Origin of the sequence: Nonomuraea sp. NPDC049400, from assembly GCF_044466425.1 — a bacterium.
Taxonomy (GTDB): Bacteria; Actinomycetota; Actinomycetes; order Streptosporangiales; family Streptosporangiaceae; genus Nonomuraea.
Genome location: NZ_JBITMP010000016.1, coordinates 172,798 through 227,252 on the forward strand (window position 1 = coordinate 172,798; position 54,455 = coordinate 227,252).

A 54,455-nucleotide genomic window follows, 5' to 3' on the forward strand; every position below is an offset into this window, starting at 1 on the left:
GTCACCGCGTAGCCGAGCTCCTCGAACAGGTCGCGCACCAGCGGCAGCGAGATGCCGAGCACGTTGCCGTGGTCGCCTTCGATGCCCTCGACGAACCACCCGCCGCGCCCGTCGATGCTGAACGCCCCCGCCAAGCCGAGCGGCTCGCCCGTGGCGACGTACGCGGCGATCTCCTCGTCGGACGGCCGGCCGAAACGCACCACGGTGGTGGCCACCTCGGCCGCCTGCTTGCCCGCGGCGACGTCGATCACGCAGTGGCCCGTCACCAGGCGGCCCGTGCGCCCGCGCATGAGCCGCCACCGCTCGGCGGCCTCCTCCTTCGTGGCGGGCTTGCCGTACGGGCGGCCGTCGAGCTCCAGGATCGAGTCGCAGCCGATGACCAGGCCCTCGTCCAGCCCGCTCGCGACCGCCTCCGCCTTCGCCTTGGCCAGCACCAGGCTGAGGGCCGCCGGGCTGTGGGCGGAGAACGACTCCTCGTCGACGCCGCTGACGATCACCTTGGGGTCGAGGCCGGCGCTGCGGAGGAGGGTCAGGCGTGCGGGGGAGGCTGAGGCCAGAACGATCACCCGACCAGCCTACCGGTGACCAGCCATGTCACCAATCCGGGTTGGAGGTCCCCGGCGCCAGCTCGTGTCCGTCCGGGGCCCCGTGCCCGCCCGCGCGCAGACCGGACTCGTACGGCCCGCCCTGCGGCGGCACGGCGCCGCCGAAGATCGCGCCGAGCAGCCCGTCGAGCAGGTCCTCCAGATCGCCGGGCATGGCCGCCTGCTCCCTGTTCAGGTCGTCGGCCAGGGCGCCCGCGTCCATGTCGCGGCTCGTGGCCCGGTCGGCGAGCAGGGACATGATCATGGGGGCGATCAGGGGCAGCAGCTTCATGATGCTCTCGAAGTCGATCCCGGCGAACTGCGACACCCCGGCTGCCGCCTGCTCCGTCCCCTGGCCGCCCAGCACGTGGCCGAGGATGCTGTGCCCGTCGCGGATCAGCGAGGCCACGTCGCCGCTGAACGGGTCGGTGTCGACGTGGTCGTCGAGCGCCCCGCGCAGGGCCTCGGCCCCGTCCGGGTAGTGGGCGTTGCGGGCCATGCCCCCGATGATGGTGCCCGACACGGCCTGGACCACGTCTCGGGCCGTGGCCGTGTCCGTGCCGAGCATCCCGGCGATCTGCTCCAGGCCTGAGTCTCCGAGCTCGGCGAGGAGCTCGTCATTCAGCGTCACGGCACTCCCCCGATCATCTGGCCCCCCGATCATGCGGCCCTCGATCGTCAGGCTCCTCGATCGCCAGGCCCTCGATCGTCAGATGCCTGGATCGATGGACCCTTCGATCGTTGTTCCGGGAGGCTTCCCCGATCAGAATCGAGCCAACGCCCGATTTGCGCTAATTCTCGGAAAAGCCCGCAGGCTGGACCTCCGGCGCGGCCGCGGAGCTGATCAGTCCCGCCGCCGCGTACGCGCTGGCCTCGTCGAGCGTCTCGTGTTCGAGCAGGGCCGCCACGATGGCGTCGAGCTTGTCGCGGTTGTCGCTGAGGATCTGGATCGCGCGCTCGTAGCACTCGTCCACGATCCGCCGCGCCTCCTCGTCCACGGTGGCGAGCGTCGCGGGCGAGGCCTGCGGCTGATGGCCGTCGTTGGGCAGGATGGTCAGCGGGCCGACCTTCTCCGACATGCCCCAGCGCCCGACCATGCCCCGGGCGATCATGGTCACCTGCTCCAGGTCGTTCTCGGCGCCCGTGGTGATGACGCCGTACACGACCTGCTCGGCCGCCATGCCGCCGAGCGCGCCGGTGATGCGCCCGCGCAGGTACTGCTCGTCGTACGCGTACCGGTCGGTGTCGGGGGTGGACAGCGTGACGCCGAGGGCCCGGCCGCGCGGAATGATCGAGATCTTCCTGACCGGGTCGGCGCCCGGCTGGAGCATGCCGAGCAGCGCGTGACCGGCCTCGTGGAAGGCGGTCCTGGTGCGCTCCTCCTCCGGCATCACGATGCTGCGGGCCGCGCCGAGCTGCAGCTTCTCCAAAGCGTCGGCGAAGTCGGACGTCGCGACCTTCTCCCTGCCGCGCTTGGCGGCGAGCAGGGCGGCCTCGTTCACGAGGTTCGCGAGGTCGGCGCCGGTCATGCCCGGGGTGGTCTTGGCGAGCTGGTCGAGGCTGACCTCGCCGTCCAGCGGCACGCTCCGCGAGTGCACCGCCAGGATCGCGGTACGGCCGGCGGCGTCCGGCAGTCCCACCTGGACCGTGCGGTCGAAGCGCCCGGGACGCAGCAGCGCCGGGTCGAGGACCTCGGGACGGTTCGTGGCCCCGATGACGATCACGCCCTCGGCGCCCGAGAAGCCGTCCATCTCGGTGAGGATCTGGTTGAGCGTCTGCTCGCGCTCGTCGTGGCCGCCGATGCCGCCGGCCCCGCCACGGGCGCGGCCGATGGCGTCGATCTCGTCGATGAACACGATCGACGGCGCGACCTTCCGCGCCTCCTCGAAGAGGTCGCGCACCCGCGAGGCGCCCACGCCGACGATCATCTCGATGAACTCGGAGGCGCTGGCCGAGAAGAACGGCACCTTGGCCTCGCCCGCGACCGCCCTGGCCAGCAGCGTCTTGCCGGTGCCCGGAGGGCCCGCGAGCAGCACGCCCTTGGGCAGCTTCGCGCCGAGCCTGCGGTATTTCCCGGGGTCCTTGAGGTAGTCGACGATCTCGACGAGCTCGTTCTCCACCTCGTCGATGCCCGCGACGTCGTCGAACGTGACCCGCACCTGTCCGGCTTCGACCGGCTTGGCCGCCTTGGACTTGCCGAGCCCGCCGATCCCGCCGCCCATCAGGCTGGCGCCGCGGCGCATGACCCAGATCCACAGCGCGGCCAGCAGCAGCACGGGCAGCAGCGACAGCAGCAGGTTGGAGAAGAAGCCGCGCGTGATCGGCTTGGAGGTGATCTCGACCTGGCCGCTGTTGAGCTGCTGGTCGAGCTGGTCGGTGTTGGCGAACGCCGGGATCTCGGTCGCGAACTTGGTGTAGGTGGAGCTGCTCTCGGGGTTCTTCGCCGCCGACCTCAGGTCACCTTCGACCGAAAGACCCTGGGCGTAGATGTCCTTGACGTTCTTGGCGTTCACCTGCTTGGTGAACTCGGTGTACGAGATCGTCTCGACGGATCCGCTGTCGACGAACGAGGACACCACGAAAAAGCCCGCGTACACCACGAGCAAGGTGACGACGAATCGCCACCAGTTGATCTTGGGCCGGCCTCCGGGCGTGCCGGGCAGGCCCTCCGAACGCCAGGGCGGTTTACCCTTGCCGTTCTTCGGGGCCTGCGGCGTTCCAGAGCGTTCCACGGCGTCACTCCCCACATCGCCGCATACATGATCTTTCTAGCCTAGAACACGCACCCCTGATACCACGCGGCCGATATCGCGCCACTGTTTGCGCTGCGAGTCAGGCACTGTGACGAACGCCAGGCCCGGCTTACTCATTCCCCCGTCCATCACGACGACGGCCGCCCGCGACTGGTGTTTTCCGTATTTGACCCGATAAATCAGCATCCAGCCGTGTTTGACCGGTTGTGAGGCGAGCCAGGTGATCTTGGAGTTCTGGGGGTGGTGATTGAGCGTCCAGCGGGCGGCCAGCAGTGCCGTGTTGCGCGGGGACTTCTGCCGCATGGTCGGGAGCGGGCAGGTGACGAGCATCCCGCGCAGGCTCGTGCCGCGCTGCCTGGGCAGCACCTGCTTGGTGGTGAACGGCGCCGCGCCGAACGTCTTCCACGGCTTGGCCAGGTTCGGCACGGCCAGCCCGGTACGCACGTCCTTGACGACCCGGCGAGGGGGCTTGGGCAGGGTCATCCGCTTGACCTTGCGGGTCAGCCTGGGCACGCGCCGGTCGGCGTACAGGGCCTCCATGGCCGTGTAACCCGGCGCGAGCGACGCATCGGGGGAAGGTGCCGGCGTCTGTGTGGCGGCGGGGGAGGGTGCGGGGCCGGACGAGGACGGTGCGGCCGGCGGCGCGGTTACCGGCCCCGCCGCCACCTCGTCCGGCCCTGACGGGAGCACCACGACCAGCGCCGCGGCCACGGCCACGACTGCGCCGACCACGGCGAGCCCCCGGTACACCGCCCGCATCCGGATATCTCCGATGCGGGAGCGTTTGGGCGGAGAAGCAGGGATTCCAGGTCTCACGGTGGTTCTCACTCCGGAACCCTTGATCTCTTCTTCCCCATCGAGCACGAGCGGAGCGTACGACATATCCCGCCATCGCGTCCTAGAAGCAACCGAAGTGCAATCATGGCTTCGTGCAACAGGTTGAGCTGCGATTCGACCACGCCTCGCGAGCGTCCCAGACCCACACGAACCTCTCGGCGATCCGGCAGAGCTCAACCGGCCTCTGGGTGGCCGGCGACGAGACCGCCACCTTCGAGCATCTGACGTGGACGGGCGACCACTACGGCGCCCAGCGCACGTTCCGCCTGGCCGACTACGTCAGCCTTCCCGCGGGCCCCGAGGAGGAGGCCGACATCGAGGGCCTGGCCAGGGCGGACGGCCACCTCTGGCTGGTCGGCTCGCACAGCCTCAAGCGCAAGAAGGTCAAGTCGAAGGATCCGGACAAGGCCGCCGAGCGGCTGGCCACGGTGGTCAGGGAGGAGAACCGGTTCATCCTGGTCCGCCTGCCGCTCCACGGGGACACGCCGGGACCTGGAACGGTCCTGTCGGGCAAGGACGGCCTGACCACGCACCTGCGCGACGACCGGCATCTGGCGCCGTTCCTGGAGCTGCCAGGCAAGGACAACGGGTTCGACGTCGAGGGCATCGCCGTCGTGTCCGAGCAGGTCTACATCGGGCTGCGCGGCCCCGTGCTGCGGGGCTGGGCGGTGGTGCTGGAGCTGCGGCTCGACGACGCGGGCAAGGAACGGCTGCGGCTGCGGGAGCCGTACCGCAAGCACTTCCTGGACCTCGGCGGGCTGGGCGTGCGGGACCTGTGCCCGGACGGCGACTCGTTGCTGGTGCTCGCCGGGCCGACCATGGACCTCGACGGTCCCGTACGTGTCGTGCGCTGGCGACCCGGCCCCAAGCGCCAGGAAGTCGTCCCCGAGGACGAGTTGGAGACGGTGATCGAGCTGCCCTACGGCGTGGGGTGCGACCATCCCGAAGGGCTGGTACGGCTGGACGACGGCAGGCTCATGGTCGTGTACGACAGCCCGTCGCCCGCACGGATCACCCCGGCGGGCGGCGTGCTGGCGGACGTCTTCACGATCTAGCCACGCGCCCCTTGAGCCAGGGGGCCTCCGCCACGAACGTGCACGAGCCCGGCTCGATCTCCGTGAACCCGGCGTCACGCACCACGGGCAGCCCCGCGGCGACCATGGCGTCGAAGTCGTCCTGGGAGGCCGCCGTGCGCGCGCAGACCGCGAGGCCGCGAGCGCGCCAGGTGTCCCGCTCGGCCGCGTCGCTGGCCCACCAGGCGAGCTGGGCGGCGTGCCCGGCCTGCGCCATGGCCTTGCCCGCGGACATGGCCAGTTTGGGGTTGGCCCACAGGATCGGCGGCTCGGCGGGCGGCGGGCCGGCGGTGTCGTTCAGCTCGGTGCCGCCCACCTGGAGCCGCGCGAGATCCCGCGGCCAGCCGTCGAGCGGCACGGGCGGGTGCACGCGCACCTCGGCCGTGCGGTGCTCGATGGTGCGCCCGGGCAGCGCGAGCGCCCTGCGCCACTCGGCGCCCCTGGCCCGGCGCACCACCTTGCGGATCTTGCCGGTCGACTGCCAGGAGTGCAGCTCGGCGGCCCACTCCCCCGGGTCGTCCAGCAGGCTCAGCACGGCCATGGCGGCCGCCTCCAGGGCATCGGTGCGCTCGGGGGGTGCGGCCCTCTCGATCCTGATGACCAGCGGCAGGACATAAAGCTCAGAGTTCTCGGAGTTCATCGCGTTCTAGCATGCCCGATGGCCACCGACATGCCGGCGGCCAGGAGGCACAGAGCGCCGGCTCCGTACCAGGCGAGGTCGTAGGCGCCCAGGTGGTCGCGGGTGAGCCCGGCGCCCACGGCGGCGAACGCGGCGCCGACCTGGTGCGAGCCGAACACCCACCCGAACACCACGGCCCCGTCGGCCCCGTAGATCCGCCGGCACAGCGCCACCGTTGGCGGCACGGTTGCCACCCAGTCCAGACCGTAGAACACGATGAAGATCAGCATGCTGGGCTCGGTCGTGGCGGCGAACAGGCTCGGCAGCACCATCAGGGAGAGCCCGCGCAGCGCGTAGTAGACGCCGAGCAGCACCTTGGGGTCGATCCTGTCGCTGAGCCAGCCGGACGCGATGGTGCCCGCGATGTCGAAGATCCCGATGATCGCCAGCAGGCCGGCCGCGACGGGCTCGGCCATGCCGTGGTCGTGCGCGGCCGGGATGAAGTGGGTGCCGACCAGGCCGTTCGTGCTGGCCCCGCAGATCGCGAAGCCGCCCGCGAGCAGCCAGAACGGCCGTGTCCTGGCCGCCGAGGCGAGCACGGTGACCGCTCTGACGGCCGCGTTGACCTTGCTCGGCTGGGTGCGGACGGCGTCAGGCTCCGCGCCCAGTGCCGTCGTGCCCATGTCCTCGGGACGGTCGCGCAGCAGCCACCACACGAACGGCACCACCGCCAGCGCCGCCCCGGCCACGGTCAGCGAGGCGAAGCGCCACCCCGGCCCATGGGCGAGCTGGGCGAGGACCGGCAGGAAGATCAGCTGACCGGTGGCGCCGGCCGCGGTGAGCACGCCGGTGACCAGCCCGCGGTGCCGCACGAACCAGCGGTCCACCACGGTCGCGGCGAACACCAGCGCCATCGAGCCCGTCCCGAGCCCGACCAGCACGCCCCAGAACAGCAGGAGCTGCCAGCTCGCGGTCATCAGGACGGTGAGGCCGCTGCCCGTGGCGATCAGCAGCAGCGCGACGGCGACCACCCGGCGCATGCCGAACCGGTCCATCAGGGCGGCGGCGAAGGGGGCGGTCAGACCGTAGAGCACCAGGTTGATCGAGACGGCCAGCGAGATGGTGCCGGCCGACCAGCCGAACTCCTCCTGCAGGGGCGTGATCAGCACGCCGGGGGTGGCGCGGAACCCGGCCGCGCCCAGGATCGCCACGAAGGCGACGGCCGCGACGAACCAGGCCCGGTGCACGCGGCGGCGCGTGGGGGTGGTGGTGCTCAACGTCATGCGCCAATCCTTCTTTATCCCCTTACATGGTCACGAGTGGCCGAATAGCCAATATGTGAAAGAATCGGGCCATGACCCATCGGATCGTGGTCGTCGCGCTCAACCACTTCGCCCCGATCGACCTCGGTGTGCCCGGGCAGGTGTTCGGGGTGGCCGAGACGGCGGACGGCGAGAAGTTGTACGAGGTGGTGACCTGTTCGGAGGGACGCATGCCGGTCCGCTGTTCGGCGGGCTTCAGCGTGCTGCCCGACCACGACCTCGACGTGCTCGACACCGCCGACACGGTCGTGGTGCCCGGCATCCACGCGGGCCGCTCGATGCGGTACGGCACGATCTCCCCCGCGCTGGGCCAGGCGCTGCAAGGGCGGCCTCGTACGATGTCGATCTGCACGGGGGCGTTCGTGCTGGCGGCGGCGGGGCTGCTCGACGGCCGTCCGGCCACCACGCACTGGCGCAACGCGGAGCTCTTCGCCCGGTTGTTCCCGCAGGTGAAACTGGATCCCGATGTGCTGTTCGTGGACGACGGCGACGTGCTGACCTCGGCCGGCGTGGCGGCCGGGATGGACCTGTGCCTGCACGTGATCAGGCGCGACCACGGCAGCGAGGTGGCCAACCGCGCGGCCCGCCGCTGCGTCATGCCGCCGTGGCGGGAGGGCGGCCAGGCCCAGTACATCGACCGGCACCTGCCGTACGCGGGCGGCGGCACGGCGGCCACGCGCGACTGGATGCTGGCCCACCTGGACCGCCCGCTGGACCTGACCGCGCTGGCCGAGCACGCGCGGATGAGCGTGCGCACGTTCACCAGGCGCTTCCGCGAGGAGACCGGCATGAGCCCGGCCAGGTGGCTGAACGGCCAGCGCGTCCAGCACGCCAGACACCTGCTGGAGACGACGGACCTGGGCGTGGAGAACGTGGCCAGGAAGGCGGGGTTCGGGACGGCGGTCTCGCTCCGCCAGCACCTGCATGCCGCCGTCGGGGTTTCGCCGCTGGCGTACAGACATACGTTCCGCCGGACCTGAGGTTTCTGGCGGCAAAAGCCACATTTCCCCCTACAATCGCCGCAAGAAGATCGACAAGGAGGGGGTCGTCACATGGCCGACGCGGACCACTTACCCGCCGGCATCAACCCGGACGTGCCCAGCGTCGCCCGCATGTACGACTACTACCTCGGCGGCCGGGACAACTTCGCCGCCGACCGCGAGGCGGCCGAGAAGATGATCGAGATCGGCCGGCGGATGGGCAACGACGCCCGCGAGATCGCCCTGGCCAACCGCGGCTTCATCGGCCGCGCCGTACGCACGCTCGCCGAGGCCGGGGTGCGCCAGTTCATCGACATCGGCGCGGGCCTGCCCACCCAGGACAACGTGCACCAGGTGGCCCAGCGGCACGCCCCCGGCTCCCGCGTCGTCTACGTGGACAACGACCCCATCGTGCTGATCCACGCCCGCGCGCTGCTGGCCAGGGACCCGGACGTGCTGGCGATGGAGGGCGACCTCAAGGACCCCGACGCCATCCTGGACGACCCGCGCGTGGCGGAGCACCTCGACCTCACCCAGCCGTACGCCGTCCTGCTGGTCGCGGTGCTGCACTTCATCCCCGACAACGCCGAGGCCGCCTGGATCGCCGCGCGCATCCGCGAGCGCCTGAGGCCCGGAGGCCATCTGGTGCTGTCGCACCTCCTGTACGCGGGCAACGACATGGAGGAGGTCGCCACGGCCGGCCAGCAGGTCTACTCCGGCACGACCTCGGGCGGCCTGGCGCGGCGCGGCCACGCCGAGATCGCCTCCTTCTTCGACGGCCTGGACCTGCTCGGCCCGGGCGTCGTGCCGGTGGCCGACTGGACGCCCGACGCCTCCCCCGGCGGCTCGTACGACCTCACCAAGGGCGGCATCCTGGCCGGAGTGGGCCGCCGCCCGGACTAGGCCGCCACCTCTCCAGCACGCGTTCGAGGGCGGCCGTCGCCTGGCTACATTGAGAGCGTGTCCCTGACCCTCGAATTCGTCAGCACGATCAGGGCCGAGCGCTCTGGACTGATCGACAAGCTGTCCGACGTGGACGGCATGACGGCCTGGGCGCGCACACACGCGGCCGACCTGGGCGACTTCACCGTCACGGAGGCGCTGCGGCAGGAGACGGTGCGCCTGCGCCAGTCCGTACGCGCGCTGTTCGCCAGAGCCGTGGCGCCGGACCCGCCCAGCCGGGCCGACGCGTCGAGACTGCCCGGATTCGAGGAGTCGCTGGCCCTGGTCAACGCCACCGCCCTGGCCGCGCCCACGGCGCCCCAGCTGCGTTGGGAGGGCGAGCCCGCTCTCGTCACCGTGCCCGCCATGGAGACCGACCCCGGCGTGAGGCTGCTCGGCCGGCTCGCCACAGGGGCCGTCGAGTTCCTCGCGGGGCCGGAGCGCGCCCTGCTCCGCACCTGCCCGGCGCCGCGCTGCGTGCTCTATTTCATCAAGGAGCACCCTCGCCAGGAGTGGTGCTCTACGGCCTGCGGCAACCGCGCCCGAGCGGCCAGGCACTACAAGGAGCACCGAAAAATCTAACGTTTGCAAGACGCTCTTCCCGTTATATGCTCCTCTTCTAACGGGAAGACAGTCATGCATGCGTTAGAGGAGAGCGGGATGTCCTTTCAGACCGGTCACGTCGGGCTCAACGTCACGGATCTCGACAAGTCCAAGGAGTTCTACACGCGGATCTTCGGCTTCACGGTGGCGGGCGAGTCGCATGAGGACGGCCGCCGGTACGCGTTCCTGACGCAGGACGGGACGCTGGTGCTGACGCTCTGGCAGCAGAGCGAGGGCCGCTTCGCCACCGCGCTGCCGGGGCTGCACCACCTGTCGTTCCAGGTGGCGGACCTCGACGCGGTACGGCGCGCGGAGGCCGTGATCAGGGAGATCGGCGCCACCCTGCACCACGACGGCGTCGTGCCGCACCGCGAGGGCGCCTCGTCGGGCGGCGTGTTCTTCGAGGACCCCGACGGCATCCGGCTGGAGATCTTCTCCCAGGACGGCGCCGGCGACCGGCCCGCGCCCACCTCTGACGCTCCGACCTGCGGGTTCTTCTAATGAGGCATCCGGGAGAGGTCGCCGTGCAGCGGCGGGCGGGGGTGCGGGCGGCCGATCACGGGAGCTCGCGGACGCGTCCGGAGATCCCCGAGGTGGCTGCCGAGTTCCTGCGGAACCAGCACATGATCGTCGTGGGCGCGGCCGACGACGGCGGCCGTGTCTGGGCCGGCGTGCTGACGGGGTCCGCGGGTTTCGCGTCACCGTTCGACGACCGGACGATCGTGCTGCACGCCGTGCCGGGCGCCGACGATCCCCTGCACGGGCTGTTCGCGCGGGAGCGGGACATCGGCCTGCTGGCCATCGAGCCGCACACGCGGCGCAGGATGCGCGTGAACGGCACCGCCGTACAGGCCGGCGAGGCTCTGGTGGTGTGGACGGAACAGGTCTACTCGAACTGCCCCAAGTACCTCCAGACCCGCTCCCCCACCTCCGCTCCGGGCACCCCCGTGGGGCTGGGACGCGGGACCTCGCTGCCGGACCGGCACCAGAGGTGGATCGCGGAGGCGGACACGTTCTTCATCGCCACGCGAGCCGACGGCCTCGGGGCGGACGCGTCACACCGAGGCGGCAACCCCGGGTTCGTGCAGGTCACGGGGCCGCGCTCGCTGGCCTTCCCCGACTACCAGGGCAACTCCATGTACATGACGCTCGGGAACCTGGAGCTGGACCCGGCGGCCGGGCTGCTGTTCGTGGACTGGGAGCGCGGGCAGACGCTGCAGCTCACGGGCCGGGCCTGGGTGGAGTGGGGAGAGCAGCGGATGGTGCGCTTCGAGCTGGACGAGTATGTGCACGTGGCCAACACGGTGTCGGCCGGCTGGACCGCTCCCGGATACCACCGCTTCAACCCACCGATCTAGGAGCCGACGGGGAGGCGCTTCTCGAACCAGTGATGCGCGTAGGGCTCGTCGCTGAACGCCGCCACCTCCTGGTATCCGCTCGCGCGGTAGAGAGCGACGGCTTCCGTGAGTGCCTGGTTGGTCTCCAGCCGCACTGTGCGGATGCCGTTCGCCGCCGCCTTCGCCTCTGCCTCCGCGAGCAACCGGCGCCCGAGCCCCAGCCCGCGGACGGCCGGGTCCACCCACATCCGCTTGATCTTGGCGGACGCGGTGTCGCGGTGCAGGATCAGGGCCACGCACCCGACCGGCTCGGCGTGCAGCACGGCGACCAACAGCATCCCGGCCGGGGGCCGCAGCTCCGCGTCGGCGGCGGGGCTGGCGGCCGGGTCGAAGCCGCCCTCGAACCGGTGGGCCAGCTCGCCGGCGTACCTCCGCATGCAGTGGCGCGCGCTGGGATGGCGCGGGTCGAGCACGTCGACGCTGACCATGGAGGCGATGAGCAGGCGCTCGACCTCGGACATGGCCGCCACCAGGCGGTCGCGCTGCGCGTCGGAGAGCGGCTCCAGGATGGTCGCGGCCGCCTCTTCGGACCTGCGGTCCAGCTCCGCGCGCTCGGCGAGCCCCGCCTGGGTGAGCCGGGCCGTGCGGACCCTGCCGTCGAAGCCGGCGTCGTCGACGACGACCAGCCCGTCGGCCTCCAGCGACCGCAGCAGCCTGCTCAGGTAGCCGGAGTCGAGGTCGAGCCGCGCCCGCAACGCGCGCACCTCGCTGCCCTCCGCGCCGATCTCCCAGAGCACCCGCGACTGCCCGAGCGGCCGATCCCTGGCCAGGTATCTGTCGCTGAGCGCGCCGATCCGCTGCGTCACCGTCCGCTGGAACCGCCGCACCTGCCCGATCGTCATGCCGTCCATTCCTCTGACTTTAGTCAGGCAATCGCTGCTTCGCACGGTCATATCCACGACGCCGCGACCGGCACCGCGCCGTAGTCCTCCCCCACGATCGGGCGAATCTCCTCCCAGTGCACCCACCGCGCACCCTCGCTCGCCCGCGGGGGCCAGAGCAGATAACCCCACCGCACCCCTTCGGCGTCATCACCCCAGGCCAGCAGATAACGCGTCGCCGCGGCGTGCTCCACGACGGGCGGACGCCAAAGCTCGGGCAGGTCCTGTGTGTTGAGATCCATGCTCACCATTATACGAACAAAGATTCGATTCGGCAGCCAGTGCTAGCCTATGACTCAATATCCAATCCAGTCATAGGGACACACATGGCTGTGGCATTCACGGCGGACGACCGGGCGCGCATCACCGAGTCCCTGCTCGACACCGCCGAAGAGCTCTTCGCCACCCAGGGCCTGAAGAAGACCTCGCTCGACGAGCTGGTCACGGCCTCAGGCGTCGCCAAGGGCAGCTTCTACGCCTTCTTCGACTCCAAGGAGGAGCTGTACAAGGAGGTGATGATCCGCAGGGCGCCGATGCTCGGCAAGCGGCTCGCCGCCGCCCTGGACCAGCCGCCGAGCGCCGAGGCGCTCGGCGCCCTCATGCGCGAGCTGATCGACGTGCTCACCACCGACCCGTTCTACCGGCGGCTGCTCACCCGTCCCGACGAGCTGGAGGCGGTGGCGCGCAGGGTCGGGGCCGAGGAGGTCGCCCGCGTCACCCCTCACCTGGTGACGCCGCTGCTGGACTATCTCGCCCAGGGGCAGGCCGACGGCGTCATCGTCGCCGACGCCCCGCCGGAGGTGCTGGTCGGCGTGCTGCGCACGGCCGGCCTGCTGGTGCTCAACAGGGACAGGTTCGGGCCGGAGCACCAGCAAGTGGTCGAGGCCACCATCAACGCGCTGGCAAGGGGGCTCATCGCATGAGTGTTCTGAAGAGGTACGCCCAGGCGGCCGGCATGACGGACGAGGCGTGGAAGCGGCACGCCAATCCGTGGAGCGTCTGGACCAGGTTCGCGGCCATCCCGCTGATGATCGCGGCGATCTGGAGCCGGGAATGGATCGGCTGGTGGGCGCTGGTCCCGGTGGGCCTGGTCGTGGTCTGGCTGGCGCTCAACCCGCACGTCTTCCCGGCGGTCGAGCAGCCCGGCAGCTGGACGGCCAGGGGCATCTACGGCGAGAAGCTGTGGCTGCGGGACCGGTCGCTGGTCACCGGCGACCACCGGCGCGTGCAGCGGCTGCTCATAGCGCTCGGCTCGGCGGGCTTCGCGCTGCTCATCTGGGGGCTGATCGCGCTGGAGCTCTGGCCGACCGTCTTCGGCGCCACCCTCATCACGGTGGGCCAGCTCTGGCGCATCGACCGCCTCGGCCAGCTCTACCTGGCACACCAGAACGCCTCCCGCGAACGACCCGGCCGCCAGACGGGGATGCCGTGACCGCGATGCAGGTCAGAGCGCGCTGATCGCCGCTGGCGCCGCCACTTCACGCTCATGCTCGGCGCGCTCCGCGCGGGATGACACGCCGCTGAGACGTAGGGTGTCGGTGACGCCAACTCCGAAAAATCGGTGGCCCGTACGGGTGCGGACGTGAAACGGTCGGTTCTGATGATCCATTGGACCGAGGCGGGGCAGGAACGGTCTGCGGTCTGGCGTTCCGCGCTGGGCGCGCCACCGCCCACGCGCGTGATCACGGCCGACGACCGGATGAAGGCCGACACCGCGTACAAGCTGGCCTGCGAGGGCACCGCGCTGCTGTGGCAGGGCGACTTCCACAACGCCCGCCAACTGCTGGCGGCCATGGGGCGCAGGTGCAAGCCAGCCGCGCCCGGCGCCGGGTTCCACCTCTACCGCCAGGCCCAGTCCCAGCGCGCCCGCACGCTGGGCATGCTGCTCATCCCGTTCGCGGAAGACCACGTGGTGGCGCTGCGCAGGGCGCCGGACGTGCGCGAGGCATGCGCCGAGGTGTACGGCCCCGAGGCCCCTCCCGCGGTGGGCCAGCTACGCGAGTTGCTCGGCCTGATCGGGGCCCATGAGTGGCGGCGCAAAGGCGTGTACGTCCCGGCGCTCGAGGCCCGCATCCACCCGCACCACGGTGTGTTCTCCCCGATCAGGGGCGAATACCTCGATCTGGTCGCGCAGGCGCCGCTGCCGGACGACCGGCTGGCGTTCGACATCGGCACCGGCACGGGAGTGCTCGCCGCCGTGCTGGCCAAGCGAGGCGTGCGGCACGTCGTGGCAACCGACCTCGACCAGCGGGCCGTGGACTGCGCCGGCGAGAACATCGCCCGCCTGGGCCTGGACGACCGGGTGGAGATCGTCCGCGGCGACCTGTTCCCGCCCGGCAAGGCGCCGCTGATCGTGTGCAATCCGCCGTGGCTTCCCGCCAAGCCGGTCTCACCCCTCGACCAGGCGGTTTACGATCCCGGCGGGCGGATGCTGCGCGGCTTCCTCGACGGCCTTGCCGTGCGTCTGGAGCCGGGCGGCGAGGGCTGGCTCATCCTGTCGGATTTGGCCGAGCGCCTCGGCCTGCGCACCCGGGATGACCTGCTGACCGCGTTCGAGCGGGCGGGGCTGCGCGTGGCGGGGCGCCTGGACGTGCCCCCACGGCACAACCGGCCGAAGGACGAGCAGGATCCGCTGCACGCCGCCCGCGCCGCCGAGGTGACCTCCCTCTGGAGGCTCACGCACCGCTAGGCCGACCGGGTGCATGTTAGCCGCGGTCTCTCAGCGGCAGGAGAGATGCATGCACATATCGGGAGTACAGAGTGTTTTGCCTGATCACCGTTACACGCAGGCGGAGATCACCGAGGCGTTCTCCCGGCTGACCGATTGTGATGAGGACCTGCTGCGACGCTTCCACGCCGCGACCGGGGTGGAAGGCCGCAATCTCGCGCTCCCGCTGGCCGACTACGCCAAGCTCGACTCCTTCGCGCGCGCCAACGACACCTACCTTGAAGTCGCGCTGGAGCTCGGCGAGCAGGCCCTGAGAGGCGCGCTGCGCAAGGCCGGCATCCGCCCGGAGAAAGTCGATCACCTGCTGTTCTGCTCGAGTACCGGCGTCGCGACGCCCTCCCTGGACGCCAGGCTGGCCCAGCGGGTGGGGCTGCGGCCGGATGTCAAGCGGGTGCCCGTGTTCGGCCTGGGCTGCGCGGCGGGCGCGTCGGGGCTGTCACGCCTGCACGACTACCTGCGCGGCTGGCCCGACCACGTCGCGGTGCTGGTGTGCGTGGAGCTGTGCTCGCTGACGATCCAGCGGGACGACACCTCGATCGCCAACCTGGTGGCCGGCGGCCTGTTCGGCGACGGCGCGGCGGCCGTCGTCGCGACCGGGCGCGGCGAGGGACCCGAGGTCGTCGCCACCCGCAGCCGGCTCTATCCCGGCACCGAGCACCTCATGGGCTGGGAGGTCGGTGAGCACGGCTTCCGCATCGTGCTGGACCCGGACCTGACCGGGTTCGTGGAGCAGGTGCTGTCCGGTGACATCAGGGCGTTCCTTGCGGACTACGGCCTGACCCCCGAGCAGGTCGCCACCTGGGTCTGCCACCCCGGCGGTCCCAAGGTCATCGAGAAGATCGCGCAGACCCTCGGCCTGCCGCCCAAGGCGCTCGAGGTGACCTGGCGGTCGCTGCGCGAGCACGGCAACCTGTCCTCGGTCTCGGTGCTCCACGTGCTCCAGGAGACCAGGGGCCGTCCTGGCGCTCCCGCCGTGCTCCTCGCCCTGGGGCCGGGCTTCTCCGCCGAGCTGCTGCTCCTGCACTGGTGAGCGCGTACCTGGTCCTCATCGGCCTGGTCGTGCTGGAACGGCTGGCCGAGCTGGTGGTGGCCCGCCGTAACCTGGCCTGGGCCAGGTCCAGGGGCGGCGTCGAGCACGGCAGGCGGCACTTCGCCTGGATCGTCCTCGCCCACATCGCGCTCCTGGCGGCGGCGCCCGCCGAGGTGTGGCTGCTGGGCCGCCCCTTCATCCCGCTGCTGGGCTGGCCCATGCTGGCGGCGGTCCTGCTCGCCCAGGGACTGCGCTGGTGGTGCATCGGCACGCTGGGCAGGCAGTGGAACACCCGGGTCGTCGTGGTGCCGGGTCTGCCGCTCGTGAGCAGCGGGCCGTACCGGTGGTTGCGCCACCCCAACTACGTGGCCGTCGTCGCCGAGGGCCTCGCGCTGCCGCTCGTGCACACCGCCTGGCTCACCGCGCTGGCCTTCACCGCCGCCAACGCGGTGCTGCTCACCGTACGCATCCGCGTCGAGAACGCGGCGCTCGGGCTCATCCGGCGGGATCCGGCCGGGAAACGCTGATCTCACTTACCTCAGCTGTCACAAGCGATCACGTCTCGGTCGCGGTTTGCGCTCGCTTACGTCACCGGCCCGGCCATCGGAGATCGAGTTCCGTCGTACGGCATGGAGGTGGTTGCAATGAAGATTCGCCCCTTAGCGGCGGGTGTCGGGCTTGTTGCGCTGCTGGCCGTGGCCGCGTGCGGCGGCTCCGGAGGCTCGACGAGCAGTGACCGGGCACCCCATCCGGCCAACGCCAAGCAACAACCCGCACACCCTGCCCAGTCCCCCGCCCAGCAGGACAACGCCGAGCAGGAGAACGCCGAGCAGGACACGACCACGGCCCAGATCTCCACGTTCGCCCTGGACGTGGACACCGCCTCGTACGGCTACGCCCGTCGCGCCCTCCAGGAGGGCCGCTGGCCCGCGCCCGGCGAGATCCGTCCCGAGGAGTGGGTCAACGCCTTCCGGCAGGACTACGCGCAGCCGCCGGACGACGGGTTCGCCGTGCACGTGGACGGCGCGAAGCTGCCGTCGCGCGACGAGGCGGTCCTGCGCGTCGGCCTGCAGACGCGCGCGTCGGAGTCGGCCGAGCGGCGGCCCGCCAACCTCACGTTCGTCGTGGACGTCTCCGGCTCGATGGCCGAGCCAGGCCGCCTGGACCTCGTCAAGTCGGCCCTGCTCAAGCTGCTCGACCAGCTCGCGCCCGGCGACCAGGTGTCGATCGTGTCGTTCAGCGACGAGGCCGAGGTGCTGGCGTCGATGACCCCGCTGACCGCCAGGGAAGAACTGCGCGACGCGGTGGACGAGCTGACCGTCAACGGTGGCACGAACCTTGAGGCGGGGCTGGTCACCGGGTTCCAGGAGGCGTCCAAGGCGTTCCGCCCCGCCGCCACGAACCGGGTCATCCTGCTCTCCGACGGCCTGGCCAACCAGGGCAGCACCGAGTGGCAGACCATCCTCGACCGGGTCAAGGAGTACGCCGCCAAGCAGGTCACGCTGCTCACCGTCGGCGTCGGTCGCGACTACGGCGACGAGCTGATGGAGCAGCTCGCCGACAACGGCGACGGCATGGCGGTGTACGTCAGCACCCAGGAAGAGGCCGACAAGATCTTCGCCACGCAGCTCCCCGCGACCATCGAGCTGCGGGCGCGCGACGCCAAGGCGCAGGTCGTCTTCAACCCGTCGGTGGTGGAGAGCTACCAGCTCATCGGCTACGAGAACCGCGCGCTGTCCACGGAGGAGTTCCGTGACGACAGCCGCGACGGCGGCGAGATCGGCCCCGGCCACTCGGTCACGGCTCTCTACTCGCTCCGCCTCAAGCCGGGCGCCGAGGGGCAACTCGCCCAGGCCACCGTACGCTGGCAGGATCCCGACACCCGGACCGCCTCGGAGGCGAGCAGGTCGCTGCGGGCCGACGAGCTGGCCACGTCGGTGTGGGACAAGGCGCCGATGCGGCTCCAGGTTGACGTGGTGGTCGCCGCGTTCGCGGTCTACCTGCGGGATCGCAAGGCGTTCGGCATGGATCTGCCCGCGCTCGGGAAGCAGGCCACCCGGCTGGCGGCGGCGTCGGAGGACCCGATGGTGTCGGAGCTGGTCACGCTCATCGGCAAGGCCGGCTCGGTGGGGTGAGCGTTTCTAGTCGTCGCCGAGTATGGGGGCGGCAGAGGCGGAGCGGTAGTAGTAGTCGTACATCGCCTGGGCGAACCCGGCCTTCGACACGTGCGCGACCCTGTTGCCGCGCAACTGGTCGAACGACTCCCGCGACGCCTCCGCCGCCACGTCATACGCCGCCCACAGGCGCAGGTATTCGGCCCGGTCGAGCCTGTCGTCGCCGTCGCCGTCGACCGCGTCCCAGAGGGCGTCGGTGATCGGCCAAACCACGTTGGCCACGAACTCCGTCCGGTCGCGCTCCGGGGCGAGCGCGTAGGCGATGTAGGACTCCCTGCTGATGCGGCCGTCGGCATCGGTGCCGATGTGGTGCACGGCATACTGCCAGACCTGCTCGTAGGCGTCCTTGACCAGCCGGCTGCCCCGCTCGGAGAGCCCCAGCCGCTCGCAGAGGGCGGTGGCGACCACGATCATGTCTCGATGATCGAGGTAGCCGTCGTGGTCCATGTCGCTTGTGTCGAACGCATGTCCAGCATTTCGGGCACGTGCATCCATGGGGGCACCCTTAGTGATTCTGTCTCTACAGAGCGTTACATAGATACTGCGCAGGCCGGGCGGCCGGTGTCAATGCGGTGGACACGAATCCCTGAGTGGGGCCGGGATGGACAGGGAGCATGCCCGCGTAGAGCAGGTCGACCATCGGCATCGGCCGGGGATAGCAGAACACCGACGAGCCCGTGCCGAGGATCGACGGGGTGTCGATGACGAGGGGCAGCTCGGCCAGGAGGAAGGGCAGGGCCTGCTCGGCCTGCGCGCGCGAGAGCTCCGGCACGCCGACGATGGGCCGTACCGCGTCCATGCAGTGCTGCCTGAAGGCCGGATGCGTGGCGAACAGGCGCTCCAGCTCCGTTCGCGCCTCGCCATAGGCGCGATTGGGGGCCAGTTCGTTCCAGTCGAACACGGCGGCGTTCGGCGGGTCGATGGCGTCGAGCGCCCGGATCACCCGGTTGCGGGTGTTGTTGGCGGCCGCCCTCGCCTTAGCCCCCGCCTTGGCTGCCGGGCATCCCCTCGCGACCAGCGTCCCGGCCAGCTCGACACCGGGCACGAGGACGTCGACCCGCGCGAACGTCCGGGTCGCCCAGTCGAGCAGGTGCCTGATGGTCCAAGGAGTGAAGTAGCCGTTGAGGGCGCTGACGCCGATGATGGCGTGCTCCCGCTTGTCGAGGATCTGGGCGCAATGCGAGGTCAGAGGTACAGGATGGAAGCTGATCACGACACGGACGGTAGCAATATTTTACTCTCCGTATGCAAGGTTTTTAAGGTGTGCTTCAGGGGTCGCGAAGTCGGCTACACTCGTACAGGCAGCAAGGGGCTATAGCGCAGTTGGTAGCGCGCCTCCATGGCATGGAGGAGGTCTGGGGTTCGAATCCCCATAGCTCCACCCGGGGCCGTTCTTGAAACGGCTGGACTGAAGTTGACGGGATCCCGTCTGATCATCGCGATCAGGCGGGATCTTGTCGTTTCAGGAGTTTCCGAACTTGGTTCGTCCTGGTTTGGGAGCTGCGGAGCAGGTGCCTGGGGAGGCCCGGGTGGTGTCGAGGCGCTGGTGGAGGCTGGAGTTCGCGTCGCTGGGCATGGCGAAGCCGGCTCCGGGCTGGGTGCTGCGACAAGGTGATCTGACGTGCAGGTTATGGGACGGGTGGTGGCCTGTTCCGGCCTGTGAGCGGCGAGCGGTCGAGGCGCTCTGCCGGGATCTCGAAGACGTCGGTGGATGTGTCCGGCTCGTCTGGGGGCTGGTGGGTGTGGCGCCACTGGTCGAGGAAGTGGTCGTTGGCGACGGTGACGAGCAACGCGACCAGGATGGTCTGGGCGACGCGGCCGTGGGCGAGCCGGTTCTTCGGATCAGCCAGGTCGACGTCGTGGCCCTTGAGACGGCCGTTCAACCCCTCCGTCATCGCCCTGACAGCGGAGTACGTCTCCCGCCACGAAGGGCTGAGATAGGGCAAATCCTGGCGGAACTTGTCGAGGTGGCCGAGGGGCGAGGTGGCCGCGCAGTTGTCGTCGGCCTCGTATGTGCTGACGCCGGCCTGTCACCTCACCGGGGGGTTCGCGTGCGCGGTGTGGTTCGGGCCGAGCCCGAACGCCGGGCAGTTCGTGGTCACCCTGGGCGGTTACCATCCGGCGTTTAAGCCTCCCGCCTTCTACCCGCGGGTGCCGCGGCTGGGCATCGATTGGGCGGTCAGCAGCAACGTGTCGGTCAAGGCGCAGGCGTGTCTGACGGTGACGCCGTCGTGCGCGATGGCGGGCGGGCGGCTCGATGTCGTCTTCCACGCGGGCCCCGTGCGGGCGCGGTTCACCGCGCAGGCGGATCTGCTGGTGTGGTGGCGGCCGTTCCATTTCGAGGCGAGCATCTCGGTGAGCATCAGTGCCACGCTCCAGGTCGACGTCTGGTTCATCCATAAGACCATCTCCGTCTCGGTGGGCGCCGACCTGGCCATGTGGGGGCCTCCGACGGGTGGCAGGGTCTCCGCTCACGTGGTGGTTATCACCGTCACGATCTCCTTCGGTGCCCGGCGGTCTGGATCCGGCGATAAGACCCTGGATTGGGACGGTTTCGCCAGCATGCTGCCGAAACGGGAGGATATGGTCACGATCGCGCCGGTCAGCGGCCTGGACTCGCCGCAGGGCTGGGCCGTACTGCGCACCGAGCCGGAGCAGGTGGCCGACGCCGAGCGCCGCTACCCCTCCCGCTACAAGCCGCCCAGGCCCAACCCGTCGCGGGTGGTCGTGGAGATCCAAGTGACGCGCGTCCCTGGGCAACCTGTGATCACCGTCGTCGGCATCGGGGCGGATGACTGGGACGGGCTATCGCGTAGGTCGCGATCGAATTACGTGGCTTCGTCTTCGGTCAGCATTCCGGCCGATCTTGCAGGCAGCAGCGAGACCGTGCCCAGAAGCCAGTCCGCCAGACGGTCGCGTTCGACCAGGATCAGCGGCTCTCGTGCGCCCAGGGCCTCGAGTCTGGCCGGCTTGGTGAGACGGCTCGAGGTGACCAGAACTCCGGTGTGGCCGGCGAAGGTGTTGGCCAGCGCCCCGAGGAAGTTGCGCACCTCGGGGGCGCCGACCGTCTTGCTGTAACGCTTGCACTGGACGGCGTACCGGCCATGTCCCGGAGCCACGGCCGTGATATCCACCCCGCCATCACCGGTACGGCCGCACTCGCGGACCTGGCGGAACCCGTCAGCGATCATCCGCTCGGCGACGAGATGCTCGAACGCGGGGCCCGTCATCCGATCGACCTTCTCCAGCTCTACATTGGCGGCCAGGAACCGCCGTCTCTCCGCCTGGATCACTCGGTTCCGGAGGATGAGCCCGCCTACGAACAACACAACGAGCAGGCAGGCGGTCCCCGCCGCCCAGCCCGGGTGCTCGCCGGCGAACCACACGACGACGACGCCCAGGACGCACGCCGCCGTGAGCACCCGCTGTCTTTTGCGTGATCTCTGCTTACCGCTTCCTCTCCTGGAGCCCCTCGCCATGGTCCCTCCTCGATGGATGGTGTCGAAGACGAGTGTGCGCGGGAGGGCCGACAAAACGCGCCGGCCCATGAACCCCTCCCCCAGCACGTGGGACTCGATGGTGACCCGCTCACTCCACCGCTGCCTCGGCCGGCGCACGGTCGCCGGCGTGGCGAATGCCGCTGCCGAAGGTCGCCAGCAGCGCAGATCCGGCGACGGCCGCGGCGAAGAACAGGATGGCCCTGGCAGGCCCCCAGGAGGCCACGATGGCCCCGGCCAGGACCGGGGCGACGGCGGCCATCGAGGTGGCCGCCACCATGATGACGCTGTTGACCCTGCCCTGCAGGCGATCGGGCGTGATGGCGGCCTGGAACCCGAAAAGCGCGGCGTTGCACGCAGGCCCCAGGAAGACGGCAAGCCCGAGCGGGACGGCCGCCGCGATGCTCGAGGTCAGCATCGCGGCGCTCGCCAGCAGGGCCGCCGCCGTCCAGCAGATCAGCCGGGCCAGCACCGCCAGGCTGAGGCGGCGCTGGAGTGCGGGTGCGACGAACGCACCCAGCAGGCCGCCCACCGCGACGATCGTCTCCGCCAGGCCGATGACCGCGGGCGACGTGCCGTTGCGCTGCAGCGCCACGATGACGGTGAAGAGCACACCGCCGATGGCGAAGTTCAGCGGCGCGGCGATGAACATCAACGCGCGTAGGAACGGGTGGGACAAGACGAATCTGACGCCTTCGGCCAAGGCCGCACCGTACGCCTGAGGTTCCTCCTCCCTCTGCGCCTGCAGAGGCTTGCGGATGAACAGCACCAGCACGACGGAGACCAGCGACGAGATCGCGTTGGCCAGGAACGGAACGGCATGCGCGACCCCGAACAGCAGGCCGCCCAGCGGGGGTCCGGCCAGCGAGGCGCCGTAGGAGCGCGCCTCGTTGCGCGCCACGGCGGCCGGCAGCTGCGCGATCGGCACGATGCTGCGGATCGAGGCGTCCTCCGCCGTCCCCGACAACGCGCCCCCCGCCGCGTCGACCGCCGCTACCACGAGAATCAACGCCAGGCTCGTCCGGCCGGAGAGCACGGCGACGGTCAGCGCGGTGAAAACGGCCAGCCGCAGCACGCCGCAGCACGCCATGACGTGGCGGCGGTCCATCCGGTCGACCAGGACGCCGGCGGGCAGGCGCAGCGCCAACCGGGCCACCTGGGTGATCGTGCCCACCATCCCGGCCTGGACCGGGGAGCCGGTCTCGACCAGGACCAGCAACGCCAGCGCCAGCGAAGCGACCCCGTCTCCGAGGTCGGCCAGGGACTGGGAGGTCCAGAGCAGGTTGAACTCACGGTTGCGCCACAGGCTCGCCATCACTCCACCCTGGTGGCGGTGCTCTGCCGGGTGAGCACGTCGGCCAGCCGGGAGACGTGGGGTTCCTCCATGACGCCCAGGTGACTGCCGGAGATGGTGGTCCATGTGCTCGGCACCCCGGCGACCAGCTCGCGCCAGGACCGGACGTAGTCCGCCACCTCGAGGCCCTGGAGCACGCTGTGGGTCCCGGCGGCGATCTCCGCACCGAAGATCATGTCCACCGGCCAGCGCGCGGGCCGGAAATCATAGGAGAAGGTGGCCCTCAACAGGGCGTGCCAGCCGCGTACCTGACCCAGCCAGGACTCGTCCGTGAGGTCGTCCTGCGGCAGCTCCTCATCGAGCAGCTCCGCGAGCAGGGTGAACGCCTCGGCGCGGACACCCTCCTCACCGGCCGCCAGCCGGGCGAACAGCTCCTCGCACTGCCCGAAGGCCCGCAGTTGCTCGTCGGCATCGGTGAGCGGCGAGCCCGGGTCGAGCAGCGCCAGGCGCACCGGGACCCCGGACTCGGTGAGCACCCGGGCCATCTCCCAGGCGACGGCGCTGCCGCCGCACCACCCCAGCAGCGTCAGGCCCGCGCCGGTCAGGTCGGGGCCGAGCTGACCGAGGTAGTGCCGGGCCAGCTCCACGGTGGAGCCCGCGCCCGGGAAGGCGGCCCCGGGGAAGCGGAAGGCGCCGACCGGCCGTCCCCTCGGCATGATCTCCGCGAGCCGCTCGTACCAGTGGATGCCGCCGCCGCCGGGGTGGATGCACAGCAGCGGCGCCTGCGTGCCCGTCGCGCGCAACCAGTGCAGCGGCCCGCCGCCGCCCGCACTCTGACTGGTCGCCAGAGCGGCGGCGAGCTCGGCGATCGTCCGCCGCTGCAGCACGTCCGTGACCGAGACCGTGCCGTCCAGGGCCTGCGAAAGCCGGGCTGCCAGCCGTACCGCCAGCAGAGAGTTCCCGCCCAGGTCGTAGAAGTCGTCGTGGACGCCGACCCGGTCGGCGCGCAGGACTCGTTGCCAGACGGCGGCGATCCGGCCTTCCAGGTCATCGCGTGGCGGCACCGGCGCGGCCCGGTGGTCGTCGCCGAGCGGCAGGACGGCGAGCCTCTCCCGGTCGATCTTGCCGGTCGCGTTCCTGGGCAGCTCGGGGAGGGGCACCACCCTGGCGGGCACCAGGTAGGCGGGCAGGCGGTCCCGCAGGAAACGTATGAGGTCGCCGGGGGTGAGCGAGGTGCCGGGGGCGGCGATCACGAACGCCGTCAGGTGCCGCTGCCCGTCGTCGCCGCGCACCACCGCGACGGCCTGCCGTACGGCGGGGTGGGTCTGCAGGGCCGCCTCGATCTCGCCCGGCTCGATGCGGTGGCCGTTCAGCTTCACCTGGTGGTCGATGCGGCCCAGGAACACCAGCTCGCCGTCGGGGCGGCGGATCACGCGATCACCGGTGCGGTAGAGCCTGGCCCCGGGCACGCCGCCGAACTCGTCGGGCGGGAAGCGGTCGGCGGTCAGCTCCGGCCGGCCCGCGTAGCCGCGCCCGACCCCGAACCCGCCGAGGCAGAGCTCGCCCGGCACGCCGACGGGCACCGGGTCGAGGTTGCTGTCCAGGACGTACGCGGCGGTGTTGGCGATGGTGCGGCCGATCGTCAGCCCCTGCTCCTGGCCAGGGAGGATCTCCAGGCCGGTCGCCATGATGGTGTACTCGCTGGGCCCGTACAGGTTGAGGAAGCGGACGCGGCCGGACCACCTCTCGGCGAGCTGCTCCGGGCACGACTCGCCGGCCACCGCGACGACCCTCAGACCGGGCACGCTGTCCGGGTCGAGCACGTCCAGAGCCGACGGGACGATGACGAGGTGGGTGACCGCCATCCCGGTCAGCAGGCCGGACAGGACCTCGCCGACCGCGAGAACGCCTGGATCGGGGATGCACAGCGTGGCCCCGCGGGTCAACGCGAGGACCATCTCGAACAGCGCCATGTCGAACACCACCGGGGCGAGCTGCGCCACCCGGTCGCCCGGCTCGACACCCAGGAGGTCGAGTGGCGTTCCGGCCAGGTTCAGCAGCCCGCGATGGGTCAGCATCACGCTCTTGGGCTCTCCGGTCGAGCCGGACGTGCTGATCAGGTAGGCCAGCGACTCCGGAGCACACCGGACGGGTTCGGCGAGCGGCGGCAGCTCGGCGAACGAGGCCGGCGACAGCACGGGCAGGCCGAGGCCGTCCTCGTCCGCTCCCACCAGCAGCAGCGCGCCCGCGTCACGCAGGAGGGCCTGCCTCCGCACGGCCGGCTGGGCCGGATCGAGAGCCAGGAACGCCGCGCCCGCCCGCAGGATGCCGAGCATGGTCACGACGAAGTCGCAGCCGCGCGGCAGGCTGATGCCCACCACGCTGTCCGGCCCGGCGCCACGTGCCCGAAGAGCGGCCGCGACCTGGCCGGACCTGTGCCGCAGCTGCGCGTACGTCAGGTCTCCTGTGGGGTCGCAGACCGCCGGCTCGTCCGGCCGCTCTGCCGCCCACCGGTCGACCAGCTCCACGAAGCTCTCGCCGACCGGCTCGGCCGGACCGGCGGCCAGGGCGAGCGCCCGCCGGCGGTCGGCCGTGCCGAGCAGCGGCCGGCGTGGGTCGCCGTGGGGCGCGGCGGCCATCGCCGCCAGGACCTGGGTGAGCAGCCGGCCGACCAGCTCGCCGTACTCGGGCGCGACCTGTTCCGGCCGTGCCGTGATGGCCAGGCAGTTGCCCTCGGTCGAGACCGCCAGGGCGAACTGGGTGGGGCTGACGTCGTGCAGGGCCTCGGCGTCGATCAGGTCGAGGTCGAGCACGTGGAAGTTGATGTAGTTGAAGGCGGTCTCGATCAGCGGAGCGTCGCCGCCCCACTCCCCCTGCATGACCGGCAGCGGGTAGCGGCGGTGCGCGTGGACCGCGATCTCCTCCGCGAACACCTCCCGCACGTACCCGACCCAGGTGTCCGGTACGGCAGGCGCGGCGAACGGCACCGTGTTGAGGAACATGCCGCGTACCTCGTCACCCCCGAGCCGCTCCGGGCGGCCGTTGGAGACGATGCCCGCGAAGAACCGCTCCTGCCCGCTGACGATCCCCAGGACCCGCAGGTAGGCGGTGAGCAACACCGTCTTGTACGGCACGCCCGCGATCCGCGCGAGCTCCCGCAGCCCGGGGTCCAGCTCCTCCAGCGGGACGCGGACCTCGTAGGTCAGCATGCCGGTCGGCCCGGCCCACAGCTCGGGCAGCGACAGGCGCTCCCAGTCGCCGCTCATCCGCTCCGCCCAGAATCCGCGGTCTTCTGCCGACCGGATCGAGGCCTGTTCCAGGGCGACGAAGTCGGCGAAGCGGACTGCGCCGGGCGGGGCGGGCTCGGGCGCCCCGCCGTCCCGGTAGGCCTCGTAGACGTGCAGGATCTCGGTCATCAGCGAGTTGTGGCTCCAGCCGTCGAGGACCGGGTGGAACTCCACCAGCAACAGGTGCCAGGTCTCGGCGGTGGACGGGACGATGTGCAGGCGCCACAGGGGCGCCGCGTCGAGGTCGAACAGGTCGGCGCGCTCAGCCGAGATGATCTCCCACAACCGGGCCTCCCGCTCCTCGGCCGGCACCGGCCGCAGATCCGTGAAGCGGATGTCCGGCGCGACTTGCCCGTGGACGAGCTGCATCGGCTCGGAGAAGGTGGTGATGTCGAAGCCGGTGCGCAGGATGTCGTGCCGGGCGGTCACGTACCGGGCCGCCTGGTGCAGGGCCTCCAGCGAGAAGGTGCCGCGCTCGCGCACCGGGTAGGCCGTCACGTTGTGGTAGCGGTGCACCTCGTCGTCGCGCAGCAGCTCGTAGAGCATGCCGGCCTGCGTCCGCGCCAGCGGGTAGGCGTCCTCCACTCCGGCCGGCACCCGTTCCCGGTCGGCCGGCGAGAGCAGGGCGAAGGGCGGAGTGGGCGCGTCCGCCTCGACTGTGCCGCCGGCCAGTTCGGCCAGCTCCGCAACGCTCTGGCGGCGGAACAGGTCGGCGACCGTGACGCCGAACCCCTGGGCGCGCAGCAGGCCCACCGCACGGACCGCGCGGATGGAGTCACCGCCGAGCGCGAAGAAGTTGTCGTGCACCCCGACCCGGGGCACCTCCAGCACCTCGCTCAGCACCGCCGCCGCGACGGATTCCGCCTCCGAGCGCGGGGCCAGGTAGGCGACGGTCGAGCCCAGGCGCGGCTGGGGCAGCCGGCCGCGGTCAAGCTTGCCGTTGGCCGTCAGGGGGATCCGGGGGATGGCGACCACCGCGGCCGGCAACATGTAGCCGGGCAGCCTGGTGGCGGCGTGCCGCCGTACCTCGTCGAGCATCTCCTCGTCGGACAGCACGACGTACCCGAAGATCCGCCCGTCTCCAGGGCTGCTCCAGCGCACGTCGACGACCGCCGCGCGCACCGACGGGTGGCTCGACAGGGCGGCCTCGACCTCGCCCAGCTCGATCCGATGGCCGCGGATCTTGACCTGCTGGTCGGCACGGCCGAGGTATTCGAGCCGGCCGTCGGGGCGGCGCCGGGCCAGGTCCCCCGTCCGGTACAGGCGCGCGCCCGGCTCGGTGCCGAACGGGTCGGGAACGAAGCGTTCGGCGGTCAGTGCCGGGCGGCCGAGGTAGCCGCGTGCGACCCCGGCGCCGCCGACGTAGATCTCGCCCGGCACCCCGACCGGCACCGGCTGCCCGGCCGAGTCGAGCACGTACATGCTCAGGTCGGCCAGGGGACGGCCGATCGGGCTGCGGCCGGCGCCGCCGCGCTCCCGGCAGTCCGCCTCGCCGAGCTCGCGGAAGGTGACATGCACCGTGGTCTCGGTGATCCCGTACATGTTGATCATGCGGGGTGTCCGGGACCCGCCCAGCCGGAACCATGGCCTCAGCATCGACGGGTCGAGCGCCTCCCCACCGAAGACGACGGCGCGCAGCGTCAGCCCGTCGAGGCTGCCTCGCTCCTCCAGCGCCCGGGTCAGACCCGCGAAAGCCGACGGGGTCTGGCTGAGCATGGTGACCTGCTCTTCGATGAGCAGGCGCAGGAACTCCTCCGGCGAGCGGGAGGTCTCGAACGGCACCAGCACCAGGCGGCTGCCGTGCGCCAGCGCGCCCCACATCTCCCACACCGAGAAGTCGAAGGCGTAGGAGTGGAACATGGCCCACACGTCATCGGGACCGGTCGCCAGGTCGCGGTCGATCGCGGCGAACAGGCGCACCACGTTGCGATGCGTCACCATCACGCCCTTGGGCCGCCCGGTCGAGCCGGAGGTGTACATCACGTACGCGAGGTCGTCTGGATCCACGGCCCGGCCGAGGTCCGTGCCCGGCCGCTCGGCGAGCGCGGCTCGGGTGGCGTCCTCGTCGAGAACGACGAGCCTGGCCCCGAGCGCCTGCGCGAAGCGGGATTCGGTGATGACGAGCGCGGCGGCGGCATCGTCGATCATGAAGTTGACCCGGTCGTCCGGCTGGTCCGGGTCGAGCGGAAGGTAGGCGGCCCCCGTCTTCAGTACGGCCAGCAGCGCGATGACGAGCTCGGCGCCGCGGCCGAGCCGGACCCCGACCAGGCTGCCGCCGCCCACGCCCAGCTCGAGCAGGTACCGGGCCAGCCGGTTCGCCCGCTCGTTGAGGTCGCGGTAGCAGTGGCGCACCTCGCCAGCGTGGAGCGCGACCCGCTCTCCGGCGCAGGCGGCCACACGTTCCACGGCCTCGTGCACGGTGCCGGTGACCGGGATGCGGGCCGGCTCGGCGGCGATCGGCTCGTCGTCGTCCAGCCGGAAGGCGACCCGGCCGACCGGCCGGTCCGGCGTCGCTGCCAGCGCGGTCACGAAGGCGGTGAAATGCCGGGCCATGCGCTGGACCGTGTCCCGGTCGAACAGCGCGGTCGGGTAGACGATCTCGCCTGTCCACGCACCGTCCGTGGGCACGGTGACGGTGAAGGAGAGATCGAACTTCGCTGCGGTCCAGTCGACGTCGAGCATCCGCGCCGTCAGACCGGTCAGTGCCGGCTCATTGTCCGCCGAGCCTTCCTCCACGGTCAGGCTGGCCTGGAACAGCGGGTTGCGGGACAGGTCGCGGTGGGAGCGGAGCTCGGTCACCAGTTGCTCGAAGGGGACGTCCTGGTTGGCGTAGGCGGCCACCGCGCTCGCCTTGGCCTGCCGTACCAGAGCGGAGAAGGCCGGGTCGTCCGCCAGGTCGGCCCGCATGACCAGCATGTTGCCGAAATAGCCGATGGTGTCGGCCACCTCGGCCCGTGGCCGCCCGGCGGACGGCACGCCCACCGCGATGTCACGTTGCCCGCAGTACCGGCCGAGGAAGGCCTGGACGGCGGCGAGCAAGGTGACGAAGGCCGTGGCGCCGGCGTCCAGGCCGGCCGCGCGCAGAGCCTCGGCGACCTCGGCGGGGATGACGAACGGCTCGGCGGCCCCGCGGGAATCCCACTCGGCCGGGTGCGGCCGGTCGGTGAACAGCCTCAGGTCGTCCAGGCCGGCGAGCTGAGTCCGCCAGTAGTCGAGCTGTCCCTGGCCGAGCATTCCCCGGATACGCTCCCGCTCCCAGCTCGCATGGTCGGCGTACTGCGTGGGCACCGCGGGCAGGGCCGGCGGCCGGTTCTCCACCACGGCCGAGTAGAGCTCGGAGAGCTCACGCAGCAGCAGCCCCGTGGACCAGCCGTCGAAGGCGATGTGGTGGACGCAGATCAGCAGGACATGCCGCTCCGGGCCGAGCTCCACGAGGTGGAAGCGGATCGGGTGCTCCCTCGCCAGGTCCATCGGCACCCGCGAGAGCTTGGCGATCACGCGCTGCAGGTCCTGCTCGCTTGCCGCGGCCCGCTCGACCCGCACGGGCGCGGGCGGGTCGGCGACCTGCCGGGGCTGGCGATCCACCAGGACGTAGCGGGTGCGCAGGATCTCGTGCCGTGCCACGACCTCGGTCAGTGCCGTGCCCAGCGCCTCCTCCTGCAGCGGTCCGGTCAGTGACACGGCCACCGGGACCAGGTACTCCTCCTGGCGGGCGTGCAACTGGTCGACCATCCACAGCCGTTGCTGGGCGAAGGAGAGCGGCAGCGGTTCGGTGCGCGGCAGGCGCGGGATCGCCGTGGTCGCCGGCGCCTGCCGGGACCGGCCGGCCAGCCGCCGCTCCAGGAGCCTGCGGCGCAGCTCCGCCGCGTCCGTTCCGGCGTGGGGTGCGTCGATGCTCATCGAGGGTCGGCCTCCAGATCCTGCGCGGCGAGTGCCACGATTTCGGCGTCGGACAGTGCGTCGAGCGAGGCGGTCACGGCCTCGCGAACCGCCGCGGCGAGCGACTCGATCGTGGTGGCGGTGAACAGGCGGTGCAGCGGCAGCTCGATCCCGAAGATTTCCTGGACCCGCATGCCGACCCGGGTGGCCGACAGGGAGTGGCCGCCCAGTGCGAAGAAGTCGTCGCCGGGCCCGAGTCCGGACAGGCCGAGCACCTCGCGCCAGATCCCGGCGACCGCCTGCTCCGTGGGGTCCAGCTCGCGACTGGGCGCCTGCGCCGCGGCGGGCGCGGCCCCGATCCGGAGCAGCAGCGCCCGGTCGAGCTTGCCGTTGGGGGTCAGCGGCAGCTCGTCGATGATCGTCAGCGCCGCCGGCACCAGGTGCCGTGGCAGGCGGCCCTGCACGGCCGACCGGACGGCGGCGGCATCCAGCCGCGCTCCGGCCGCCGGCACGAGGAAGCCCAGCAGCCCCTGCTCCCCACTGGGCAACGGCCCCGGCACGACGGCGGCCGCCCGCACCCCCGGCAGCGCGGACAGCATGGCCTCGATCTCGGCCGGTTCCACCCGGAAGCCGCGGATCTTCACCTGCCGGTCCGTACGGCCGAGGAACGTCAGCACACCATCCGAACGCATCCGGACCAGGTCTCCGGTGCGGTAGAGCCGGGCGCCACGCGGGCCGGACGGGTCGGGCACGAACCGGTCCGCCGTGAGATCCGGGCGGTTCAGATACCCGCGGGCCACCCGCCGGCCACCGGCGAACAGCTCCCCCGTGGCCCCGGTCGGCACCGGACGCAGGGCCGAATCCAGGACCAGCAGCCGGGAACCGGCCAGCGGCCGCCCCAGCGGCAGCGGGTGGCGGCCCGCGCGCCCGGCCTCCGCCTCGTCGACGACCAGGAAGGTGCAGGCGATGGTGGCCTCGGTCGGCCCGTACGTACAGCCGAACGCGGCGGCTGTGCCCAGCGCGTGCCACGCGAGGGCGTCCTCGCCGGTGACGACGTCCCCGCCGACGCTCATCAGGCGCAGCCGCGCCAGGCGCGGATCGTTCGGGATGGCCGCGTGGAGGAGCTCGCGGTAGTACACCGGGGTGACGTCCACGACCGTCACCGCGTAGTCGTGCAGATCCTGCAGCATCCGCGCCGGGGAGACCGCGCGGGCGTCCAGCACCACCACGGCCGCACCGCTGATCAGCGGTGCCATGATCTGGTCCATGGACGCGTCGAAGCTGAGCGAGGCCAGCAGGGCGAGCCGTTCACCCTGCCCCAGCCCGTAGGCCTCCGCCATGACCTGGCAGTGGTGGGTGAAGGCGGCGTGGTCGATCATGACGCCCTTGGGGTGGCCCGTGGAGCCCGAGGTGAAGATGACGTACGCGAGATCGGTCAGCGCCGTACCGGCCGGGTCATCCACACGTAGGCCGTCGCCCAGCTGACCGACATCGTCCGGCTGGTCGTCGCCGCAGAGGACCAGTTGCCGGCCTTCGGCGAAGCCGGCGGCGAGCGACTCGTCCGTCACGACGGCCACCGCCCCGGTCTCCTCGAGCAGCGCTTCGCGCCGATCCGGCGGATCCGCCTCGTTCAGAGGGACATAGACGGCCGCGCACCGCAGAACCGCGAGCAGCGCCACGACCGTCCACACGCTCCGGCCGACGCATACCGCCACCACCGAACCCGGCCCCACCCCGGCGGCGACCAGACGCCGCGCGAGACGCCGGCTGCGGTCGTCGAGCTCGCGGTAGGTCACCGAGCCGCTGGGACCGGTGACCGCCACCGCGTCCGGGATGCGGGCCATCTGGTCGGCGAAGAGCTCAACCACCGTGCGCGGACGTTCGGTGTACGGCGCCGCCACGCCCGCACCGGCCCGTTCGTGCTCGGTGCGCAGGTCGATGTCGGCCAGAACGGTGCCGGGCCGGGCGGCCACCGCGGCGACCAGGTGGACGAACCGCTCCCCGAGCCGCATGACCGTGGCCGGTTCGAACAGCGCCGTGGCGTACTCAAGTTCCCCGGTCCAGCTTCCGTCCGGGTTCGCGCGCATGGCCAGGGTCAGGTCGGTCATCGCCGACGGCCCCAGCAACTCGACGGGGGTGACCGAGAGGCCGGCCAGCGGCAACGCCTGACCGGCACTCTCAAGCACCTGGAACATGGTGTCGAACAGCGGCGTGCGCGACGGATCGCGGTCCCGGCCCAGTTCGGCGAGCACCCGGTCGAAGGGCGCCTCGCGGTGGTCGTAGGCCTCAACCAGCAGCGACCGCACCGCGGCCAGATGCGTGCGGAAGGTCTCTCCCACCTGCGGAACGCGGACGGCGAGCGTGTTCACGAAGCAGCCCAGCACCGTCTCCGCACCGGTTGTGTCGCGGCAGTCGACCGGGGTGCCGATCACCAGGTCCCGCTGTCCGGTCACGCGGCTGAGCAGCGCCGCATAGAGCGCGAACCAGGTGGCGAACTCGGTCGCCCCGGCGTCCCGGCCGATCTCCAGCACGGCCCGGGCGTCTTCGGCGGGCACGCGGAAGGTCCACACCGCGCCCGAGGAGTCCCGTGTCTCCGGGCGTGGCCGGTCGAGCGGCAGGTCAAGGGGTTCGCTCCCGGCCAGCGCCCGGCACCAGTACCCCACCTGGTCACCCAGGTCGCGGCCGACCTCGCGGACCGCATGGTCGGCGTACTGCCACGCGGGCGCGGGCAGCGCCGGATCAGACGATGTCAGATCGACGGCTTCCGGCGTGGCGCCGGTCATCAGCGCGCGGTACAGCGCCGCCAGCTCAGTACCGATGATCTTCCACGACCAGCCGTCGACGGCGATGTGGTGGGTGAGCACCAGCAGGATGTGCTCGTCCGGCGCAACCCGCACCAGCGTGACCCGGAACTGGTGATCACGACCAAGGTCGAAACCCTGCCTGGCCACCTCATTGACGACATCCTCGACAGACCGGCCGTCCGGCTCGACGACCTCCACCGGCACCTCGCCGGCCGGATCGACGACCTGGGCGGGACCGGAGCCGGGCACGACCACGTATCTGGTCCGGAGAATCTCATGCCGCTCGGCCAGCAGACGGCAGGCCTCCCGCAACGTGCCGACATCCAGCAGGCCACGCAGGCGGAAGGTCGCCGGCACGACGTACTCCCATCCCGAGGCATCGACCTGGTGGAGCACCCACAGGCGCTGCTGGGCGGCGGACAGGACGATCGGGCCCGTGCGATCCGCTCGCATGGGCACGTCGTCGGCCGTGTCAACCACCGGCGTTGCGCGAGCCGCGAGCGCCGCCGCCGTCGGTGCGCTGAAGACCTCCCGCAGCGGCAGTGTGAGACCGGCGTGATCCCGGAGGCGGGCCACCAGCCGCGTAGCTGCCAGCGAGTTCCCGCCCAGCCGGAAGAAGTCGTCATGGACTCCGATCTCCTCGATGCCCAGCACGTCGGAGATCGCCGCGACGAGTGCCTTCTCAGCCGCGGTGCGCGGCGCGACCATCTCGGCGCCCAGATCCTGCCGGTTCAGGACCGGTTCCGGCAGTCCGTCATGATCGAGCTTGCCGCTGGACGTCCGGGGCAGCTCGGTCAGCGTGACGATCGCCGCCGGCACCAGGTAGGACGGCAGCCGCTCCCGCAGGTAATCCCCGAGACCGGCATCGCCCCGGCCCGAATCCGACAGGACGACATACGCCACCAGGCCGGGCTCGCCGGTCGCGCCGACCGGCCGGTGGACCACGGCGGCGGCACGCACATCCGGATGGGCCAGCAGCGCCCTCTCCACCTCCTCCGGCTCCACCCGGTGCCCACGGACCTTGATCTGGCGGTCCACCCTGCCGCGGAACTCCAGCACCCCATCCGGGCGGCGCCGTACCAGATCCCCGGTGCGATACATCCGGGCCCCAGGCTCAGCGCTGAACGGATCGGGGAGGAAGGCATCGGCGGTCGCGGCGGGACGGCCGGCGTACCCGAGCGCGACACGACGGCCGGCGAGGTAGAGCTCGCCGGGCACGCCGACCGGCACCGGCTGGAGCCGGCTGTCCAGGACGTAGGCCCGGGTGCCCGGCACCGCGCGCCCGATCGGCAGGATGCTCTCCCTGCCCGTGCAGTCGGTGGTGTCCAGCGCGGTGCACGTGACGGTCGCCTCGGTGGGGCCGTAGGCGCAGACGAAGCTGCCGCCGAAGCCGCCTTCCCGCCAGCGCTGGAGGTCGTCGCCGCGTATGACGTCCCCTGCGAGATACACCATCTCGACGGAGTCCAGCCGCCGGTCCCGGGGCTTCGCCCGGCCGATCAGCTCGCGATAGTACAGCGGGGTGAGGTTGAGGTGCGTGAGGCGATGTCTGCCGACCTCGTCGAGGAGGTCATCCGCGCTGAGCCTGCGGGGGTCCAGCGGGACCACCCGCGCGCCGCGGATCAGGGCGGTGAGGATCTGCTCCAGCGAGACGTCGAACCCCAGCGAGGCCGCGAGCGAGATCCGGGCGCCGGCCGTGATCCGGAACTCGGTGGAGATGACCTCGAGGTGCTCGGCCAGTGCGCCGTGCGAGATCTGGACCCCCTTCGGCGTCCCGGTGGAGCCGGAGGTGTAGGCGATGTAGGCGACGTCATCCGGGCCGACCCGGGGCGTCCGCCAGATGGTGGTCCGACCGTCGGGCGAAAGCACCGCGCCGGCAGGCGAAACGACCGCGCCGGCAGGTGAAAGGACCGCGTCGGCGGGAAGGATCGGGAGTCCGCAGCCGTCCAGCTTTGCCCGGTCCGGCCCGGCTGCGACGACCAGCACGGCACCCCCGTCCGCGAGCAAGCCGAGCAACCGCTCCCGAGGATGCGCCGGATCGAGCCACAGCACGGCGGCACCGGAACTCATGGTGCCGACCAGCGCAGAAACGAGATGCGGCCCACGCTCCACGCAGAGGCCCACCACGTCACCGCGGCGCACCCCGGCCCGGACGAGCGCGAAAGCGAGGTCGTCGGCCCGCCGGGCCAGCGTCCGGTAGTCGAGATCCCCGTCCGGCCCGGCGACGGCGACGGCGTCCGGCTGCCGCCGCGCCTGCTCGGCGATCAGCTCGGGCGTCATCGCCGGTATCCGCGGCGCCTCCCGGTAGCCCAGCTCCGCGACGTGCTCGGCCGCCGTCGACAGCGGCAGCTCCGCGAGGGGGCGGTCCGGCTCGCTCACCGCCTGCTCGGCCAGCCGCAGGAACAGCTGGGCGAACCGCTCGATCGTGGCGCGGTCGAACAGGGCGGTGGCGTACTCGAAGTGCCCGGTGAACCCACCGTCGGCCTCGTGCCGCAGGGCCAGCGTCAGATCCACCTTCGCGGCGAGCGGCGGCACGTCCACTTCCTCGAAGCGAAGGCCGGTGGCGGTGATGGCGGCACCGCCCGACTCCTCGAACAGGAACATCGCCTGGAAGAGCGGGTTCGCCGAAAGGTCGCGGTCCGGCCGCAGGCGCTCCACCAGCACGTCGAACGGAAGCGTCTGGTGCTCCATCGCGGTCAGCGTCGAGATGACCGTACGGCCGAGCAGGTCGCGGAAGGTCGTCTCCGCCGCCACCGTGGAACGCAGCACCACTGTGTTCACGAACAGCCCGACCGTCTCGTGGGTGCGCTCGTCGTCGCGGCCGGAGACCGCCGTGCCCACGCCGATGTCGCTCTGCCCGGTCAACCGGGCGAGCAGGCCGGTGAAGACCGTCAGCACCGTCATGAACCGGGTCGCACCGGCCGAGCGGCCCAGCGCGGTCAGCGCCTTGGCGAGCGCCGGCGGAACCGACACCTCGACGCTCGCTCCATCGGAGCGCCAGATCCGCGGCCGGGGGTGGTCCAGCGGCAGGTCGAGAGCCGCCATGCCGTCGAGCTCGCCTTCCCAGAAGGCCACCGAATCGTCGAGCTCGCCACGCAGGAGCTGCTCGCGTTGCCGTACCGCATGGGCGGCGTAGTCCACCTGGATCGGGGCGAGCGTCGGTGTGACGCCAGCGACCTCGGCGTCGTAGAGCGCGCTGAACTCCTCGCACACCACGTGGCCGGACCACGCATCGAAAGCGATGTGGTGCGCGGTGAGGGCGAGGAGGTGGTCGGTGCCGGTCAGCCTGATCAGCAGCCACCGCACCGGGTGTTCCCGGCTGAGGTCGAAGGGGGTGCGCTGGTCGCGGGCGAGCACCTCCCGCGCGCGCCTGTCCCGCTCCTGCGGCGCGTGTTCGGCGAGGTCGACGATGGTGAGTGCCGGCGAGCTCTTACCCGCGGGGTGGACGACCCGTCGCGGCTCTCCCGCATCGACCCGGTAGGTGCAGCGCAGCACGTCGTGCCGCTGGTGCAGGCGAGCGAGGGTAGCGGTGAGCGCGTCCACCCGGAGTGGGCCGCTGATCCGGAAGATGTACGGGAGCAGGTAGTCGGTCGTGCCGGGGCGAAGCTGGTCCAAGAACCACATCCGCCGCTCGGCAGAGGAGAGATCACCGGGCAGCGCAGCGCGGCTTGAGGTCATTCCTGGACCTGCCGGACGCTGCGCGGGCGCATGTCGGTCCAGACCTCGGCGATGTGGGCCAGGCATTCCTCCCGGGTGCCGGAGATTCCCTCGCTGGACCAGCCGAGGGGCAGCGGCCGGTCTGCGGCCCACACCGAGTACTGCTCTTCGTGGTTGACGACGACTTGGTAGCTGTGAATTTCGGGCATGAGCTCGTCTCCGTACGGGGCGATATCGAGGGCGCGGGCCGTCAGCGGGTGGACTGGAGATGGTGGGCGGCGGAGGCGACGACCTGCTGGAGCGAGCCGATGATGTCGCCGGCCGTCGACGGGCCGCCGGCCCCATTGGCCGCCAGGTCGAGCGCGACGGCCCTGACCCGGTGCAGCAGCTGGGCCACAACGGCGTCGCGGCCGATGGGCGCTCGCGCGGTCATGAAGAAGGTGTCGAAGAAGAGCGAGGTGCGTGGAGTCGGGCGGACGGAGGTGCCGACGCTGCTCTGTTGCAGCAGGGAACGTCCGCCGTGGACCAGCCGGACGGCGACGGCCTCGTGCGCGCGGCGGTTGACGGCCACCGCCTCCACCAGCCGAGTGCCACCAGGCCCGGTCATCCAGGGCATCGCGTGCCCGCGCAGGAGCCGGCGGAGTGGGGCGAAGTCGGCTGCCCACAGGCCGCTGAAGCAGCGATGCTGAAGGTACATCCGCGGGCGGATCAGGCTCTGGTAGATCTCCGGCGGGCACGAGCCGCTGTACTGGAGCATGGCGGTGTATCCGTTGGTGTACGACTCCAGGTCGGTCAGCGCCTGGTCATCCGCTTCGTTCTCCTTGGCGGCGGCCGTCACGAGCGCGCCCATGAGGTGCCACAGCAGCATGGTCACCTGATGGCCGGTGATCCAGCGGAACCAGTACAGCACGTCGGTGGTGTCCGGCAGAGCGAGCCCCGCGGCCCGGGAGGGTAGCTCCAGCGCGGCCCTGGCCCGCTCGACGTCGTAGACGGCTCGCAGGCCGGGAGGCGGCGGGCCCGGCGCGGCCGTCTGGCCCGGCACCGGCATGATCAACGGTTCGAGCCCGTACGGAAAGTCGCCGTAGTCCCAGTCGCGCTGTGGGGTCCGGGTCTCGGGGTCGATTGTACGCAGGTCAGTCACGCGCTTTGCCTCGGTACGTAGGTGAACTCGAACTCCAACCCGTTCACATCCAGCAAGTACAGGCTCTGTATGCCGTCCGCGTCGGTGACGATGTCGCTGGGTAGATCCGGACGAGCGAAAACATACTTTCCGGACTCGTAGAGCTCGTACCAGCGCCGACGTAATTCGGGCAGCTCATCCGCGGTATCCACCGCCAGGCAGACGTGCTGGAATTGGAAACCGACGGCAGGTGGTTGCTGCCGGTTGTGCGCGGACCGATCGAACAGATGGAATCGCACATCTCCGACCTTTACCTCGATCAGTTTGACGATTCCCGGGAGCCTGTCGAGAGTAAGATCGGAAAAGCGCTCGAGCTGCCAGCAGAGCTCCGCGTCGAAATAATCCAGATACCAGTTCAGACAGTTGTCGAGGTCATCCGTCTGCACCCCGACATGGTGAAAACACAACATCCGCTTCCGCCATTCATTGTCGGCCTTGCCGAGTTCTGCGCATGCCGAATTCGCCATTCAAGACGAGCGCCCCCCGGCTTCTCGCCCCCGACCGTGAAGCGCTGGGGCGGAAAACCGCGTCGCAGCGCCAAGGAGGTTTCTGCGAAACCTCACGACATGGTTGAGCTGCGCCTTCGCATGCCACGGAGCCGGGCTGTAACCGGCAACCGGCGCATGCGTCAGAAAACTTGAAACGTCCAGTCAGTGGACCGATCTTCATCACGGCCGGCCCGCTCAGGAGTTTCCCCCACTCCTCGAGCCGCGTCTCCCCGTCCGGCCCGCCGCTATACCCCCTGTGGCCGCTCCCCTGTGTTGGCCATGCCTGTCCTCTCAAAATCCCCGAAGAGGTTGCGGAGCCGGATGTCATCCCCTCCCGCGCCCCGACACTGCCACAGGAAGGTGGGTCGTGCAATAGCGAAGTACCGATTGACCCGAGTGTCGCTCGGTAATGGCGCACTGACGGCCAGTAATAGGATTGACGGCGCCAAATCAAGTAGCTAGCTTGTGTCCGAGTACGATCGCGTGATCGACAAATCCCTGCACATATGAAGCGCCGGCACCGTTTGTGCCTCCCGCCTTATGTGACTGACGGGATCAATGGTCCACGGGGGACTTTCATGAAAGAAATCACGGATTGGCAGTTTCGTGATGCCCGCACAGTGTGGCATCCCTACACCCAGCAGCAAGATTGGCTTTCGGATAATCCGCTCGTCATCGAGCGGGCCGAGGGGGTCTGGCTCACCGACGTCTCGGGCCGGCGCTTTCTCGACGCCTGCGGATCGCTGTGGGTCACCACCTACCGGCACGGAGAGCCGCGGCTCAAGGCAGCCGTTTCCCGGCAGCTGGAGGCGCTGGATCACTCCACGTTCTTCGGCGCGACGCACACACCGGGGATCCGCCTGGCCGAACGCCTGGTAGAGCTGGCGCCGGCAAGCGAGGGCGACACCCGCAGCCTGACCCGCGTCTTCTTCGGCAGCGACGGCGCGTCCGTGGTGGACGCCGCTCTCAAGCTGGCCTACCAGTTCTCGGTGCAGTCCGGCCGGCCCCGGGACCTCATCCTCCATCTGGAACGTTCCTTCCACGGGGACTCGATCGCCGCCTCCAGCATCATGGGCGGGGAGCAGTCGCAGTCCACCTACGGGCCGCTGCTGCTGAGCACGCGCAGGACCACCTCGCCGGCACCCGCCGACGGCCTCGACCCGGCGCAGGCCGCGGCCCGCGCCCTGGACGACCTGGAAAAAATCTTGGCCGATTGTGGTCAGCGCTGCTGCGCGCTGATCGTGGAGGCGATGATCCAGGCGGCCGGCGGCATGCTGCCCTACCACCCAGCATTCCTTCAGGGGTGCCGCGAGCTCGCGGACCGCTACGGTTTCCTGCTCATCTGCGATGAGATCGCCGCGGGTGTGGCCAGAACCGGACGGATGTGGGCCACGGAGCACGCAGGGATCGTCCCGGACATCATGCTGTGCGGCAAGGGGCTCACCGGCGGCGTGCTGCCGATGTCCGCCCTGCTCACCGGCGACCACGTCGCTGATGCGTTCACCAGCCCCGACACGACCAGGACGTTCTTCCACGGCCACACCTATGCGGCCAACCCCCTGGCCTGCGCGGCGGCACTGGAGAACCTGGCCATGGCGCAGGAGCTCGACCTGCCCGCCGTGGCACGTGCCAAAGGGGCCGTTCTCGGCGCTCTGCTCGAACCCCTGGCCAAGCACCGCGCCGTGCGCGCAGTGCGCCGGCTGGGCGTGATGACCGGCATCGAGCTGGCGGCCTCCCTGCCGCGCGCGGGCTTCCGGGTCTGCGCCGCCGCCCAGGAGCGCGGCGTCTGGATGCGCTCACTCGGCGACGTCCTGGTCGTCATGCCGCCGCTGGCCATCACCGAGGACGAGCTCGCGCAGCTCACAGCCGTCGTCGAGGCGTCGCTGGACGACGTCTTCGGCGGCTGAGCGATGCCGCGGCCATCGACCAACCCCTGTCCAAGAGCGGAGATTCCTGTGGCCAAGTCGCCCGACAGCGTGTTGTCCTGTCTCGACATGAACGGCGAGCCGCTGGCCGACGCCGTCCTGTGGTACGCCTTCCGGCAACTGCTCGGCAACAACGGATACGTGCACCTCGTCGGTGTCCCCGAGTCCTTCGACCATGTCGCCTTCCTCAAGGAGCTGGGCGAGTTCCAGCCGACCTCCACCGGAACGCTCGTCGGTGACGTCAAGCCTGAACGCGGCATGGACGACGTCAACCACGGGCAGAACCGCGGCGCGCTGACCCCACACACCGAGGGGTACGAGTTCCAGGGCTTACCGCCGCGGTACCTGGCCCTGTGGTGCGTCACGCCGCCGTCCGGCCCGGGCGGGGAGACCACCCTGTTCGACGGCAACCGCATCCTGGCCGAGTTCACCGAAGACGAGCGCCGGCACCTGCGTGACACCGTCTACCGCTGGGGCTCCACCGAGGGCCTGGCCAGACACGGCGTGACGCCGACGGCCGAGCACCCCGTCCTGGAGGAGCACAAGGGCGAGCCGATCCTCCGGTTCTCGACCAACTACCTGACCGTCCCCGAGAGCGACGAAACGGCCCGGCGGCTCATCGACCGTGGCAACGTCCTGTTCGCCGAGCAGCACATCGCCGTCCGCTACCAGGCGCGGGACATGGTGGTGTGGAACAACTGGCGGATGCTGCACTCGCGCAACGCCTTCGAGGACCCGTCCCGGCACCTCAAGCGCGTCCTGATCGCGGCATGACCTCCCACGGCGGTGACCGGCGGGCCCGGGCGCGGAGCGGAGTGCGGGGCGCCGGCGCGGTCCTGGACACGCTCGCCAACGGCGGCGTGGAGGTCTGCTTCGCCAATCCCGGAACGTCGGAGATGCATCTCGTCGCGGAGATGACCGCGAGGCCGTCGATGCGCAACGTGCTGTGCCTCTTCGAGGGCGTGGCGACCGGCGCCGCCGACGGGTACGGGCGGATGGCCGAGCGGCCCGCATCGGCTCTCCTGCACCTTGGCCCCGGCCTCGGCAACGGCCTGGCCAACCTGCACAACGCCCGCCGGGCCTCGACCGCGATGGTCGCTCTGGTCGGCGACCACGCGACCTATCTCAAGGACTCCGATCCCCCACTGAACACCGACATCGAGCTGCTGGCCGCTCCCGTGTCCGCATGGGTGCGCCGCACGACCCGCGCCGCCGAAGCCGGCCGGGACACCGCCGAGGCGCTCCTGGCGGCGCGGGCGGGGGCGGCCGCCGGCACCGGAGGCGTGGCCACGCTCATCCTCCCCTCCGACGTGTGCTGGTCCGAAGGTGGCAGACCGGCCGAGGTACCGGCGGCGGCTCCCGCGCCGGCCGACGCGGACGCGGTGGAGCGTGCCGCCAAGATCCTGCGGGACGACACCGGCTGCCTGCTGTTCATCGGCGGCGCCAACCTGCGGCCCGCCGGGCTGCGTGCCGCTGCCAGGATCGCGCGCGCCACCGGAGCCCGGCTGCTGGCGGAGAAGTCACCGGCCAGGCACCGCCGCGAGCCCGGTCTCCCGGACATCGCGCGCCTGCCGTACCCTCTGGAGGAGGCGTTGGCCCAGCTTGACGGCTATCGGCACATCGTCTTCGCCGGCGCCCGGCCCCCGGTCCCGTTCTTCGGTTACCCCGGCAGGCCTGCCGGCCTGTTCGCGGCCGGCTGCGAGCTCCACCTGCTCGGCATGGCGCCCGCCGCCCTGCAGGACCTCGCCGACCTGGTGGCGCCGGTCGGTGCCGGAGCAAGCCGCCACGTGTCCGACCGCCCCGGCCCGCCGTCCGCCACCGGACAGGGCCGCCGCTCGCTCGACCACCCCGGCCTGCCCACTGGGGAGCTGACTGTCGCCAAAGCCGCAGCTGTGATCGGCACGCTGCTTCCGGAGGAGGCGGTGGTCGTGGACGAGGCCATCACCTGTGCCCCGGACCTGGTCGCGGCAACGGCCGGAGCGCCCGCGCACGACTGGCTCTGTCTCAGCGGCGGGTCGATCGGCATGGGCATGCCCGCGGCCGTCGGCGCGGCGGTCGCCTGCCCGAACCGCCGGGTGCTGACCCTGCAGGCCGACGGGAGCGCCATGTACACACCGCAGGCCCTGTGGACGCAGGCACGCGAAGGGCTGAACGTCGTCACGGTCATTCTCAACAACGCCTCCTACGCGAGCCTCGCCGACGAGCTGGCCCGGGTCGAGGGAGTCCCGGGCGCCGACCTGGGCCGCACCCGAGGCGTCAGCGACATTTCCGGGCTCGACTTCGTCGCCCTGGCGGCCGGGATGGGGGTGCCGGCCACCCGCGCCCGATCGGCCGACGACCTCGCCGACCAGCTGCGCCGGGCGCTGGCCGAGCCGGGTCCCTGGCTCATCGAGGCCGTCCTGCCCGCGCCTCATGCCGGAGGGGGTGTGAGCGGAGCATGACCCGATCGGCCTTCCACCAGATCACGGTCTCACCCGGCGTCTGGCCCTCCCCGCACCTGCTCGACCGGCTGCGCCCGCTGACGCGACGACCGCCGCTGGTGTTGAACGACTGGCCGGCTCCCGGCTCGGACGCCTTCCAGGCCATCACCGGGACCGATGCGCTGCTGGCCGGGTGGAAGGACCGGCTCGACGCCGACCGCCTGGGCCAGATGCCCACGCTGCGGTATCTCGGCCTGCGCGCCACCTCGACCGATCGCGTGGACCTGCGCTACACCACCCGGTACGGCATCACCGTCTCGCCGATCCACGGCTACGGCGACATCGGCAATGTCGAGTTCGTCATCGAGGAACTGCTGCGGCACGCGCGCCACGGTGGCGCCACCCGCACGGAACTGGCCGGCAAGCGGCTCGGGCTCGTCGGGTACGGCAACGTCGGAGCGGCAGTCGCCCGGGTCGCCACGGCACTCGGCATGACCGTCGCGTTCCACACGCCCACCCCGCGGCACGGCCCTCTGGACGGCCCCCAGTGGGCCACCCTGCCCGACTTGTTGCGGAACGCCGACTACGTGAGCTTCCACTCCCCCGCCTACCGGCACGTCGCCCGTCTGGCCGACCTGCACCTGATCGCCTCCGACACGCCGGTCATCATCACCACGCTGGGCCTGCCCGCGCCCTGCGAGGACTTCCGCTCGTGGCAGCAGTCGCGCACCGGCCCGGTCGTGCTGGACCTCTGCGCGGCCGACGGCCTGCCCGACGACCTCGCCGCGCTCCCCGGAATCCGCATCCACGACCTCTACGCCGCCCGGACCGCCGAGTCAGTACGGCGCGCGGAGCACCAAATGGTGGCGAACCTCGAGGCCAACCTGAATCTGCTGTGAAGGGATCTGTGACTGTCATGTCGAACCCGTTCGACGATCCGAGCGGTCAGTTCGTCGTCCTGGTCAATGAGGAGGACCAGTACTCGCTGTGGCCGGATTTCGTGGACATCCCGCAGGGCTGGACGGTGGTGTACGGCGCCGCAGGACGTGAGGCGTGTCTCGGCTTCATCCGCGAGACGTGGACCGACCTGCGACCGCGCAGCCTGCGCAGGCAACTCGGCGAAGCCCCGGCCGGCAACGCCCCGGACGCGGGCGCCATGATGGGCAGTGCGTCGTGACCGTCGTCGTGAACCCGGACACCCGGCTGGCCGCACCGGTCACAGCCGCCGCGATGATCGAGGCGCAGGCCGCCCTGTCTCCGGCGGCGGCCGCGGTCGTCGCGGGGAGTGTGACGCTCACCTACGCCGAACTGAACGCCCGTGCCAACCGCCTCGCCCGCCGCCTGGTCGAGCGGGGCGCGGGTCCCGACAGCCTGGTCGCGCTCGCGCTGCCGCGCGACGCCGGCCTCGTCGTCGCAGTCCTGGCGGTGCTCAAGACGGGCGCCGGCTACTTACCGCTGGACGACCGCCATCCCGCGGAACGGATCGCGTACATCCTCGCCGATGCCCGCCCCGCCCTCCTGCTGACCACCAGCACCATGGGCACGGGCACCGCTGGCGCCATGGGGCCGTCGGCGATGGCCGCCATCCGCTCCGGCATCCCGGTGCTCGACCCGCGCGAACCCGCCGGCGCACCCGCCCCCGAGAGCTCGAACCTGACCGACTCCGACCGCATCGGCGCCGTCGACGGAAAGCACCTCGCCTACACCATCTACACCTCGGGCTCGACCGGACGCCCCAAAGGCGTCGCCATCACCCACGACAGCATGACGAACCTGCTGCGCTGGTCCTCGGCCCGCTTCGGCCCCGACGGCCTGGCCCGCACCCTGCTCACCACCTCGCTCAGCTTCGACGTCTCGGTCTTCGAGTTGTTCGCCCCACTGGTCTGCGGCGGCACCGTCGAGGTCCTCCAAGACGCGCTCGCGCTCGCCGACCGATCGGCCGACGCGCCGCGCGCCACCCTGGTCAGCGGCGTCCCATCGGTGCTGCACCAGCTGACCGCGCGCGAGCACCGGTGCACGCGGTCCGAGACCGTGGTCTTCGCCGGGGAGGGCCTGTCCCCCCGGGTCGCCGCCTCGGTCAAGCAGGCCACCGGCGCGGCCCGGATCATGAACATCTACGGCCCGACCGAAGCCACGGTGTACGCCACCGCCTGGTCCGACGAGGAGGAGGTGGCCGGAGCCCCGCCGATCGGCAGGCCCCTGCCCAACTTCGAAGCCTACGTGCTGGACGACGAGCTGCGCCCGGTGCCGGACGGCGCCGGCGGCGAGCTCTACATCGCCGGCGCGGGACTCGCCCGGTGCTACGTCAACCGCCCCGACCTGACGGCCGAGCGCTTCGTCGCCTGTCCCTTCCGGCCCGGCGAGCGGATGTACCGCACCGGCGACCTGGTCCGGCGCACGGCAGGGGGGCTGCTGGTCTTCGAGGGCCGGGTGGACGACCAGGTGAAGATCCGCGGCTTCCGTATCGAGCTGGGTGAGGTGCAGTCCGTTCTGGAGGAGCATCCGGCGGTGGCGCACGCCGCCGTCGCCGTACACCGTGATGCGGGCGACGCGCAGCTCGTCGGCTATGTCGTCCCCGCCGCGACGGCGGAGCCGGAGACCACGGGCCTGCCCGCGCTGATCCGCGACTGGCTGGCCACCAGGCTCCCGGCCGCCATGGTGCCCTCCGCCGTGCTGCTCCTGGACCGGCTGCCCCTCAACAGCAACGGCAAGCTGGACCGCGCGCAGCTCCCCGCCCTGCCGCGGGAACGTGCCCAGGCGCCCGGCGATCGGCCCGCCAATCAGCGGGAAGCCGCCGTCTGCGCCGCCTTCGCCGACGTGCTGGGTCTGGACGGCGTCGGCCCGGCCGACGACTTCTTCGCCCTGGGCGGGCACTCGCTGCTCGCCGTCCGCCTGGCCGGACGGCTGAACGCCGGGCTGTCGATCCGGGCGGTGTTCGACGCGCCCACGCCCGCGGCCCTGGCCGCCCTGATGGAACCGGGCGCGAGCACCCGCCCGCCCGTCCTGCCTGCCGTACGGCCCGAGCGGGTCCCGCTCTCACCCGCCCAGCAGCGGATGTGGTTCCTCGGCCAACTCGGTGCCGCACCCACCTACACGCTGCCCTTCGCCATCCGGCTGCGTGGCGCGCTCGACCACGCGGCCCTGCGCGCCGCCGTGGCCGACGTCTTCGCCAGGCACGAAGCCCTGCGCACGGTCTTCACCGTGCACGAGGACCGGCCGTACCAGACCGTGCTGCCGGCCGAGGCCGCCCGCCCGCCACTGCCGGTCGAGCACACCGAGGACCTGGCGGCCACCATCCGCCAGGACATCCAGCGGCCCTTCGACCTGGCCGCCGATCTGCCGATGCGGGTCCGGCTGTTCCGCCTCGGCCCCACCGAGCACGTGCTGCTGCTGACCATGAACCACATCGGCAGCGACGGCTGGTCGATGCTCCCGCTCACCCGGGACCTGCACGATGCCTATGCCGCGCGGCGGGAGGGCACCTCCCCTGCCTGGCCGCCACTGCCGGTGCAGTACGCCGACTACACGCTGTGGCAGGCGGAGTTGCTCGGCTCGGGAGCCCGCCGTACCCCGCTCGCGATCCGGCAGCTCGACTTCTGGCGCCGCACGCTGCGTGACCTGCCGGACAGCCCCTCCCTCGCCGCCGACCTGCCGCGGCCGACGGTCGCCGGCGGGGGCGGCGAGATGACGGCCCTCGCCATCGACCCGTCGCTGCACCGGAGGCTGGAGGCCCTTGCCAGGCGCACCGGCACGACAGTGTTCATGATTCTGCAGGCAGCGATCGCGGCGTTGCTGACCAGGCTCGGCGCGCCCGCGGACATCCCGATCGGAACCCCGGTCATCGGCCGCTCCGATCCGGCGTTGGACGAGCTCATCGGCTTCTTCGTCAACACCGTCGTCCTGCGGACCGACGTCTCGGGCGACCCGGACCTGGGTGAGTTGCTGCACCGGGTACGGCAGGCCGACCTGGATGCCTTCGACCATCAGGACGTGCCCTTCGAAGACGTCGTCGAGGAGGTCAATCCGGCACGGTCGCTGTCCCGCAACCCGCTGTTCCAGGTCATGCTCCAGCTGACCGTCGAGAAGTCCGGCGAGGGCTTCCGCCTGCCGGGCCTGACCGCCGAGACCGAAGAGGTCTTCACCGGCGCCGCCCTCTTCGACCTGCTGTTCGAGCTCACCGAGCGGCACGGCCCCGACGGCTCGCCCGCCGGCATCCACGGGAGGCTGGAGTACGCCACCGACCTCTACCTGCCCGAGTCCGCCCGGCTGATCGCGGCCCGTTTCGTGGTCCTGCTGGAACGGTGGGCCGCCGAGCCCGGCCGCCGGCTGTCCGAGGTGGACATCTTCCTGCCCGGTGAGCGGGACGACGTGCTCCGCAGGTGGAACGCGACGGACACCGTGCTGCCCACCGCCACGCTGCCGGAGCTCATCGAGCGCCAGGTCGCGGCCACGCCGGACCGGGCCGCGATCCGCTGCTTCACCGGCGAACTGACCTTCGCGCAACTCAACGAGCGGGCCAACCGCCTGGCCCGGCTGCTGCTGTCGCGGGGCGCCGGCCCGGGCGACCGGGTCGCGGTGCTGCTGAGCCGGGGCAGCCGCTCGGTCGAGGCCTTCCTCGCCGTTCTGAAGTGCGGCGCCGCCTACCTTCCTATCGACCCGGCCTACCCGGAGGAGCGGATCCGCTTCATGCTCCAGGACGGCGCCCCGTCGATCGTGGTGGCCGCCTCCGCACCGAGCTACCGGTTGCCCGTCGAGGTCCTGGCGCTGGACGACGCCGAGGTGAGGCGGGCGCTGGCCGGGGCCGCGGGATCCGATCCCACGGCGCGGGACAGGCCGCGGCCCCTGAGCACGGAGACGCCGAACTACGTCATCTACACCTCGGGCACCACCGGACGTCCCAAGGGTGTGGTGCTGCCCGGTCGCGTCATGCTCAACGAGCTGCTGTGGCACGCCTCGGAGGTGCCCTACCACCCCGGTGCGCGGGTCGCCCAGTTCAGCGCCGTCTGCTTCGACGTCTCCGAGCAGGAGATGCTCACCGCCCTGCTCAACGGCAAGACGCTGTGCATCCCCGACGAGGACACCCGCCAGGACCCCATGCGCCTGGCCCGGTGGCTGGAGGCGGAAGCCGTCACCGAGTTCTACCCGACCAACGCCGTGCTGGCCGCGGTCTACGAGGCGGCGACCACCCTGGGGCTGCGTCTGCCCGCCCTGCGGTACGTCATCCAGGGCGGCGAGGCGCTCCAGCTCACCCCGCTGGTGCGCGAGTTCCATGCCGCGCGTCCCTGGCTCATCCTCCGCAACGAGTACGGGCCGTCGGAGACGCACGGCGTCACGGGCGACGCGCTGCCCGACGCGGTCGAGGACTGGCCGGCCCTGCCCACGGTCGGGCGGCCCATCTGGAACACGCAGGTCTACATCCTCGACGAGGCTCTGCGGCCGGTGCCCGTCGGCGTGGTCGGCGAGCTGTACCTGGCCGGCAACAATCTCGCCCACGGTTACCTGGGCCGCCCAGACCTGACCGCCGAACGTTTCGTCGCCGACCGGTTCGGCCCGCCGGGCGGCCGGATGTACCGCAGCGGCGACCGCGGCCGGTGGCGTCCGGACGGCACAGTGGAACTGGCCGGGCGAACCGACGACCAGGTCAAGATCCGGGGCGTGCGCGTGGAACTCGGCGAGCTGAACACCATCCTGGCCGCGCACCCGGGCGTGGCACAGGCGGCGACCGTCGTCCGCCAGGACGATCCGGGCGACCCGCGCCTGGTCGCCTACGTCGTGCCGGTCGCCGCCGACGATCCGCCGGCGCCCGCGGCGCTGCGCCGCCATCTCGCCGCGGCGGTGCCGACCGCAGTCATCCCCTCCGCCTTCGTCATCCTGGGCTCGCTTCCGGTCACCGCCAACGGCAAGGTCGATCGGGCCCGGCTGCCGGAGCCGGCGGTGTCCGGCTCCGGCCGGGAATCGCCGGCCACCGACCGTGAGGTCCAGGTCTGCGACCTGTTCACCGAGGTGCTCGGCGCCACCGAGATCGGGGTGCGAGACAACTTCTTCGACCTGGGCGGCCACTCGCTGCTCGCCACCCGGCTGGTCAATCGCCTGTCCACAGTCCTCGGCATCGAGGTGAGCATCCGGACGCTGTTCGAAGCGCCCACGCCGGCCGAACTGGCAGCGTGGATCGACTCCCGGGGATCCGTGCCTCCCATCCCGGCCGCCTGAGGCCGGACACCATGAGAATCTGGAAGGGCCATATGGACACCTCTTCGCACCCCACCGACACCCTTTACTATGACCTGCTGCCGACGGAGCAGGAGCGGATTGAGGACCTCTTGTCGTCCACGATCAGCCAGTACTCCCACCCGGAGGCGCCGGAGTTCCTGCTGGACGCCCCGCAGGTCGCCGCCGGACTGCCGGCCGGGCTGGCCCGCTTCCTGCGCGCGTTCCGGCTGACCGAGCCCGCGGGAGCCCTGGTCGTGCGGGGGTTCCAGGTGGACGACTCCGCCATCGGACCGACGCCGCCGCACTGGTCGAAGCAGGCCGACCCGGTCTCCACCAGGCGCGAGGAGTTCTTCTTCCTCCTCGTGGCCTCGATCCTGGGCGAGCCGTTCGGCTGGTCGACGTTGCAGGACGGCAGGCTCGTCCACAACGTCATCCCCATCCGCGGCGAGGAGCGCCAGCAGAGCGGTCATGGAAGCGCCAACCTGCTCGAATGGCACACCGAGGACGGCTTCCACCCCTACCGGTGCGACTACCTGGGCCTGATGGGCCTGCGCAACAACGGCAAGGTGCCCACCACGTACGCCAGCGTCGTCTCCCTGAACCTGCCGGAAGACATCCTGCGCACGCTTTCCGAGCCGCGTTTTCTGATCCGCCCCGATGACGAGCACCTGCGCAACGCGCGCCAGGACATGGCCTCGCCCAACTCGACCGTCCTGCAGATAGGCCACGCCCCGCGCCCCACGGCGATCCTGTTCGGCGGGCCCGATCGCCCGTACCTGCGCATCGACCCGTACTTCATGTCGGCGGTGCCGGGCGACGCCGAGGCGGCGGTCGCGCTGGAACTGGCGACCAAGCAGCTGGACGACTGCCTGGAAGATATCGTGGTGCACGCCGGGGAGATCCTCTTCATCGACAACTTCCGGGCGGTCCACGGCCGGCGTCCGTTCCACGCCGCCTACGACGGCGCCGATCGCTGGTTGAAGAAGAGCGTCGTCTCCCGGGATCTTCGCCGGTCACGCGCCATCCGCGCCGGCGCGGACTCGCGAGTCCTCCTCTGATGTCCACCGCAGTCGCACGACGAGATTGAGATGACCGTAACCGGCCCGGCGACCGGCTCGCCGTACCCGCCCAAGAGCTTTCTCCTGTGCAGCCCCGACCACTTCGACGTCACCTTCGAGATCAACCCCTGGATGACCACCGAACGCCGTCCGGACCGGGACAAGAGCTGGCTCGAGTGGAACGCGCTGGTGGCCGGGCTGCGCTCGGCCGGCGCCACGGTGCACCATTTCCCCTCGCTGCCCGGGCTGTCCGATATGGTCTTCCCTACCGATGTGGGCGTCGTGACCGCCAAGCGTTTCGTCCGGGCCCGCTTCCGGCATCCGGAACGCAGCAACGAGGCCGAGCACGGCGCGGCCTGGCTCCTGGAACACGGGTTCACCGAGATCCCGTGGCCAGACGACCCCGCCCTCTACCTGGAGGGTGGTGATGTGGTCCGGTTCGGCGATGTGCTGCTGTGCGGCACCGGCCCGCGCACCTCGCCCGCCGCGGCGGAGCATCTGTCCCGCGTCCTCGGCGTCGAGGTGGTGGCAGTGCCGATCGTCGACCCGCGGTTCTACCACCTCGACATGTCCTTCTGCCCGCTCGATGACCGCCGGGCGCTCTACGCGCCGGCCGTCTGGGACGTGGAAGGTCAGCGGGCCGTGGAGAAGCTGGTGCCGGAGCCGCTGATCATCAGTGTCGACGAGGCGCTCACCTTCAGCGCCAACTCCGTGGTGGTCGGACGTACCGTGGTCATGCCCGCCTGCCCGCCGCGGATCAGGACGACGCTGGAGGACTGGGGGTTCACGGTCCTGCTCTCACCTGTGGAGGAGTTCCTCAAGGCCGGCGGCGGCATCCGCTGCATGGCGCTCGACCTCGACCTGCTGGGCCGGGCGTGACCCCCACGGCCTGCTGACAGCCCGTTGGAGCCGAAAACACTGTCACATTCGTGCGACCTGGGCATGCTCATGGATCAATCCGGCCGAGGCGGTCTCGGCGGATGACCCGTGCGAGGCATGCCGAGACCGTTGCGGGCGGGCAGCCGGTTCGTCCTTCGGGCGGCGATCGCGTTCGCCCACGGCGGCTGGGAGTGGGAGACCCCGGCCGCGCACGCCAATCGCTTCTACTGCTCGTCCTGGGGCAGGTGAACCTTGGCGTCGTCGTAGGAGGCGTCGCCGCTCGCCTTGGCAGGCCGGTAGACCAGGTACAGCACACCCGTCGTGAACGTCTCGGACTTGATCAGCTCCAGAGGGACGGTGTTGTCCCCCTCGTCGAACAGGCGCTCGCCCTTGCGGACGGCGATCGGGTGCACCAGCAGGTGCAGTTCGTCCAGCAGTCCCGCCTGCAGCAGCTGGCGGACCACCGAGACCGAGCCACTCATGGCGATGCGCCCGCCCGGCTCGTTCTTCAACGCGGTCACGGCCTCGGCCAGGTGCCCTGCAGCAGCTCGGAGTTCCGCCAGGTGAACTCCAGGGGCTGGCGCGACACGACGATCTTCCGTGCGTCGCCGAGCGTCTTCGCGAAGCCGGCGTCCTCCCCGCCCTCGGCCTCGCGCTCCGGCCACGCTCCGGCGAAGCTGTCATAGGTCTTGCGCCCCAGGAGCAGGGTGTCGGCCATCTGCGCCGTCACGGCGGCGCCCATCTCGTCGTTGAAGGCCCCGGCCCCGCATTGAGCTCCAGGTGATCTCCCCACCCCACCGCCCTGGAACTGGACTGTGCGGTGAAGGGCGCTTGCCTTCGACGCGGAGGTGCTGGGCGCGGGCGGACCGCACTGTCAGTCACCGGTGACCCGCTCGCTCGCGATGAGCAGGACGAAGGCGAGCGCGCGACGGCCTGATCTCCGGCCGAAGCCATCCGATCATGGACCGCGCCATAGAGAAGGTGGTGCGCCGAGCGGTGCCGGGCGCTACCGGCAGACCTGACCGGGCGTGCGAGGTTGGTCCATCGTCGACCAGGTCCTGGCCGTCGACCCGGCATCCATCGCGGGCGGCGAGCGCGGCCGAGCGGAGATAGGTCTCGACGGCGTCGGTACAGGCGGCCAGACGGTCGCTGTGCAGCGGAATCGCGGTGGCAGACTCTGGCGCCGGGATGGACTTGTTCATCATCACCCCTGCAGGAGGGCGCCGTCGGGTTCGCTGCACCAGCGCTGTACGCCCCAGGTCTCCTTGCCGCAGCCGTCTGCGGCGGCGTTGCGGATGGCCCAGGCGTCGGCCGCCTCGACCGCTTGGGAGGCACCGAGGAGAATCTGGGCGGGCACGTTTTCCCACGCTTCGGCCAGCAGGCCCGCGCCCGCTTGGCAGGCGATGCCCTGGGCGGCGCGCAGGTGGAGCAGCGCCGCCTTGATGTGCCGGGCGAGCTGCCGTGCCTGGATTCTCGTCATGGCGGCCGCAGCCAGGATCTGCCTGTCGGTGAGCCGGCGCAATTCCTGCTCGGCATCCTCGCCATCCAGCGGAGGCCGATCGCGGCGATCAGCATCTTGTCGAGTTCGCCAGCCGCCATCGCCTCCAGCCCGGCGGCGGCGCGGTCGCGACCAGAGAGGGGGCAGGCATTGAGGTACTCGTTCTGCGTCGGGTCGGTTATGACGTCAGACCGCAGTACATGCGTACACCTCGACTGTGATCAACGGCGAGGGTGACCCAGCTCCGCCTTGGACAGCGCGGGCGGCTGCCGCATGAGATCCGGCATTTGCTGCGGCCACTCGCTCGTGCCATCGAGGGACTTCCGTTGTAGCGGGGGCCTGTCCCGATCACGTAATTGATCTTCATATACGCTTCCTCCGCTTTGCCTGCGTATTACCTAGAAACATGCTGAAAGCAAGGTATGGGTGAGTTCATCTTCACCCCCCGCAGCGCGTCCATCCGCGCCGGTGCGCATGCGCCGGTCCGGGACGCGCTTCCTGGTCACCACCTTGGTGACCACCCTGACGCTGAGCGCGTCTTTAACGGCTGAGAACGCCTCGGCCTTCGCCCAGATCTCCCCCACGCCAACCGGTTCCGCGACGCCCGCCGTGCAGCCGGTATCGGAGCGGCCTGACCGTGTCTCCGCCGCGTTGTCGGCTCGCCTGCAGGGCAGCCGGGTCCTCATCGGCGACGCGACGACCGAGTCGAGCGTGTCCTACGCCAACCCGGATGGGACGATCACGGTCGAGACGACCAGCGGCGTGGCCCGTATCCGGCGCGGCGAGCAGTGGGTGCCGATTGACACCTCGCTGGTCGCGGCCGACGGGGTCTTGCGGCCCAAGGCCGCCCAGGCGGTGGTGGAGTTTTCCGCCGGTGGGGCGGACAAACCGCTGGCACGGATGGAACGTTCCGATACCCAGTCCTATGCGCTGACCTGGCCCACCCCGCTTCCCGCGCCGAAAGTGGAGGGCAACAAGGCCACCTACGCCGATGCCGCCGGTCCGGGCGCCGATCTGGTGGTCACCGCGCTGCCGAGCGGCTTCGGCCACGACATCGTGTTGCGCGAGCGGCCCACCGGCCCGGTGGAGTACAAGATTCCCGTTGAGGTCAAGGGACTCGCGCTAGCCGAGACCAAGGAGGGCGGGCTCAAGCTTGCCGACGGCAAGGGCAAGACGGTGGCCGCCGCTCCGCAGCCGGTCATGTACGGGGCGGCCCCGCACAATGCCTCCCCCTCCACGCGGACCTCGTCCGAGTCCGTGCAGGCGGCGCCGATCGGCACCATCGACACCCAGGTGGTTGAGCAGGACGGCCGCCAGCTGCTGGTGCTGCGGCCGGATGCGAACTTCCTGGCCGATCCCGCCACCAGCTATCCCGTGACGGTGGATCCGGTCAGCTCGTTGACCACGCTCGGCGACGTGACCGTGGTCTCGCCGAACGGGCAGTCGGGCGGCAACTCGATCACGGTGGGCAACAGCGACACCAGCACCCTGCGCAGCTTCATGCGCGCCATGCTGGCCTTCGACACCGCTGCCATCGTGGGCAAGTCGGTCACCGACGCGCGTCTGGAGCTGCAAAGCGGCGGCAGCTTCGACTGGGGCTGTGTGACCGGGCAGACGGTCAAGGCACAGCGCATCACCTCGGCCTGGGACCCGCGCACCACCTACTGGAGCAACCAGCCGACCGCCACCACCGAGGACGAGCAGCGGGCCACTGAGCCGGGCAAGTGCACCAGCAACTCCGCCATCCCAGCCGGTACCTGGACCTGGCCGGTGACCGGCATGGCCAAGGACTGGGCGGGCGGCGCGGCAGGCAACGGCATCGCGCTGCGCTTGGTGACCGAAGACCCCACCCTGTTCAAGGACCAGTATCAGCGCTCCTGGCAGTCCCAGGAGTCGGCGGGCAGCGGCGACACCCCGGCCAAGCTGATCATCACCTACGGCTCCACCCCCTCGGTCGGGCAACTGCGCGCGGCGCCGATTACGGCCAACGAGGGCATCGTCTACACCACCTCCACCACCCCGACCTTGTTCGCCGGCGTCACCGACCCCGACGGCGGGCTCCTGCGGGCCGAGTTCGAGGTCGAGAAGGACCCGGCCTCCGGCAGCAGCGGCCAACTGTGGGCCGGCGCCGTGGACGGCGTCACCGCGGGCGACAACGCGAAGGTCACCGTGCCGGCGGGCAACCTCTGCCAGAAACTGCAGCGCGCTTACCTCTGTGCGCAACCGCCACGCCTCGGTGTGTCTGCTGTCAACATGAGGGCCTGCCCACTTGACGATCACGGTCTCACCGCGGTCGGTGCGCGCACGGGCGACCCGCCACGGCTCCAGCCTGGTCCACTCCACCACGTTGATCACCGGGACAGCCTAGGTAGCTGGTGTAAAGCGGTCGATCCCGGCCGGTTGCATCTCGATCGCGATCTGCTGAGCCGGGCCTGTGATCGAGCTTGGTGGCCCGATCT

43 protein-coding genes, 1 tRNA gene and 1 pseudogene (1 of these 45 running past the window's edge) are annotated in these 54,455 nt (G+C 71.0%); 24 read left to right on the forward strand and 21 right to left on the reverse strand.

Annotation, left to right across the window (positions count from 1 at the left end; translation table 11 throughout):
* The 4 genes from ACIBVN_RS26090 to ACIBVN_RS26105 all read right to left on the reverse strand — a co-directional run.
* Positions 1-566: the 5' portion of a Maf family protein gene (locus ACIBVN_RS26090; RefSeq protein WP_397140557.1), read on the reverse strand. Its footprint begins 16 nt before the window's first position; the window shows 566 of its 582 coding nt (coding positions 1-566); it begins with the start codon at positions 564-566; its stop codon lies off the left edge, out of view.
* A gap of 28 nt (positions 567-594) precedes the next feature.
* Positions 595-1,215: a DUF937 domain-containing protein gene (locus ACIBVN_RS26095; protein ID WP_397140559.1), complete on the reverse strand. Its 621-nt coding sequence runs from the start codon at positions 1,213-1,215 to the stop codon at positions 595-597.
* A gap of 160 nt (positions 1,216-1,375) precedes the next feature.
* Positions 1,376-3,316, reverse strand: coding sequence for an ATP-dependent zinc metalloprotease FtsH (ftsH, locus tag ACIBVN_RS26100; RefSeq protein WP_397140561.1), 1,941 nt, complete (start codon positions 3,314-3,316; stop codon positions 1,376-1,378).
* A gap of 36 nt (positions 3,317-3,352) precedes the next feature.
* Positions 3,353-4,096: a hypothetical protein gene (locus ACIBVN_RS26105; protein ID WP_397140563.1), complete on the reverse strand. Its 744-nt coding sequence runs from the start codon at positions 4,094-4,096 to the stop codon at positions 3,353-3,355.
* Between the two features lie 170 nt (positions 4,097-4,266).
* Between ACIBVN_RS26105 and ACIBVN_RS26110 the strand changes: the two genes are divergently transcribed.
* Positions 4,267-5,229, forward strand: coding sequence for a DUF3616 domain-containing protein (locus ACIBVN_RS26110; RefSeq protein WP_397140565.1), 963 nt, complete (start codon positions 4,267-4,269; stop codon positions 5,227-5,229).
* On the opposite strand, the gene ACIBVN_RS26115 is transcribed toward ACIBVN_RS26110, so the two are convergent.
* Together ACIBVN_RS26115 and ACIBVN_RS26120 are read right to left on the reverse strand one after the other, a co-directional pair.
* A complete protein-coding gene (locus ACIBVN_RS26115; RefSeq protein WP_397140567.1) occupies positions 5,219-5,887 on the reverse strand; it encodes a peptidyl-tRNA hydrolase in 669 nt (222 codons plus the stop codon). The genes ACIBVN_RS26110 and ACIBVN_RS26115 overlap by 11 nt on opposite strands.
* Positions 5,884-7,149, reverse strand: a complete 1,266-nt coding sequence (locus tag ACIBVN_RS26120; protein WP_397140569.1) for an MFS transporter — start codon at positions 7,147-7,149, stop codon at positions 5,884-5,886. The genes ACIBVN_RS26115 and ACIBVN_RS26120 overlap by 4 nt, the downstream gene beginning before the upstream one ends.
* Before the next feature lie 71 nt (positions 7,150-7,220).
* Here ACIBVN_RS26120 and ACIBVN_RS26125 point away from each other — a divergent pair, with 71 nt between their 5' ends.
* The 5 genes from ACIBVN_RS26125 to ACIBVN_RS26145 all read left to right on the forward strand — a co-directional run bounded on the left by ACIBVN_RS26125 (position 7,221) and on the right by ACIBVN_RS26145 (position 11,071).
* On the forward strand, positions 7,221-8,168 hold the full coding sequence (locus tag ACIBVN_RS26125) for a GlxA family transcriptional regulator (RefSeq protein ID WP_397140571.1): 948 nt from the start codon (positions 7,221-7,223) through the stop codon (positions 8,166-8,168).
* Positions 8,169-8,240: 72 nt separating this feature from the next.
* Positions 8,241-9,071 (forward strand): SAM-dependent methyltransferase, encoded by an 831-nt coding sequence (locus tag ACIBVN_RS26130; RefSeq protein WP_397140573.1) that lies wholly within the window; start codon positions 8,241-8,243, stop codon positions 9,069-9,071.
* 57 nt (positions 9,072-9,128) lie between these two features.
* Positions 9,129-9,692 carry a CGNR zinc finger domain-containing protein gene (locus ACIBVN_RS26135; RefSeq protein ID WP_397140575.1) on the forward strand — a complete coding sequence of 188 codons (564 nt, stop codon included), beginning with the start codon at positions 9,129-9,131 and terminating at the stop codon, positions 9,690-9,692.
* A 78-nt stretch (positions 9,693-9,770) separates the two neighbouring features.
* A complete protein-coding gene (locus ACIBVN_RS26140) occupies positions 9,771-10,214 on the forward strand; it encodes a VOC family protein (RefSeq protein WP_349451828.1) in 444 nt (147 codons plus the stop codon).
* The gene (locus tag ACIBVN_RS26145) at positions 10,214-11,071 is read left to right on the forward strand and encodes a pyridoxamine 5'-phosphate oxidase family protein (protein WP_397140578.1); all 858 of its coding nucleotides are present in this window, start codon (positions 10,214-10,216) and stop codon (positions 11,069-11,071) included. Before ACIBVN_RS26140 ends, ACIBVN_RS26145 begins: the two co-directional genes overlap by 1 nt.
* On the opposite strand, the gene ACIBVN_RS26150 is transcribed toward ACIBVN_RS26145, so the two are convergent.
* Positions 11,068-11,961, reverse strand: coding sequence for a GNAT family N-acetyltransferase (locus tag ACIBVN_RS26150; protein WP_397140580.1), 894 nt, complete (start codon positions 11,959-11,961; stop codon positions 11,068-11,070). The two genes, ACIBVN_RS26145 and ACIBVN_RS26150, sit on opposite strands and share 4 nt — an antisense overlap.
* Positions 11,962-11,999: 38 nt before the next feature.
* Positions 12,000-12,233 carry a hypothetical protein gene (locus ACIBVN_RS26155; RefSeq protein WP_397140582.1) on the reverse strand — a complete coding sequence of 78 codons (234 nt, stop codon included), beginning with the start codon at positions 12,231-12,233 and terminating at the stop codon, positions 12,000-12,002.
* 84 nt (positions 12,234-12,317) lie between these two features.
* Here ACIBVN_RS26155 and ACIBVN_RS26160 point away from each other — a divergent pair, with 84 nt between their 5' ends.
* The 6 genes from ACIBVN_RS26160 to ACIBVN_RS26185 all read left to right on the forward strand — a co-directional run bounded on the left by ACIBVN_RS26160 (position 12,318) and on the right by ACIBVN_RS26185 (position 17,884).
* Positions 12,318-12,914 carry a TetR/AcrR family transcriptional regulator gene (locus ACIBVN_RS26160; RefSeq protein WP_397140584.1) on the forward strand — a complete coding sequence of 199 codons (597 nt, stop codon included), beginning with the start codon at positions 12,318-12,320 and terminating at the stop codon, positions 12,912-12,914.
* Positions 12,911-13,423 carry a DUF6653 family protein gene (locus ACIBVN_RS26165; RefSeq protein ID WP_397140586.1) on the forward strand — a complete coding sequence of 171 codons (513 nt, stop codon included), beginning with the start codon at positions 12,911-12,913 and terminating at the stop codon, positions 13,421-13,423. Before ACIBVN_RS26160 ends, ACIBVN_RS26165 begins: the two co-directional genes overlap by 4 nt.
* Before the next feature lie 168 nt (positions 13,424-13,591).
* Entirely contained in the window at positions 13,592-14,680 is a 1,089-nt protein-coding gene (locus ACIBVN_RS26170; RefSeq protein ID WP_397140588.1) for a methyltransferase, read from the forward strand.
* Between the two features lie 49 nt (positions 14,681-14,729).
* Positions 14,730-15,749, forward strand: coding sequence for a type III polyketide synthase (locus ACIBVN_RS26175; protein WP_397140590.1), 1,020 nt, complete (start codon positions 14,730-14,732; stop codon positions 15,747-15,749).
* The gene (locus ACIBVN_RS26180) at positions 15,746-16,276 is read left to right on the forward strand and encodes an isoprenylcysteine carboxyl methyltransferase family protein (RefSeq protein WP_397140592.1); all 531 of its coding nucleotides are present in this window, start codon (positions 15,746-15,748) and stop codon (positions 16,274-16,276) included. The genes ACIBVN_RS26175 and ACIBVN_RS26180 overlap by 4 nt, the downstream gene beginning before the upstream one ends.
* A gap of 117 nt (positions 16,277-16,393) precedes the next feature.
* The gene (locus tag ACIBVN_RS26185) at positions 16,394-17,884 is read left to right on the forward strand and encodes a von Willebrand factor type A domain-containing protein (RefSeq protein ID WP_397140594.1); all 1,491 of its coding nucleotides are present in this window, start codon (positions 16,394-16,396) and stop codon (positions 17,882-17,884) included.
* A 6-nt stretch (positions 17,885-17,890) separates the two neighbouring features.
* Here the strand turns inward: ACIBVN_RS26185 and ACIBVN_RS26190 are convergent, their stop codons facing one another.
* Both ACIBVN_RS26190 and ACIBVN_RS26195 read right to left on the reverse strand, forming a co-directional pair.
* Positions 17,891-18,418 (reverse strand): hypothetical protein, encoded by a 528-nt coding sequence (locus tag ACIBVN_RS26190; RefSeq protein WP_397140596.1) that lies wholly within the window; start codon positions 18,416-18,418, stop codon positions 17,891-17,893.
* Positions 18,419-18,443: 25 nt separating this feature from the next.
* Positions 18,444-19,136 (reverse strand): tRNA-dependent cyclodipeptide synthase, encoded by a 693-nt coding sequence (locus ACIBVN_RS26195; RefSeq protein WP_397140598.1) that lies wholly within the window; start codon positions 19,134-19,136, stop codon positions 18,444-18,446.
* Positions 19,137-19,231: 95 nt separating this feature from the next.
* Here ACIBVN_RS26195 and ACIBVN_RS26200 point away from each other — a divergent pair.
* Positions 19,232-19,304 (forward strand) — tRNA-Ala (locus ACIBVN_RS26200).
* A 247-nt stretch (positions 19,305-19,551) separates the two neighbouring features.
* On the opposite strand, the gene ACIBVN_RS26205 is transcribed toward ACIBVN_RS26200, so the two are convergent.
* Positions 19,552-19,818 carry a hypothetical protein gene (locus ACIBVN_RS26205; protein WP_397140600.1) on the reverse strand — a complete coding sequence of 89 codons (267 nt, stop codon included), beginning with the start codon at positions 19,816-19,818 and terminating at the stop codon, positions 19,552-19,554.
* A gap of 118 nt (positions 19,819-19,936) precedes the next feature.
* Here ACIBVN_RS26205 and ACIBVN_RS26210 point away from each other — a divergent pair.
* Positions 19,937-20,542, forward strand: a pseudogene (locus ACIBVN_RS26210) (DUF6603 domain-containing protein); the annotation flags it as partial.
* A 209-nt stretch (positions 20,543-20,751) separates the two neighbouring features.
* Here ACIBVN_RS26210 and ACIBVN_RS26215 read toward each other — a convergent pair.
* The 7 genes from ACIBVN_RS26215 to ACIBVN_RS26245 all read right to left on the reverse strand — a co-directional run bounded on the left by ACIBVN_RS26215 (position 20,752) and on the right by ACIBVN_RS26245 (position 37,985).
* Positions 20,752-21,402: a restriction endonuclease gene (locus ACIBVN_RS26215; RefSeq protein ID WP_397140641.1), complete on the reverse strand. Its 651-nt coding sequence runs from the start codon at positions 21,400-21,402 to the stop codon at positions 20,752-20,754.
* A 109-nt stretch (positions 21,403-21,511) separates the two neighbouring features.
* A complete protein-coding gene (locus tag ACIBVN_RS26220) occupies positions 21,512-22,735 on the reverse strand; it encodes an MFS transporter (protein WP_397140602.1) in 1,224 nt (407 codons plus the stop codon).
* Positions 22,735-29,901 carry an amino acid adenylation domain-containing protein gene (locus ACIBVN_RS26225; RefSeq protein ID WP_397140604.1) on the reverse strand — a complete coding sequence of 2,389 codons (7,167 nt, stop codon included), beginning with the start codon at positions 29,899-29,901 and terminating at the stop codon, positions 22,735-22,737. The genes ACIBVN_RS26220 and ACIBVN_RS26225 overlap by 1 nt, the downstream gene beginning before the upstream one ends.
* A complete protein-coding gene (locus ACIBVN_RS26230) occupies positions 29,898-36,425 on the reverse strand; it encodes an amino acid adenylation domain-containing protein (protein WP_397140606.1) in 6,528 nt (2,175 codons plus the stop codon). Before ACIBVN_RS26230 ends, ACIBVN_RS26225 begins: the two co-directional genes overlap by 4 nt.
* On the reverse strand, positions 36,356-36,547 hold the full coding sequence (locus ACIBVN_RS26235) for an MbtH family protein (protein ID WP_397140608.1): 192 nt from the start codon (positions 36,545-36,547) through the stop codon (positions 36,356-36,358). Before ACIBVN_RS26235 ends, ACIBVN_RS26230 begins: the two co-directional genes overlap by 70 nt.
* A gap of 41 nt (positions 36,548-36,588) precedes the next feature.
* Positions 36,589-37,479, reverse strand: coding sequence for a hypothetical protein (locus tag ACIBVN_RS26240; protein WP_397140610.1), 891 nt, complete (start codon positions 37,477-37,479; stop codon positions 36,589-36,591).
* Entirely contained in the window at positions 37,476-37,985 is a 510-nt protein-coding gene (locus tag ACIBVN_RS26245; protein WP_397140612.1) for a VOC family protein, read from the reverse strand. The genes ACIBVN_RS26240 and ACIBVN_RS26245 overlap by 4 nt, the downstream gene beginning before the upstream one ends.
* A 599-nt stretch (positions 37,986-38,584) precedes the next feature.
* On the opposite strand from ACIBVN_RS26245, the gene bioA reads away from it, so the two are divergent.
* The 9 genes from bioA (at position 38,585) to ACIBVN_RS26290 (ending at position 50,747) form a co-directional block, all read left to right on the forward strand.
* Positions 38,585-39,913: an adenosylmethionine--8-amino-7-oxononanoate transaminase gene (gene bioA, locus ACIBVN_RS26250; protein WP_397140613.1), complete on the forward strand. Its 1,329-nt coding sequence runs from the start codon at positions 38,585-38,587 to the stop codon at positions 39,911-39,913.
* A gap of 48 nt (positions 39,914-39,961) precedes the next feature.
* Positions 39,962-40,705 carry a TauD/TfdA dioxygenase family protein gene (locus ACIBVN_RS26255; protein ID WP_397140615.1) on the forward strand — a complete coding sequence of 248 codons (744 nt, stop codon included), beginning with the start codon at positions 39,962-39,964 and terminating at the stop codon, positions 40,703-40,705.
* Positions 40,702-42,372, forward strand: coding sequence for an acetolactate synthase large subunit (locus ACIBVN_RS26260; protein ID WP_397140617.1), 1,671 nt, complete (start codon positions 40,702-40,704; stop codon positions 42,370-42,372). Before ACIBVN_RS26255 ends, ACIBVN_RS26260 begins: the two co-directional genes overlap by 4 nt.
* Positions 42,369-43,250: an NAD(P)-dependent oxidoreductase gene (locus ACIBVN_RS26265; RefSeq protein WP_397140619.1), complete on the forward strand. Its 882-nt coding sequence runs from the start codon at positions 42,369-42,371 to the stop codon at positions 43,248-43,250. The genes ACIBVN_RS26260 and ACIBVN_RS26265 overlap by 4 nt, the downstream gene beginning before the upstream one ends.
* A gap of 17 nt (positions 43,251-43,267) precedes the next feature.
* The gene (locus ACIBVN_RS26270; RefSeq protein WP_397140621.1) at positions 43,268-43,528 is read left to right on the forward strand and encodes an MbtH family protein; all 261 of its coding nucleotides are present in this window, start codon (positions 43,268-43,270) and stop codon (positions 43,526-43,528) included.
* Positions 43,525-48,561: an amino acid adenylation domain-containing protein gene (locus ACIBVN_RS26275; protein WP_397140622.1), complete on the forward strand. Its 5,037-nt coding sequence runs from the start codon at positions 43,525-43,527 to the stop codon at positions 48,559-48,561. Before ACIBVN_RS26270 ends, ACIBVN_RS26275 begins: the two co-directional genes overlap by 4 nt.
* A 32-nt stretch (positions 48,562-48,593) precedes the next feature.
* Positions 48,594-49,619 carry a guanitoxin biosynthesis L-enduracididine beta-hydroxylase GntD gene (gntD, locus tag ACIBVN_RS26280; RefSeq protein WP_397140624.1) on the forward strand — a complete coding sequence of 342 codons (1,026 nt, stop codon included), beginning with the start codon at positions 48,594-48,596 and terminating at the stop codon, positions 49,617-49,619.
* A gap of 30 nt (positions 49,620-49,649) precedes the next feature.
* Positions 49,650-50,498, forward strand: a complete 849-nt coding sequence (locus ACIBVN_RS26285; protein ID WP_397140626.1) for a dimethylarginine dimethylaminohydrolase family protein — start codon at positions 49,650-49,652, stop codon at positions 50,496-50,498.
* A 117-nt stretch (positions 50,499-50,615) separates the two neighbouring features.
* Positions 50,616-50,747: a hypothetical protein gene (locus tag ACIBVN_RS26290; protein ID WP_397140628.1), complete on the forward strand. Its 132-nt coding sequence runs from the start codon at positions 50,616-50,618 to the stop codon at positions 50,745-50,747.
* On the opposite strand, the gene ACIBVN_RS26295 is transcribed toward ACIBVN_RS26290, so the two are convergent.
* The 3 genes from ACIBVN_RS26295 to ACIBVN_RS26305 form a co-directional block, all read right to left on the reverse strand.
* The gene (locus ACIBVN_RS26295; RefSeq protein ID WP_397140629.1) at positions 50,723-51,019 is read right to left on the reverse strand and encodes a dihydrofolate reductase family protein; all 297 of its coding nucleotides are present in this window, start codon (positions 51,017-51,019) and stop codon (positions 50,723-50,725) included. The two genes, ACIBVN_RS26290 and ACIBVN_RS26295, sit on opposite strands and share 25 nt — an antisense overlap.
* Positions 51,016-51,291, reverse strand: coding sequence for a dihydrofolate reductase family protein (locus ACIBVN_RS26300; protein WP_397140631.1), 276 nt, complete (start codon positions 51,289-51,291; stop codon positions 51,016-51,018). Before ACIBVN_RS26300 ends, ACIBVN_RS26295 begins: the two co-directional genes overlap by 4 nt.
* Before the next feature lie 411 nt (positions 51,292-51,702).
* On the reverse strand, positions 51,703-51,978 hold the full coding sequence (locus tag ACIBVN_RS26305) for a hypothetical protein (RefSeq protein WP_397140633.1): 276 nt from the start codon (positions 51,976-51,978) through the stop codon (positions 51,703-51,705).
* Positions 51,979-52,470: 492 nt separating this feature from the next.
* Here ACIBVN_RS26305 and ACIBVN_RS26310 point away from each other — a divergent pair.
* Positions 52,471-54,455 (forward strand): DNRLRE domain-containing protein (locus tag ACIBVN_RS26310; RefSeq protein WP_397140643.1); only part of this gene is annotated, 1,985 nt, incomplete at its 3' end.

What these genes read in the sequence shown, in the direction of transcription:
- ACIBVN_RS26105 (WP_397140563.1), bottom strand. Translation starts at nt 4,096, where the DNA reads ATGCGGGCGGTGTACCGGGGGCTCGCCGTGGTCGGCGCAGTCGTGGCC.
- ACIBVN_RS26115 (WP_397140567.1), bottom strand. Translation starts at nt 5,887, where the DNA reads ATGAACTCCGAGAACTCTGAGCTTTATGTCCTGCCGCTGGTCATCAGG.
- ACIBVN_RS26120 (WP_397140569.1), bottom strand. Translation starts at nt 7,149, where the DNA reads ATGACGTTGAGCACCACCACCCCCACGCGCCGCCGCGTGCACCGGGCC.
- ACIBVN_RS26125 (WP_397140571.1), top strand. Translation starts at nt 7,221, where the DNA reads ATGACCCATCGGATCGTGGTCGTCGCGCTCAACCACTTCGCCCCGATC.
- ACIBVN_RS26130 (WP_397140573.1), top strand. Translation starts at nt 8,241, where the DNA reads ATGGCCGACGCGGACCACTTACCCGCCGGCATCAACCCGGACGTGCCC.
- ACIBVN_RS26140 (WP_349451828.1), top strand. Translation starts at nt 9,771, where the DNA reads ATGTCCTTTCAGACCGGTCACGTCGGGCTCAACGTCACGGATCTCGAC.
- ACIBVN_RS26145 (WP_397140578.1), top strand. Translation starts at nt 10,214, where the DNA reads ATGAGGCATCCGGGAGAGGTCGCCGTGCAGCGGCGGGCGGGGGTGCGG.
- ACIBVN_RS26150 (WP_397140580.1), bottom strand. Translation starts at nt 11,961, where the DNA reads ATGGACGGCATGACGATCGGGCAGGTGCGGCGGTTCCAGCGGACGGTG.
- ACIBVN_RS26155 (WP_397140582.1), bottom strand. Translation starts at nt 12,233, where the DNA reads ATGGATCTCAACACACAGGACCTGCCCGAGCTTTGGCGTCCGCCCGTC.
- ACIBVN_RS26160 (WP_397140584.1), top strand. Translation starts at nt 12,318, where the DNA reads ATGGCTGTGGCATTCACGGCGGACGACCGGGCGCGCATCACCGAGTCC.
- ACIBVN_RS26165 (WP_397140586.1), top strand. Translation starts at nt 12,911, where the DNA reads ATGAGTGTTCTGAAGAGGTACGCCCAGGCGGCCGGCATGACGGACGAG.
- ACIBVN_RS26170 (WP_397140588.1), top strand. Translation starts at nt 13,592, where the DNA reads ATGATCCATTGGACCGAGGCGGGGCAGGAACGGTCTGCGGTCTGGCGT.
- ACIBVN_RS26175 (WP_397140590.1), top strand. Translation starts at nt 14,730, where the DNA reads ATGCACATATCGGGAGTACAGAGTGTTTTGCCTGATCACCGTTACACG.
- ACIBVN_RS26185 (WP_397140594.1), top strand. Translation starts at nt 16,394, where the DNA reads ATGAAGATTCGCCCCTTAGCGGCGGGTGTCGGGCTTGTTGCGCTGCTG.
- ACIBVN_RS26190 (WP_397140596.1), bottom strand. Translation starts at nt 18,418, where the DNA reads ATGGATGCACGTGCCCGAAATGCTGGACATGCGTTCGACACAAGCGAC.
- ACIBVN_RS26205 (WP_397140600.1), bottom strand. Translation starts at nt 19,818, where the DNA reads ATGACGGAGGGGTTGAACGGCCGTCTCAAGGGCCACGACGTCGACCTG.
- ACIBVN_RS26215 (WP_397140641.1), bottom strand. Translation starts at nt 21,402, where the DNA reads ATGGCGAGGGGCTCCAGGAGAGGAAGCGGTAAGCAGAGATCACGCAAA.
- ACIBVN_RS26220 (WP_397140602.1), bottom strand. Translation starts at nt 22,735, where the DNA reads ATGGCGAGCCTGTGGCGCAACCGTGAGTTCAACCTGCTCTGGACCTCC.
- ACIBVN_RS26225 (WP_397140604.1), bottom strand. Translation starts at nt 29,901, where the DNA reads ATGAGCATCGACGCACCCCACGCCGGAACGGACGCGGCGGAGCTGCGC.
- ACIBVN_RS26230 (WP_397140606.1), bottom strand. Translation starts at nt 36,425, where the DNA reads ATGCCTGGCCCACATCGCCGAGGTCTGGACCGACATGCGCCCGCGCAG.
- ACIBVN_RS26235 (WP_397140608.1), bottom strand. Translation starts at nt 36,547, where the DNA reads ATGCCCGAAATTCACAGCTACCAAGTCGTCGTCAACCACGAAGAGCAG.
- ACIBVN_RS26245 (WP_397140612.1), bottom strand. Translation starts at nt 37,985, where the DNA reads ATGGCGAATTCGGCATGCGCAGAACTCGGCAAGGCCGACAATGAATGG.
- bioA (WP_397140613.1), top strand. Translation starts at nt 38,585, where the DNA reads ATGAAAGAAATCACGGATTGGCAGTTTCGTGATGCCCGCACAGTGTGG.
- ACIBVN_RS26260 (WP_397140617.1), top strand. Translation starts at nt 40,702, where the DNA reads ATGACCTCCCACGGCGGTGACCGGCGGGCCCGGGCGCGGAGCGGAGTG.
- ACIBVN_RS26265 (WP_397140619.1), top strand. Translation starts at nt 42,369, where the DNA reads ATGACCCGATCGGCCTTCCACCAGATCACGGTCTCACCCGGCGTCTGG.
- ACIBVN_RS26270 (WP_397140621.1), top strand. Translation starts at nt 43,268, where the DNA reads ATGTCGAACCCGTTCGACGATCCGAGCGGTCAGTTCGTCGTCCTGGTC.
- gntD (WP_397140624.1), top strand. Translation starts at nt 48,594, where the DNA reads ATGGACACCTCTTCGCACCCCACCGACACCCTTTACTATGACCTGCTG.
- ACIBVN_RS26285 (WP_397140626.1), top strand. Translation starts at nt 49,650, where the DNA reads ATGACCGTAACCGGCCCGGCGACCGGCTCGCCGTACCCGCCCAAGAGC.
- ACIBVN_RS26290 (WP_397140628.1), top strand. Translation starts at nt 50,616, where the DNA reads ATGCCGAGACCGTTGCGGGCGGGCAGCCGGTTCGTCCTTCGGGCGGCG.
- ACIBVN_RS26305 (WP_397140633.1), bottom strand. Translation starts at nt 51,978, where the DNA reads ATGACGAGAATCCAGGCACGGCAGCTCGCCCGGCACATCAAGGCGGCG.